The 57,671-nt window shown below is 44.1% G+C and carries 33 protein-coding genes, 1 tRNA gene and 1 pseudogene (2 of these 35 running past the window's edge); 18 read left to right on the forward strand and 17 right to left on the reverse strand.

The features are described from left to right. The 3 genes from DP923_RS06245 to DP923_RS06255 all read left to right on the forward strand — a co-directional run. On the forward strand, positions 1 to 118 hold the final stretch of the coding sequence (locus DP923_RS06245; protein ID WP_112305000.1) for a metallophosphoesterase family protein. It extends 659 nt beyond the left edge of the window; only the last 118 of its 777 coding nucleotides appear in the window; its start codon lies off the left edge, out of view; it ends in the stop codon at positions 116 to 118. 11 nt (positions 119 to 129) lie between these two features. After that, positions 130 to 1,191 carry an ACR3 family arsenite efflux transporter gene (gene arsB, locus DP923_RS06250; RefSeq protein ID WP_112305001.1) on the forward strand — a complete coding sequence of 354 codons (1,062 nt, stop codon included), beginning with the start codon at positions 130 to 132 and terminating at the stop codon, positions 1,189 to 1,191. A 596-nt stretch (positions 1,192 to 1,787) separates the two neighbouring features. After that, positions 1,788 to 2,915: an alkaline phosphatase D family protein gene (locus tag DP923_RS06255; RefSeq protein WP_112305002.1), complete on the forward strand. Its 1,128-nt coding sequence runs from the start codon at positions 1,788 to 1,790 to the stop codon at positions 2,913 to 2,915. A gap of 96 nt (positions 2,916 to 3,011) precedes the next feature. Here the strand turns inward: DP923_RS06255 and DP923_RS06260 are convergent, their stop codons facing one another. Continuing rightward, positions 3,012 to 3,770: a trimeric intracellular cation channel family protein gene (locus tag DP923_RS06260; RefSeq protein ID WP_207801946.1), complete on the reverse strand. Its 759-nt coding sequence runs from the start codon at positions 3,768 to 3,770 to the stop codon at positions 3,012 to 3,014. A gap of 33 nt (positions 3,771 to 3,803) precedes the next feature. Continuing rightward, positions 3,804 to 4,304 carry a DUF421 domain-containing protein gene (locus DP923_RS06265; RefSeq protein ID WP_112305004.1) on the reverse strand — a complete coding sequence of 167 codons (501 nt, stop codon included), beginning with the start codon at positions 4,302 to 4,304 and terminating at the stop codon, positions 3,804 to 3,806. 628 nt (positions 4,305 to 4,932) lie between these two features. On the opposite strand from DP923_RS06265, the gene DP923_RS06270 reads away from it, so the two are divergent. From DP923_RS06270 to DP923_RS06285, 4 genes are all read left to right on the forward strand, one after another. Beyond that, positions 4,933 to 12,777: a T9SS type A sorting domain-containing protein gene (locus tag DP923_RS06270; protein WP_112305005.1), complete on the forward strand. Its 7,845-nt coding sequence runs from the start codon at positions 4,933 to 4,935 to the stop codon at positions 12,775 to 12,777. A gap of 389 nt (positions 12,778 to 13,166) precedes the next feature. Beyond that, a complete protein-coding gene (locus DP923_RS06275) occupies positions 13,167 to 13,964 on the forward strand; it encodes a helix-turn-helix domain-containing protein (RefSeq protein ID WP_112305006.1) in 798 nt (265 codons plus the stop codon). Positions 13,965 to 14,024: 60 nt separating this feature from the next. Beyond that, positions 14,025 to 15,344, forward strand: a complete 1,320-nt coding sequence (locus DP923_RS06280; RefSeq protein ID WP_125047658.1) for a serine hydrolase domain-containing protein — start codon at positions 14,025 to 14,027, stop codon at positions 15,342 to 15,344. A 180-nt stretch (positions 15,345 to 15,524) separates the two neighbouring features. Beyond that, a complete protein-coding gene (locus tag DP923_RS06285; protein WP_112305008.1) occupies positions 15,525 to 16,103 on the forward strand; it encodes a hypothetical protein in 579 nt (192 codons plus the stop codon). Positions 16,104 to 16,573: 470 nt separating this feature from the next. Here the strand turns inward: DP923_RS06285 and DP923_RS06290 are convergent, their stop codons facing one another. From DP923_RS06290 to DP923_RS06315, 6 genes and pseudogenes are all read right to left on the reverse strand, one after another. Continuing rightward, entirely contained in the window at positions 16,574 to 17,932 is a 1,359-nt protein-coding gene (locus tag DP923_RS06290; protein WP_112305009.1) for a M24 family metallopeptidase, read from the reverse strand. An 826-nt stretch (positions 17,933 to 18,758) separates the two neighbouring features. Beyond that, entirely contained in the window at positions 18,759 to 20,222 is a 1,464-nt protein-coding gene (locus DP923_RS06295) for a T9SS type A sorting domain-containing protein (RefSeq protein WP_112305010.1), read from the reverse strand. 30 nt (positions 20,223 to 20,252) lie between these two features. Then, a complete protein-coding gene (locus DP923_RS06300) occupies positions 20,253 to 21,746 on the reverse strand; it encodes a tail fiber domain-containing protein (protein ID WP_112305011.1) in 1,494 nt (497 codons plus the stop codon). Positions 21,747 to 22,313: 567 nt separating this feature from the next. Beyond that, a pseudogene (locus DP923_RS16785) lies at positions 22,314 to 22,676 on the reverse strand (site-specific integrase); the annotation flags it as partial. Between the two features lie 24 nt (positions 22,677 to 22,700). Next, the gene (locus DP923_RS06310) at positions 22,701 to 23,537 is read right to left on the reverse strand and encodes a site-specific integrase (protein ID WP_207801948.1); all 837 of its coding nucleotides are present in this window, start codon (positions 23,535 to 23,537) and stop codon (positions 22,701 to 22,703) included. Positions 23,538 to 23,789: 252 nt separating this feature from the next. After that, positions 23,790 to 23,861 (reverse strand) — tRNA-Glu (locus tag DP923_RS06315). A gap of 452 nt (positions 23,862 to 24,313) precedes the next feature. Here DP923_RS06315 and glgP point away from each other — a divergent pair. From glgP to DP923_RS06330, 3 genes are all read left to right on the forward strand, one after another. Next, positions 24,314 to 25,966: an alpha-glucan family phosphorylase gene (glgP, locus tag DP923_RS06320; RefSeq protein ID WP_112305013.1), complete on the forward strand. Its 1,653-nt coding sequence runs from the start codon at positions 24,314 to 24,316 to the stop codon at positions 25,964 to 25,966. Between the two features lie 378 nt (positions 25,967 to 26,344). Continuing rightward, a complete protein-coding gene (locus DP923_RS06325) occupies positions 26,345 to 27,412 on the forward strand; it encodes a fatty acid desaturase family protein (RefSeq protein ID WP_112305014.1) in 1,068 nt (355 codons plus the stop codon). A 169-nt stretch (positions 27,413 to 27,581) separates the two neighbouring features. Beyond that, positions 27,582 to 29,141 (forward strand): M20/M25/M40 family metallo-hydrolase, encoded by a 1,560-nt coding sequence (locus tag DP923_RS06330; RefSeq protein WP_112305015.1) that lies wholly within the window; start codon positions 27,582 to 27,584, stop codon positions 29,139 to 29,141. A gap of 331 nt (positions 29,142 to 29,472) precedes the next feature. Here DP923_RS06330 and DP923_RS06335 read toward each other — a convergent pair whose 3' ends face one another. The 5 genes from DP923_RS06335 to DP923_RS06355 all read right to left on the reverse strand — a co-directional run bounded on the left by DP923_RS06335 (position 29,473) and on the right by DP923_RS06355 (position 36,464). Next, positions 29,473 to 30,009, reverse strand: a complete 537-nt coding sequence (locus DP923_RS06335) for a DUF421 domain-containing protein (protein WP_112305016.1) — start codon at positions 30,007 to 30,009, stop codon at positions 29,473 to 29,475. Positions 30,010 to 30,288: 279 nt separating this feature from the next. Then, entirely contained in the window at positions 30,289 to 33,468 is a 3,180-nt protein-coding gene (locus DP923_RS06340; RefSeq protein ID WP_112305017.1) for an efflux RND transporter permease subunit, read from the reverse strand. Positions 33,469 to 33,499: 31 nt separating this feature from the next. After that, the gene (locus DP923_RS06345; protein ID WP_112305018.1) at positions 33,500 to 34,555 is read right to left on the reverse strand and encodes an efflux RND transporter periplasmic adaptor subunit; all 1,056 of its coding nucleotides are present in this window, start codon (positions 34,553 to 34,555) and stop codon (positions 33,500 to 33,502) included. Positions 34,556 to 34,575: 20 nt separating this feature from the next. Continuing rightward, a complete protein-coding gene (locus DP923_RS06350) occupies positions 34,576 to 35,934 on the reverse strand; it encodes a TolC family protein (RefSeq protein WP_239020952.1) in 1,359 nt (452 codons plus the stop codon). A gap of 68 nt (positions 35,935 to 36,002) precedes the next feature. After that, positions 36,003 to 36,464, reverse strand: a complete 462-nt coding sequence (locus DP923_RS06355) for a GbsR/MarR family transcriptional regulator (RefSeq protein WP_112305019.1) — start codon at positions 36,462 to 36,464, stop codon at positions 36,003 to 36,005. A 129-nt stretch (positions 36,465 to 36,593) separates the two neighbouring features. On the opposite strand from DP923_RS06355, the gene DP923_RS06360 reads away from it, so the two are divergent. Then, positions 36,594 to 36,809 (forward strand): hypothetical protein, encoded by a 216-nt coding sequence (locus DP923_RS06360; protein WP_112305020.1) that lies wholly within the window; start codon positions 36,594 to 36,596, stop codon positions 36,807 to 36,809. A gap of 15 nt (positions 36,810 to 36,824) precedes the next feature. On the opposite strand, the gene DP923_RS06365 is transcribed toward DP923_RS06360, so the two are convergent. Next, on the reverse strand, positions 36,825 to 37,709 hold the full coding sequence (locus DP923_RS06365; RefSeq protein ID WP_239020953.1) for an alpha/beta hydrolase: 885 nt from the start codon (positions 37,707 to 37,709) through the stop codon (positions 36,825 to 36,827). A gap of 79 nt (positions 37,710 to 37,788) precedes the next feature. Then, a complete protein-coding gene (locus tag DP923_RS06370; protein ID WP_112305021.1) occupies positions 37,789 to 38,670 on the reverse strand; it encodes a hypothetical protein in 882 nt (293 codons plus the stop codon). A gap of 266 nt (positions 38,671 to 38,936) precedes the next feature. On the opposite strand from DP923_RS06370, the gene DP923_RS06375 reads away from it, so the two are divergent. From DP923_RS06375 to DP923_RS06395, 5 genes are all read left to right on the forward strand, one after another. Further along, entirely contained in the window at positions 38,937 to 40,589 is a 1,653-nt protein-coding gene (locus DP923_RS06375; RefSeq protein ID WP_112305022.1) for a peptide MFS transporter, read from the forward strand. A gap of 136 nt (positions 40,590 to 40,725) precedes the next feature. Next, on the forward strand, positions 40,726 to 41,058 hold the full coding sequence (locus tag DP923_RS06380; protein ID WP_112305023.1) for a DUF6122 family protein: 333 nt from the start codon (positions 40,726 to 40,728) through the stop codon (positions 41,056 to 41,058). A gap of 71 nt (positions 41,059 to 41,129) precedes the next feature. Then, positions 41,130 to 42,272 carry a hypothetical protein gene (locus DP923_RS06385; RefSeq protein WP_239020954.1) on the forward strand — a complete coding sequence of 381 codons (1,143 nt, stop codon included), beginning with the start codon at positions 41,130 to 41,132 and terminating at the stop codon, positions 42,270 to 42,272. Between the two features lie 60 nt (positions 42,273 to 42,332). Then, positions 42,333 to 43,532 (forward strand): anhydro-N-acetylmuramic acid kinase, encoded by a 1,200-nt coding sequence (locus DP923_RS06390; protein WP_112305024.1) that lies wholly within the window; start codon positions 42,333 to 42,335, stop codon positions 43,530 to 43,532. Between the two features lie 369 nt (positions 43,533 to 43,901). Beyond that, positions 43,902 to 46,919: a glycoside hydrolase family 3 N-terminal domain-containing protein gene (locus DP923_RS06395; protein ID WP_317047271.1), complete on the forward strand. Its 3,018-nt coding sequence runs from the start codon at positions 43,902 to 43,904 to the stop codon at positions 46,917 to 46,919. 270 nt (positions 46,920 to 47,189) lie between these two features. Here the strand turns inward: DP923_RS06395 and DP923_RS06400 are convergent, their stop codons facing one another. Beyond that, positions 47,190 to 47,852, reverse strand: coding sequence for a hypothetical protein (locus tag DP923_RS06400; protein ID WP_112305025.1), 663 nt, complete (start codon positions 47,850 to 47,852; stop codon positions 47,190 to 47,192). A 235-nt stretch (positions 47,853 to 48,087) separates the two neighbouring features. Then, a complete protein-coding gene (locus DP923_RS06405; RefSeq protein WP_112305597.1) occupies positions 48,088 to 49,368 on the reverse strand; it encodes a sugar MFS transporter in 1,281 nt (426 codons plus the stop codon). Positions 49,369 to 50,613: 1,245 nt separating this feature from the next. On the opposite strand from DP923_RS06405, the gene DP923_RS06410 reads away from it, so the two are divergent. Both DP923_RS06410 and DP923_RS06415 read left to right on the forward strand, forming a co-directional pair. Next, a complete protein-coding gene (locus DP923_RS06410; RefSeq protein WP_165838155.1) occupies positions 50,614 to 53,517 on the forward strand; it encodes an Ig-like domain-containing protein in 2,904 nt (967 codons plus the stop codon). 675 nt (positions 53,518 to 54,192) lie between these two features. Beyond that, positions 54,193 to 57,671, forward strand: partial view of a lectin-like domain-containing protein gene (locus DP923_RS06415; RefSeq protein ID WP_262510387.1) — the beginning only. It continues 4,195 nt past the right edge of the window; the window shows 3,479 of its 7,674 coding nt (coding positions 1–3,479); its start codon is at positions 54,193 to 54,195; the stop codon falls past the right edge of the window.

The following is a 57,671-nucleotide window of genomic DNA, read 5'->3' on the forward strand; positions in this document are numbered from 1 at the left end:
ACACAGTGTGCAGGTCGAGTTTATCCGGTTTGCTTATGATTACGAGAAAGCCGCCCGCGCCATTGAAGAAAGTATATTACCCGATGCGTATGCCCAAAACCTGCGCCAGGGCTGCTAACCAGAACCACTATGTCTGTTACCAATTGTACCCCGGCACACGCGCGTAAAAAACTGCGCTTCTTCGACCGTTACCTTACCCTCTGGATTTTCCTGGCGATGTTTCTGGGTGTGGGTATCGGCTACTTCCTACCAGAGTCTTCCGGTTTTATCAACTCTTTTTCCAACGGTACAACTAATGTGCCGCTTGCCCTTGGGCTTATTCTGATGATGTATCCGCCGCTGGCCAAAGTGCGCTACGAGAAATTAGGGGAGGTGTTTAAAAATGTAAAGATTCTAAGCATCTCACTGTTGCTGAACTGGGTGGTTGGTCCGCTGCTGATGTTCTTCCTGGCAATCGTCTTTTTCCAGGGCCAGCCTGAGTACATGGCAGGGCTTATTTTGATCGGTATTGCCCGTTGCATTGCCATGGTAATGGTCTGGAACGAACTGGCAGAAGGCAACCGCGAATATGCAGCAGGCCTGGTGGCGCTAAACAGCATTTTCCAGATCTTCTTTTACAGTTTATATGCATACCTGTTCATCTCCGTTTTGCCGCCATACCTTGGAATAAAGAGCGCTGAGATTAACATAACCATCGGGCAGATTGCAGAAAGCGTGCTGATTTACCTGGGTATTCCCTTTCTGGCTGGCTTGGTGAGCCGTTATACTTTGATCCGCTGGAAAGGGCCGGAATGGTTTAATAATACCTACATTCCTTTTATTTCGCCTATTACGCTTATCGCCTTGCTGTTTACCATTGTGCTGATGTTCAGTCTGAAAGGGGAGTTGATTGTGCAGCTTCCGTTTGATGTGCTGAAGATAGCCGTTCCGTTGGTTTTATACTTTGTGATCATGTTTTTTATCAGCTTTCTCATCGGCAAAAAGCTGGGCGCAGATTACACAAAAAATACAGCTATAGCGTTTACTGCCACAGGCAACAATTTTGAGTTAGCAATAGCCGTTGCGATTGGCGTATTCGGTATTAACTCCGGCCAGGCATTTGCCGGCGTGGTTGGCCCGCTGGTTGAAGTTCCCGCCCTGATTCTGCTCGTTAACGCCGCTTTCTGGTTTAAGCGGAAGTGGTATAGCTGAGTTGCTGTCTAAAGTATAAATTGGCGTAAAAGCTGAAAAATATCGCTGGTGAAATACCAACAATTGTGGAATAATAACCAAGTATAATGGTTGGGTAAAACAACGGCTGTAGTATAAATTCATCCAGAGTGCAGCCACAGGATCTGATGTGTTGAGAAGCATAAGCGCTCAATTAAACACCGTAATGTATAAAACCAGAACTTCAATTTGTTTACATTGAACAGAGTAAGTGAATACCTGTCAATGTTTTATAAAGTATAAAACAGAAGAGGCAAACCCAATCAGGTTTGCCTCTTCTGTTTCTCCGAGGGTATAAAAAACTATTTCAGGAAATAAACCCTGAACGTGGTGCCGCTGCTTTCCTCGCTTTCGACCTCAATGCTGCGTAGGGTCTTTTCCGAAAAATTAACCTGTATACCGGCCTCAATAGTAGTTTCTATTTGTGTTCCAGCCAGGGTTATACTTTTATGGAGGTCCAGTTCTACTTCGTTTACTACATTGCCCAGGTTTAGTTAGCAGCTGGGTGGCCGTTTGAAGGAAGAATACACACCGGAAGTGTTTTTTAACAGGACGTAAATAAACCTGTAGCTGAAAGTATGGCTGAACGCAAATCAGTACAGTTTAATAGAAGGGAGTTTTCATACTTTTTAAGCAACACCGGCAAAGCTTTACGTATGCCTGTTTTTGGTTATACTTTTTTATACTTTATGTTTGTTCGTATACTGGGTTTGGCCCTTCTTTTTTGCTGCTTGGCTTGTTTTAAAACTTTAGCCCAAGCTGAGCATGTAACTACCACACGCATTGCCTTTGGCTCCTGTAATGACCAACGTAAGGCCCAGCCGCTCTGGCAGGAGATCATAAAAACAGACCCGGCGCTATGGGTATGGCTTGGCGATAATATTTATGCGGATACCGACAGCATGCCCCTGATGCAGCAATATTACAACTTGCAGTTACAGCACTCCGGTTACAAAAAACTGTTGCAAACTTGCCCGGTTACAGGTATCTGGAGCGACCACGATTATGCTGGCGATAATGCCGATAAGTTGTTCCGGAAAAAGCAGCAAAGCCAGCAACTGTTCCTGGATTTTATGGGCACCGGTAAAAATGAAGCTATCCGTAAGCAGGAAGGCATCTACAGAACATACACATTGGGCGAAGGCAACAAGAAAGTAAAACTTATTCTACTGGATGGCAACTACCACCGCGATCCGTTCCGGAAGCTGTTCCGTTTATATTTGCCCGATGAGAGCAGAGACATATTAGGGGAAGCACAATGGGCCTGGCTGGAGAAAGAGCTCAGCAACAGTGATGCCAGCGTGCACATCATTGCCTCCGGGCTGCAGGTGTTGCCGCACAGCATGGCGTACACAAACTGGTCAGCCTACCCGGCGGCACGCGCACGCCTGTTGCAACTCCTCGAGAAAACAAAGCCCAATATTCCGCTTATCATATCCGGAGACAGGCATGTAGGCGAACTATCGAAGTATGAATTGCAAGGGTATACCCAACCACTTTACGAGATTACATCCAGTGGCATGACGCATTTCCGGGAAGCCAAAAAAGGAGGGAACCGCTACAGGGTAGGAGAGCAGGTAGGCGCCCTGAACTTTGGCTTGCTTCAAATAAACTGGGGAAAGGATACAACCACTATCACGATGCAGGTAAGAGGAGAGAAGGGCAGCGTATACATTGCTAAGACAGTTGAGTATACGTTAAACTGAGTTACTTTTAACCGGGCAATCAGCAGGCGAATGATTTGTCTTACTATACTTTAGAACCTATACTTTTCAGACAAAGTATAGGTCCGTAAAGTATTATTACTTCTTTGCCTTGGGTTTTTTATTTGTAGGTGTGGGGAGGTTCCAGCGAAAGCGCAGAGCAAGAATCCGGAGGGAGAAACAAACAATTAAGGCTATGATTGCTACCCAGTCGCTTGAAATCCACTTCTGGTTATGCCCGAGCACTACAATGGCGGCACCTGCAAGGGCAGCCGAAGCGTAGATCTCTTTTTCCAGAATTACCGGTACGCGTGTAAGTAACACATCCCGGATTACACCGCCGCCTACGGCCGTTGTGATTCCCAGAAGTAGTGCTACTTCGCCGTTATGCCCAAACGATAAAGCTTTTTGTGCGCCCGTTACGGCAAACAATGCCAGGCCTACAGAGTCAAAGAACAGCACAGGTCTGTTAAGCTGCTGCACCACAGGATAAAAGCCAACGGTTAAAGCAGTTGCGATAACAGAAACAACCAGGTACTGCCAGTTAGTTAAGCCGGCCGGTGGAATAGCACCAATACAGAGATCCCGGATAATACCGCCACCGCAGGCTACTGTAAAGGCAATAGCGCAGATACCGAACAGGTCAAGGTTACGTTTTCTGGCAGCAGTTGCCCCGCTTATGGCAAAAGCAAAAGTGCCTGCCAGATCAAGTAAATAATACAAAGAATGTAATTCGTCCATCCGGATGAGCAGAAACTTATTTAAAAGAGGCTCAAAGGTAATACGCGAGCTGGCAATAAGTAAATTATTCTTTCGTGCCTCAGGTGCAGTATAGTAGCATAATACTTGCGTTGGCATTTACAACTTGCTACCGATAAAATAGAAAGTAGCTTAGTCTTCGTTTTTTGTTCTGATAAAGCTGATGTGTCCGTCGGCTTCGACATGAGCAGACCTAACAAACGTTACATCTTCTATACCTTCTCTGCGCAGGTGTTCCATTAGTTCAGCTTTAGTTAGAAACTCGCGTCGCATGTTCCGGTGCAGTAATTTACCATTTTTAACAACAAGCAACGGCGGATAAGATACCAGCTTCTCCACAAACCTGAACCTGTAGCTCAGGAAGTTTATGCTATAGTTCAGCGTCATGAGGGTTAAAATAACTATGAAGCCTTCAGTAATTGATTTATATTCTCCAAGCGAGTGCGTGGTAGCCTCTGCAATTAACACTACAAACAGCAGATCCATAGTGGCCAGCTCTCCTCCAGTCCGGCGCGGCACAATCCGGAGCAAAAATAAAATCCCGACATACATGATGGTTGCCCTCATTACCAGTTCCAAAACCGCTGTCTCCATTCGGAAAAGATCAGCTAGCCCATGCAGAAGTATCGCCATATATCTTATAAGTATAGAATGTACAGAATAATATCAGAGCAACTATGTACCCGGCACCCTGGTAATAAGTTTCGATAGGAGGTTAACCGGAAAGGGGAGGGTGAAGCTGATAAAGTATAAATCAGTTTTTGAGTGTAAAGCAATGTTGAGGCAATAGCTAAAGTTTATTTTTACTTTAAGAGAGACTTTTTTGCTATTAATTTTGGCCTGATGCTTTCATTTAAATAAAGTAAAAGTAGCCGTAATACCCTACCTGAAAGTAGGTAGCTACTGAATCTTAATTAACGTTTGAACATTGAATTTATAAAACTTTTTTAATATCGGATGAAATGAAGAACAAGGCTAAATAATATAATAAATTAAATAATATTTTTAAACATATAGTTTGCGTTATTTTAATTAATATAAGTTTATTATTGTATTTATTAAGTATATGATGATTTTGTATACGTTTAAACTGTTTATTTTTAAGAACTTACATCATTATGGTATGCTAGCATAACATTTGGAAGTGAACTATTTTAAATCTAAATTTGTGTGAAATGAAATCGCCAAATTGGTATTAAAAGAGGTTTACTGTTTTTAGTATACTGGTGAATTTATAGTAGAAAATTTTTAGCCAGTATATATGAGTAAATTGTTACGCACGATTTTAGCTTTTAGCATTGCTTACTTTAGCTTTCAGTTAACAGCTTTGGCGCAGATCTGCGCATCTCCGGGCAAGGAAGGACCTGCAACTTCCAATGCGACCATGTTAAATACTTATTATGCTGGTTCCGGCGCTGTGTCGGTGGGTGCTACCAGCATCTCGCTGGTGCAGTCACCTTCTGCGGGAAGTACGGTGCCCATCGGTATCGGAGATCTGGTGCTGATTATTCAGATGCAGGGGGCTGATATTAATACTTCTAATAACACAAGCTATGGAGCCGGTACTACCTCTGCTAACGGTAACCTTGATAATGCTGCTTTTACGGCAGGGCAATACGAATATGCCATTGCTGCCAGCAATGTGCCGGTAACAGGAGGTACCTTGGCCCTCACAGGAGGTACGATCAACAGTTATGCAAATGCAAATTTTGGTACTACCGGCCAACGGAGATTTCAGGTAGTCCGAATACCTCAGTATGCTTCCCTAACTTTAAGTGCTTCTGTTATTGCCCTCGACTGGAACGGGGCAACCGGTGGCATTGTAGCCCTGGATGTGGCGGGACGCTTAAACTTTAATGGTTTTACCATAAATGCCACAGGTGCCGGTTTTCGCGGGGGAGCAGGCCGTACGTTAACCGGTACTACTGCCACCGGATATGCTTACACTGATTTTAGAACCCCGTCTACGATCGCCATAAATGCACAAAAAGGAGAAGGAACCGCCGGTACGCCAACATTTGTGTTTAACGGTACTGCATCAATAAATACTGGAGTAGAAGGATACCTGGCCGGTAGCTCTGGACGTGGCGCTCCCGGAAATGCCGGTGGTGGTGGTACGGATGGAAGGCCTTCCGCAAATGACCAGAACTCTGGCGGTGGCGGTGGCGCTAACGGTGGAGCGGGCGGTACCGGAGGTAATGCCTGGGAGAGCAGCTATGCAGTAGGAGGTAGAGGAGGTGCAGTTTTTGGTAAGGTTTCAACAGGCCGGCTTATTTTAGGTGGCGGTGGCGGTGCGGGCACTACAAACAATGGATCTGGTACACCAGCCAACGGTTTGGCCAGTAGTGGTGCGGCCGGTGGTGGTATTGTAATGGTGCGAACCGGTACAATAACCGGAACCGGAAGTATTTTAGCAAACGGCGATAACGCTAATACAACAGTGACAAATGATGGTAGTGGGGGGGGTGGCGCTGGCGGTAGTATATTGGTTACCGTTAAAAGCGGCGATCTTTCTACGATTACGTTAAACGCACGCGGCGGAAATGGGGGATCAAATACAGGAGGCGGAACACCTCACGGCCCAGGCGGTGGCGGCGGTGGTGGCGTTATCTACGCAAATGCAGCTACTGGTGCCAGAAACGTTTCTGCCGGAGTAAATGGTACAACTTCCACTGGCGCTTTTGGTGCTGTTGCTGGTACAACAGGTATTGTTAATATTACGGTAAGCCCGGCTATTGCAAACAGTGCTTCGGGTGCTGACTGCTTACCCCTTATAAATGTTATTAAAAAAGCAGCCTCGCCACTGGCATACAGGTTAGCCGGAGGCACAACAGCCACATATACGATCGAAGCTACAAATACCGGCGGAGCTGCCATGGGGATGCGTATCGGAGATAAATTGCCGACAGGGTTTGCCTTTAAATCAACGATTTCTATTGGTGCCGAAGGGCCAGTTTCAGCCTATTATGATAATGGCGGGAATATTACAGCCAGTAATACCCGCGTTACAGTTCTAAACCCGACCACGCTGGCTCCTGCAGCCGGGACTACCACACCAGAATGGGGCACTTTTTATATACCTTCAGGGGTCACGGTAAGAATTACGTTTGAGGTGGATATTGCTGCCGGAGTTGCAACAAATACTATTCAGAATAATACAGCCTATGCTTATTATCTGGATCCTACGCGTATTTCTGCTACTCGCCTGATAACAATGGATACGCAGTATGCTCCTTCGAATTATACCTACGAATCAGGAGCAGCAGCTACCACAGATGTAGCAGGCTCGAACTATAACGGAGCTACCGGGACAACGGATGATGTAACTATAAAGCTGCCTGTGGATGTTGGCATTACAAATACCGTAGCAGCCGGTCCTTATTTTGCCGGTAAGCCTGTTACATACACCATTATTGCCAGGAATAATTCTTCAGATCCGGCTACAGGTGTAACTATAACTGACCTGCTCCCTGCCGGTTTAATATTTAACAGTGCTTCTGCCACAACCGGTACTTATACTTCCGGAAGTGGTATTTGGAATATAGGTACTATTCCAGCAAATTCTTCGGTTACTTTAACCTTAACGGCAACTCCGACTGCAGCGGGTAGCATTACAACAACGGCGACAAAATCTGCCCAGACAGAACCGGATGAAGTAACTACTAATAATACGGCTTCCAATACCATAACAGTGGCAGCAGCGGCAGATATTGCTGTAACAAATACAGTTGTGGCAGGGCCTTACTATAATGGGGTTAACACAGCCTTTACGGTTACAGCCAGAAATAATGGAGCAAACAATGCCACTGGTCTGACTATTAAAGATTTGCTTCCTGCTGGTTTACAGTTCGTGAGTGCAACACCAAGTGTTGGTACTTTTAACAGTACTACCGGTATCTGGACGATCGGTAACTTAGCCAACAGTTTATCAGCTACGCTTAACCTGGTTGTTAAACCGATCACAACGGGTATACTACAAACTATAGCTTCCGTAGAACAGGTAAATGAGTTTGATAATAACAGTGCTAATAATACAGCTACCCAAAGTATAACAGTTAATGCGGCAGCAGAATTAGAAATAACAAATAAATTAGTTGCAGGAGGGCAGTTCCGGGGGCAGGAAACGACCTATGAAGTAATCGTGAAAAATAATGGCCCGGACAATGCGACCGGAGTTATAGTTACTGATAAACTTCCTGCTGATTTAACTTTTATAGCAGCAACTGCGCCTGCCGGCACTACCTATGACAGTGCAACAGGGGTATGGACAATCGGGAACCTGGCTAATGGAGCTTCTACCAAACTTACTTTAGTAGCCCGACCTGTTACTACCAATGCTCATACTACAACGGCAAGTATAACCAGCTCAGGGCAATATGATCCTGTTAGTGCAAATAATACCGCTTCAAATACGATATACCCAAGCCCTAGCGCAGATATACAGGTTACCAATTCGATAGCAGCGGGGCCGCATTATAACGGCGTAAATACGACCTTAACTATTCAGGCTAAAAATAATGGCCCGAGTAACGCAACCGGGCTTTCGCTTAATGGACAATTGCCTGCAGGCTTTACTTATGTAAGCCATACGTTAAGTACAGGCGTTATGTCCGCTGACGGCACCTGGACAATTGGTAACCTGGCAGCGAACGCAACAGCCACTGTTACGATTGTTGTGAAACCAAATACAACAGGCAGCATCTCCATGACTGCGTCGAAAGCTACTTTAAATGAGAATGACCCGAATCTCACCAACGACCAGGCTACAGTTATGATAAATGCTTTACCTGCAGCAGATATAGCGGTAACCAATACCATTTCTGCCGGCCCTTATCAGGTTAACAGTGATGTAACTTATACTGTAACAGCCTTTAATAGAGGCCCTAATGCAGCCACAGGTGTGGTAATAACAGATAAACTGCCTGCTGGGCTTACTTTTAAAAGTGCCTCCCCAACTTCCGGGACTTATAACAACTTAACCGGAGAATGGACTATTGGTGACTTAGCGGTGGGAGCCAGTTCTACTCTAACGTTGGTGGCAACTCCAATCACTACGAATACATTAACAACCAGAGCTTACGTTTCTGCAGCAGGCGTTCATGATGCGATTGTAAGTAATAACTCAGCTTCTAACTCTATTAAACCAGGTGCGCAGCCTGTAGCCGATATCAATATCTTGAACACAGCCGCCGCAGGTCCTTATTATAATAAAGTACAGACTACATTTACGGTAACAGCTGAGAACATTGGCCCTGATGCAGCCTCGGACGTAGTAGTAAGCTATACATTGCCAGCAGGCCTTACGCTTGTAAATGCAGTACCAGAAGTTGGTAGTTACGCAGACGGTAGCTGGAATATTGGTAGCATTGCTGCCGGCACAACCACAACCCTGACACTTGTAGTAGAGCCCACTGTTATCGGAAACCTGACCACTACTGCTACTAAAACGGGCCAGTCGGTTAATGAAATTGATAATGTGCCTGCTAATGATAAGGACTCAGAGACAATAACAGTTCTTGAAAACGCAGATGTGCAAGTAAAGCTGCAGGTTACGCAGGGGCCACATTATGTTGGTGATTATCCGGTTTTCAAAGCAATTGTAACAAACAACGGCCCGAATACAGCTAATAACTTAGTTATATTCGATGGCAGACCGGGTGCTTTTGACATTTCAACTTTGATTGTTTCGCCTTCATCAGGCACTTATGACCGTTTATCGGGTAACTGGACTATTCCGTCCCTTGCATCGGGTGCAAGTGCTGAGATAACACTTACAGGTAAGTTGATCCGTTCCGGCGCGATTACGTTGAGTGTCAGCAAAACTTCTCAGACCGAACATGATGCGGTTGGTGGTAATAATGCTGAATTTGCAACCATTATTGTAAGTCCGTCTGCTGACATGTCTGTCACAAATGTAGCTTCTAAAAAGACAGTGCTGAATGGTGAAGAGTTTACGTTTACAGTTACAGCGGCCAATGCAGGGCCGAGCCCTGAAACCGGAGTTCAGATAACTGACTTACTTCCTGCTAATGTTACTTTAGTTAAAGCTGTAGCATCCGGTGGTTCGTACAATGCTGCAACCGGTATTTGGTCTATCGATAACATTGGCGTAAATGGTTCTGAGACGCTTGTCCTGACGGTAAAGCCTACCCAAACAGGTACTATTACGTCAACGGCCAGTAAAACAGCTGCGAATGAGTACGATAAGAACAGCTCAAATAATAGTGCAACAGAAACAGTAACCGTAACAGCCAGTGCTGATGTGGCCGCTACTTTCAGTGTATCTGAAGGGCCTTACTACCGAGGTGTGACAGAAATTACATTTACGGGCACAGTTAAAAATAATGGCCCCAATGCCGCTACGAATGTTGTATACTTTGATAACAGAGCAAGTGATGGTACACGGAATTTTGATATCGAAAATGTTGTAACCAGCCATGGTACTTATGACTCAAATACAGGCTATTGGACTATAGGAACAATTCCGGTAGGCACAATAGCTACCATAACCATCAAGGCGACGCCGCTTACAGCTGGTAATATTCCGATTGCCGTATCAAAAACCAGTCAGGGAGAAATAGATCCTGTTACTGCAAACAATACTGCGTCGGTTTTTGTGAACGTTGAAAAAGCAGCAGATATAGCACTAAGCAGCACACAGGCTGCAGCGCCATACTTTATTAATCAGCAGACGACTTATACGGTTACTGCTACAAATAATGGAATCGACGATGCAACTTCGGTAGCTGTTACACATCAGCTGCCAACAGGACTGAAACTAATCAGTGCAACTCCTGCAACGGGCACGTATGATGCAGCTTCGGGGATCTGGACAATAGGTAACCTGGCGAAAGCATCATCTACTACTATCACTTTTGTCATAAACCCAATAGCCACCGGTACACAGGTTGCATCTGCTACCAAGTCATCTGCCATGGAATTTGATGAAAGATCAGACAACAATACAGTGAATACAACCTTTGTTGTTTCTGTAGATCAGAAAGCAGTTTATGAGGTAGCGCCAGCCCGGAATATTGACACTTATGTAAATGGCCAAAGCCTGGCTACTGTAACAGATGCTGATGGTGTCATTACATCGGCTATTCTTAGTACCGGCGTATTGCCTGCAGGTGTTGCCTTAATCGGGGTAACCGGGCAGTTAACAGTCACTAACAGAAACCTGCTGGTGCCGGGCACTTATCCGTTAAGCATCACAACAACAGATGCGAAAGGTGGAAAATCAACCAACAACATCGAGCTTATAATAAATAATGATACGGAAGCTTATTATACTATTGCGCCAGCCTTAAACTTTTATGATTACCTAAACATGAAAGTAATGGCTACTGCAACAGATGCCGGCGGAGCTATCACGAGTGCTACCCTAATAAGCGGTACCTTACCCGGTGGTACACAACTGAATGCTGATGGTTCGATTGTGGTAACTGATCGCTTATTGATCAGGCCTGGAGAGTATCCTGTAAGTATAAGAACAGTAGATGCCAATGGTGGTATAAGCGAGCAGTCTATCACGCTGCTTATAACACAAGACCGTGATGGGGATGGCGTTCCAGATTTTGAAGACATAGACAACAATAACGACGGAATACCTGATTATATCTCGCAGCGGGGCGTTAATCCATTTGAGTTATCCAATGGCACATATAAATACATCGATCCAGCTTTTGTGCATCCTTATTATGGTACATTCAAAGACACGAACAAAGATGGTATAAACGACTGGTTTGATTTGGACCTGGATGGCATCATTAATAGCCTTGATTCTGATATGGATGGTGACGGCATAGCCAACACCATCGAAGCTAACAATGGTTTAGTACCAGAACACTTTAACCTTAATACCAGCAAAATGCTAGGTACTGTTGGTACGAATGGGATGCCTAATTTTGCCGAAACAGCTGCTAATAGCGGGCAAAGTATTTTCCAGATGAATGATAATGACGGCGATGGACATCCGGATTTCATTGACTTAGATTCTGACAATGATGGTATTACCGATAACATCGAAGCACAAACAACGGAAGGTTATAGCGCACCATCCGGCTTAGATGTTAACAGAGATGGAATGGATGACCGTTACGATGGCCAGTTAAGTGGAACTCCGATCATACCGATCAATACTGACGCGCTTTATGAAATAAGCGATCTGATTCCTGACTATCTGGATCTCGATTCTGATAATGATAAAGTAGGCGATTATTACGAAGCATTTATGCCAAATACCAATGGCAGTACTTTAGATGATCTATTAGCGAGAGCATCTGCCTTTGAAACTAGGGCAGGGAAGCCTAACAAGTACTCGAATGCAGATGTTAATGGCTATAAAGATGCAGATGGTACTCCGGATTGGCTCGAGATAGGAATTAATCAGTTGCGTCCGAATTTCTTGAATGCTACTACAGGTTACTTCTATGATACTGATAGGGATGGCGTAGTGGACCTGTTTGATACAGATAACTTTGGTACGGTACTAAATCCTGCACTGAAAGACGGCGTCGCTAATTTCCGTACAAGAGAGATGATCACACCACTGCCAGTTGAACTGATTCGATTTACAGCGGTAGCACAACAGGATAATGTTGTTTTGAACTGGTCTACTGCCAGTGAGGTAAACAATGCTTATTTCATATTGGAGCGTAGCCAGGATGGTATCAACTTTACCAAACTAGGTCAGGTGGCTGGAGCCGGGAACAGTAACAAACTGCAAAACTATACTTTCCTGGATCAGCAGCCTTTACCAGGTACTTCCTATTACCGGCTTAAGCAAGTAGATACAAATGCGACATTTAAATACAGCAAACTTGTATCTGTTACCAGAAATAATGAAGTACAGTTGGTGCAGTTTTATCCGAATCCGGCAGTAGCTAATGTAGCTGCCAGCTTTACAGCACATGAAGATGAAAAGGCCATGGTGCTGGTACAAGACATGAAGGGCAGAACAGTAAAATCTGTTCATGTAAACATCCTGAAAGGTGTGAATAAGATTGACATTAATCTAACAGATATGGCTTCCGGGGTATATATTATCAGCATTAAAAGTGCTAAAATGGAGATAACCCATAAAATTGTAAAAACGACTTTATAAGAGCCAGTAATATTATTAAGGCCTGTTCATACTTCGCTTTTTGCTAGCGAAAGGTGAACAGGCTTTTTTTTATAGCTTTAACGGAAATGAGAATTAATTACAGACAGGTGTTATCCCCAAGCCAGTAAATGCCTAAGACTTAGAATTTATCTTATGAAACATTACAGGCCTGTTTGAATAATTAATGTTTTTAGATTATTGAAAGGGACATTATTTTCGAAAGTAGATTTATGAATGTTATCTATAAAAACCTGGCTGCTCTTTAGCTGGTAATCTTGCGTTAGGTAAGTAGCATTTAAGAGCGCTATTCGGTTTCAAAACCAGCTATTGCCAACAAATCAGAATAAGTATAGGGCTTCTCTAAAAATTTCTTTGTAATTTTTAGAGGAATGATCATAGAAACCAGGCATCCGGAAAAATCTCTCCAGTCAGTATTAAAAGAATACTACTTCATCCATATCCAAAGTAACAGTGTTATAAAGCACATACCCATCATCGACGATTGTTGTTATGATTTTGTGTTCTTTAAAGAGATGGATGGTAGCTTTTCTTACAGTAGCAAGAACGATTTCATTCCGTTAAGCAATAAGGTGTTTACTATTCATAACTTAAAACCACCATATAAAATTACAATCCAGCATACGCTTACTTTTATTGCCATTAAAGTACAACCCTGGGCTAATGCTTATTTTTTCTCTGCCGTAAAAGCCAGTGGCGTAGTGGATCTGGTAAATTATGATGCAAGTTTACTGGATCTCCATGATAAGTTATTTAACGAACAACCTCTGGCTAACCGGTATTCAACTGTTGATCAGTATATGAAGAATAAATGTATCAGCCTGACGCCTTCGATGGAAGTAGTAAAAGCTGTCTGTATGCATATTTATGATCAACAGGGGATTCTTACGGTAAGCGATTTAAGTACTGTTTTTAATAAATCCAGGCAATACCTGAATAAGGTTTTTAAAAAAGAGGTAATGTACAGCCTGAAAAAATTTATCATTACCGTACGGATTCTGGCTCTGGTAAAATATAAGATGAAAAATGCCAGCATATCCCTCACGCAGCTAAGCTATACTTACGGATATTTTGATCAGTCACACTTCATTCGTGATTTTAAAAAAGTTTGTGGGGTAACACCACGGCATTTTTTCAATAATGTACCTGAGTTTATGCTTCGCCATTAAAGAGGTTTCCATTTTTACAATTCGTAATGTATAACTTGTTTTTCCTTTGTGAAAAAAAAGATGAAGTACATTTTAATTTTATGCATTGCATTCACTTTCGTGAGATGTAGTCCGCGCATTCACTCAGCCGCGCCACAGGCAGGCGCAGCAAAAGATACACTGCTTCCCTTAAGCAATACATACCTATCCAAGCTTACTGCACTAGGTAAATTCAACGGTGTAGTTCTACTGGAAAAGGATGGTAAACTCATCCTGAGAAAAGCTTATAATATAAGCTCAGATACCTCCTCGACCCTTTTTGTAACTGAAAAAAGTCAGTTTGATTTACGATCAGTTGCCAAGCTGTTTGCAAAAGTAAGCCTGGTAAAACTAGAAAATGAAGGCAAGCTGAAAAGAACGGACTTACTGGAAAAATATATCCCGGGTTTTCCTGATGGCGATAAAATAACTATCCAGCATCTTCTGGATAATCGTTCCGGTTTGCCCAGAGAATTACGCGAAAGCATAAAGCATCCCATAGCGCTTACTGCTGATGAGGTGGTTGGCCTGTCTGCCAAAGAGACTTTAGAGTTTTTTCCCGGTACCAAAGAGCAGTACTCCAATGTTGGTTATCAACTGTTATATTATATCATTGGTCAGCTGCATGGCAGTTCTTTCTCAGGCTTTCTTGAAGATGTCTTTTTCAGGCCTTTGGGTATGCAAGATTCAGGAGATAATTTTGATGAAGATTTAGGCCAATTGACAGATTATGCTTACGGACATTTTCTGGATGACGACAACAACCTTGTTTGTGTATGTTCTTTCCCAAAGGATGATATGAAGATGGGAAATTTACATTCTACTGCAGATGATCTGGAGCTCTTCTTAAAACAATTAAACCAGCAGGATTATAAGGCAATAACCCTTAATGGAAGCATTTCTCATGCAGGAGGAACACGCGGTAAACGGGCATATATAGAGCGAAATTTCGAAGACAATTATACCATAGTCTTTCTTACAAATTATGATGCTATTCCTTTTGAAAAGCTGGTAAGTGATTTACAAAGTATGATGAAAGGGGATACAGTGCAAATGCCGGAAGCCATCCATCGGAAATCAGTTTACGTTTCGCCATCTATCCTCAAGAAATACGAAGGGACTTACGATCTTACAAATGCGGGTCACTTAACACTGACAATTAAGCTGGAGAACGATAGCCTGTATGTCTATCAAAAGGGTGACAATAACGGCGTATTATATCCTGAAAATGAAAGTACTTTTTTTACAGATAATACCTCTGAAGAGTCTGTCATATTTGTGGAAAGCAAACCAGGAGAGTATAGTATATTAATGGATTTTCAGGGCGTACAATGGAAAGGAATAAAAGTTGATAAAAGGTAATGCTTGCCTAAAATCTGATGAAAGTATAAACCGCATAATTAAATCAGATTTGGGGGGACGTAAAAATTTTATTAACTATAGTTCAGCAGCATAGCTTCTTGGGGCAAGGTCTTTAAGCTACATAACTGTTACGTTCATTCGCTTCTAAAACAGGCCGTTAGCACTTATTTGTAATAAAGAATGAAACGATTAACTAAGTTAATTGAACAGAACATATCAGGCAAAAAGGTTTTAGGCCTTTTTGTGCTGACCAACATAATTTACGTTTTCATGCTGGCCTATACAATTCCAGCCACTATGCGGTACTCATATGGTATGAAGTTGTTAGATATGATGCCAGCCGGGTACGACTTCAATTATGTAAATGCGTTGTTCGGCTCACTCGGAAAGGAAGGGCGTGAAACTTATTTAACCACTCAATTACCTGTGGATATGTTATATCCCTTTCTTTTCGGGCTTTCGTATTGTTTGGTGATGGGTTATTTTCTCAGCAAGTTCGGCAAGCTGAATGGATCTTTTGTGTATTTATGTATACTACCAATCATAAGCGGCATCGCAGATTATCTTGAAAATTTGGGGATAATTTTAATGCTATATCTATATCCACACTTGGACAAAGTATATGTAACTATTACAAGTGGATTTTCAATCATAAAAAGTAGCTCAACAACTATATTTTTCATTGCCTTGCTAATTGTGCTCCTATTTGGCGTATTAACAAAAATGAAAAAAAAGAAAATACATACAACCATCATATAAGCTTAGTACTGAACAAATAGCCATGGGATTGGCCCGATACCCACACAACATTTATACTTGACCGTTAGCATAGACTTACCTGTTTGAATTTATAAGATGAAGAAAGGCTTCATACTTCTAGTCAGTTCTAACAGTAAAGGCACTACCAGAAATACAGCCTCTTTTATTAGCGCAAGAACTGATTTTCCAATCCTTGATCTTAATAGTATAGTAATCAAGTACGGTGATGCAAAAAGAAAATTCAGCAATTAAGTTTTAGGAAACAGCAGAATGCCTGATAACCTGGACGATGTAATACTGCAACTGAAAATAACAAAACCGAAAGGGCAAAAAGGAGAAAAGAGTACAAGTGCAGTTTTCTTCACTTTGCATTTAGTTACTACAATCGTTTTAATGCAGAAGGTTATTGCATTTAGGCGGTAACCTTCTGCATTAAATATAGTCTTCTCTGATAACTACGACTGGTAAAGCTATTGCTTCAGGTAAGTTGTTTTACGCGGAATAAGCAGTAGCTCTTTCTGACGGCCGTCTATGTAGCGAACCCCGTTTGGCGTAAGAACTGCTTGCTCTTCCAGCATCACCCTTATTTCTTTGTTGTTCCACTCGGGCAGGTTTACTTTAGCGTTGAGCTCGATGGCGTAAGCCGTATTATGGCGCAACGGATAATCGCCTGTGCCGGGAACGCCCTGCGGCATGTCCCACATACCGATGGCAGGGCCGGCGCCGTGGCCGTGGTAACCAATGGGGTGCGAGTAAATACTGGCTACTATCTTTTCTTTCTTGGCCTGTGCCAGCGCCTCTTTCAGTACCTGGTTTCCGGTTTTTCCTTCTTTAAATTTTGAGGTCAGGATGTCTTGCAGGCGGTTGCCGGTGGCTAAAGCTTTTCTGAGGTATTCGGGAGCTTCTGCCTCGCCGGGCTTCAGTACATAGGCTAGTTGCTGTACATCGGTGTTCAGGCCGAGGTAAGTAATGCCCAGGTCTACGTGTAGCAGGTCGCCAGGCAGAATCACTTCCATGCCGGGGCGCTGTGAGAAAGAACGCTGCGAATCGCCTGCACCCGGGTTGGCGCGCTGTACATCTACGGTCGGGTGGAACCAGGCTTCCAGCTTCAGGGAGGCAATGCGCTCCCGGTACCACCACATCACGTCTTCGGTAGTTGTAACACCCGGCTGAATCACACCCTCGGAAAAGCCTTCTGCAATAATACTATGCCCCAGGCGGCTGATTTGTTCATATACTTCCAACTCCCGCTCAGTTCTTGTCTGCAGCCAATCCACTGCCAGGCGCTCGGCCGATACCACCGCTTTTTTCTGGGTTTCAGGCAGGTAGTGCATCAGGGAATCATATTCGGCTTTGGTGAGGCCATCAGCGTGGGCGTAGGTAGAGGAGAAGTTCAGTCCAATCTTCTTTGGATTTCTTTCCTGAATTAACTGCACTAACCTTTTCCACTGGTTAGGTTCCTGCTCCGGTGCCCAGGCCCCTTTCATCAGATTGCCGATATCGTAGCGGGCTACGGCCAGTTTTTCCACGCCTTTGCCCTGTCCCTGGTCGTGGAAAAGTATGATAGTGCGCCGACGAGCAGCCAGCCACGTAGCAGGCAACATGGTCTTAGCTACCGGGTCTTCGTTATACTCTCGGGCCACAATCACCCACATATCCATGCCTTCCCGGCGCATCAGGTCTGGAAGCAGTTTTTCCAGGCGCTCTTGCAGCAGGGCATCTTCAACGGCAGCTCTTTCACGCAGGGGCAGGATGTTAGGTAATTGTTGTGCAGTGGTAAGTTCTGTGTTGAGTAACAGCAGAAACAGAAGTGATAAAAATATCTTCATACAAGGTCTGTGAGAGTGGATGTTGTGTATCTAACAAAGATAGCAATCTATGGCACTTTTGCCAGCGGAAATGCAGCGTTGCAACCCGAAGCAAACCTGTTTGCCATTAAGCCAGCTTCTATAGATTGACTGGATGTACTACGAGTGCCAGATTTATATAAATCGGGCAGTGGCCTGGCCAAAAATTAGGGTGCGAGAGCAGTCTAAGATGCAGCCTTTATTTGGCCGGACTTATAGCAGATGAGTAGTACAGTATAAAGCGTAAGCATGCAATGCCTTAGCCCTGGAGTTAAGAGCTGAATCTCCGGTTTGGCACAGAAACTACAAAAGAAAGTCAGTATACAGTAGTCCTTCAATTGTTTTGCAACATACTTGATTATGACCAGCTTATAAGATTAGAAATAATTGAAGGGATTAAACCTGAAGTATGAAGTATACGCTTACTTTATAAGAGTTAGCGATAAATACCTTACACATTTTAGTGAAGATTATAGTGGGGCTTGCTTCATCCGCTTATTTTGAATGCAAGATAGAAGAGAAGTTGTTTTTAATGGAAAGTACAGAGTATCAGAAGGATTGTTTTCTGTTACTCTGGAAATAAAAAAACCGCTCTGTTAACTAACGGAGCGGGTTTATAAGCTTTACTGTGTAGTCCGTAGGGGAATCTTAACTCCCAGTGAACACGGCTTATTATCAATACTTTAGATAGCGCTCTTTCTTTGGCTCCCATTAGGCACCCGCGATCAGGAAAACGTCAGGAAGTTTTCCATTAGAAAAAGTAAACGAAAAAAGCCCAGTACCTCCGCAGGCACCGGGCTTCGCCACTTTACTCCTTTAGGACCTTGAATACCTTCGTAGTCCCTTCGGCAGTAATCTCCAGCAGGTAGAGGCCTACTGCCAGGTCGGACAGTCCGTCCAGGACCACATTGCCATCTCTCACCTCCAACTGTTTATGGTAGAGATCCTTGCCCTGAAGGTTGTACAGGCGGAACCGAGCTGTTTCCATAGGCTTGTTTACGCTTACCGTTAGCTTCTTGGAGAAGGGGTTAGGGAAGAATGAAATTTTCAGCCCGTCTGTTTTGTCCTCCCTGTTGACCGCAATCACCTTACTGTATGCAAATTTTTCGTCCAGGTCTACCTGCCTCAGCCGGTAGTATAGCGTATGGCCCTGCACCGGCAGGGCACTGTCCGTGTACCTATAGTGTAATTGGATGCTGCTGTTGCCGGCAGCGGCCACCTCTGCTACGCTTTGGAAGTCACGGCCATTGACGGCACGCTCCACAAAGAAAGATTCAGTGTCTTTCTCAGAAGCGGTAGACCAGCTTAGCTCATTGCCCTTATCGGTAGCCTTGCCGTTAAAGTGCAGCCAAGTTACCGGCAAAGGCGAGGACGCATCACTGACGGTCCACATGGCGGAACTCCGGGTCTGCACAGTGACGCTCTGCAAGTTGCCATCCTGAGACAAGTTAATCGGTGCCAGGCTACCTACTGCTAGCCAGGTAGCGCCCTTGTCTTCACTTTTCCATACTTGCGCCATATTTCCGGGAAAGGTCAGGCCGTTATTCTCACTGGTGAGCCAGCTTAAGGTCAGGTCAATATTTTTGCCTGTGGGCGTAAACTCCGATGCTATATCCCAGTGCCGTTCAATGCCTTGAATAGTGGGGTTATTGGGGTTGGCTATTGTGCCAAGCGCCCCGGTTCTCCGAGAGATGGTTACCTCACCCCAATCACCGCCATTCGGGTTCTGTAATATCACGCCTATGTTGCCAAAGTGCTGGCTGGTAATTGCAGGGCTTATGGGCATGACCTTGGTTAGTTCACCTTTATAGAGGCGGTCTATGTTTTCCGTGATACTGCCCTCCAGGGTCAAGGTTTTGCCAGCTACGGCCATTAAACTCCCATTGGTAAAGGTTAAATTGCCGGTAACAGTAAGGTTATCAAAATGCGTAGCACCGGCACTATTGTTTACTTGCAGGTTATGTACCGCTGTACCGGAAATTTGCTGAACGCTGGTGCCGTTTAGCTCTAAGGTGCCGGAACCGGTATATAAAGCCGGGCTGTTAAACTGCCAATTTTCTGATACCTGAATGGTCCCGTTGTTCTCTACGGAAGGCACGGCGGCCCCGCTGACGCTGTTCACGAAACTGCCTTTCACGGTAAGCACCGCCCCGCCGGATACAAAGATGGAGGCACCGTTATTCGTGATGCCTTGCGCCTGCCCCTCAGAGGCAAGCCAACCCAGGCAAACAGCAAAAAGCAATGCTGCTTTCATTTCTCTTAAAAATCTCATAAGCTGGTTGCCTGTTAAATATGGCTGCGACTATTTCTTTGCTTGAACACCTGCCGGTAGTTTACCTGAAAGCCTGGTCAGCTGATCCTGCAGGTGTTGCAAATCGGCATCAGTTTTCTCGGCTTTGGCTTGCAGCGCGGCATTCTGAAGAAGTAGCAGCTCTATCTGCTTTTGCTGTTCCGTTGTTCTTTTCTCCAGTGCCTGGATGGCTACCATATTCACTCCATCAATGTCGACGGTGTTAATGGTGGTGTTGCGGCCGATGCCGTCAAGACGGAAGGCGGCGTAAAAATCCTGAGCCATGGGGCCTATGTGACGTTCATTTGCGGTCTGAGACTTGTAGTTCCACTCGGTGATGGGCAGGGCTGCCACTTTAAGCAGCACCTGCTCAGCGTCTATGGGGCGGAAGTTCTCTTTGCGGGTGCTGTCTGAAACAGAGCTCCAGGAACCGCCCCCCGCAGATACTTCTACGCCAGATGTAGCATTTGCATTGGTGTATAGCTTATAACCACCAGTAAAGCGCATTATCATCTGATTATTGGCAGTTGCTTTAGTAACAATTTCAGTATAATTATGGTCGCCGATGACTACTGAGCCTTGCCTATTGTCTGTAGATACCCATGAACCAATGGTAGTGCTAAAATGCCCGGATGCTTCTGTCCGAGTACCTAATGCAAACGAATGATTACCTGTAGCTCTGGTTCCGTAACCCAAAGCAATGGCATGAATGCCCGAAGCTTCTGTATCAAAGCCCGATGCAAATGAATTATCACCGGAAGCTCTTGTTCCTTGACCCAAAGCAATGGCATAGCTACCCGAAGCCAGGACGTTTAAACCCATGCCTACCGAATGAGGGCCCACTTTCGCGCCATCCCACTGGTCACTGTATACCTGGCCGACTCTGAAAGCAGCTCTTTCCGGCGACCAGAGCAACCTGGCGCCAGGACCTGCTATAGTATTGAAATTACCATCATACTTGAATGTTCCGGTAGAAAGGATACCGGCGCCAGTATGTTCTTCCAACCCCGCATAAACGGCGGCATCCCGTTTGGCGCCTATGTTCACCTTGCCGTCAGAATCTACCCGTAAGCCGGTGGTACTTACAGCGGCGGCAGAGGTTGTTTGCCCCACCAGCACTTTATCGGATAGGTTGAAGTTTTGAGTGGCCGTATGGTTGCCTAAATTATCGCCGCCGGGGCTCAGAGACGTCCAGCCGCCGGGGCTCACGTAGTACCAGAACCCCACGGAGGAACCGTCGGTCTGGAAAACCATCAGGCCGGTGGCGGGGCTGGCAATGGCCTGGCGCTGCACCTCAGTAAGGCGCGGAATGAGCAAACCTTTATCGGTAGCAGAAATGTCCAGCATGGCGCTGGGGTCCGGCGAAGCGGCAGGACTGGTTCCAATGCGTACCCCGGTAGATTGACCTAAGGTTGCGGGTCCATGCCCCAGAGCAAAAGTTACCAGTAGCATACTAAACAGTGCTCTGATTTTACTTGTGTTGATGGATGTCAGGTGTCTGATCATATATTCTTAAACTTATAAGAAACTATTATAAAATTGTTTTCTATAATGTAGCCAAAGATAGTGTTTAAACAATATAATGAAAGCTAAACAAGTTTAATTTGAAATTTTTAAATAGCTTTTAAAAAATGATGCCTGAGATTATTGCCAGCACTGAGAAAAGAAAGCGGGTTGTGGTTTAAAAGTAAGAGGGTTGGCAATCTGCTTATTTTGGTAATTGAACATTAGGTTTAAGGCTGTCACTTATGAAAATGAGAATGGTAAAAGAAAGCCTAAAATATTTACCGACTTCCATTCTGGCTGTCTCGGGTTTATGCTGTTTCCACTAACACTTTTACTAAATATAGCCCTAAAATTTGGTGTAGCAGGAAAGAAGAAAGCTTTCGTTATAGATAGCAAACCTGTCCTCCCAGCTGTAAGGATGTTGCTGCACCAAAAGTATGTGGCACCTCCTTCTATGAATCTGAAAGTGGACTGGTAGGAGAGAAGTAGAAGTTTTCTATTCTCTGGCACCTTTTATACTCGCATTCCCTTTCCACTGTATTCCCAGCCAGCGCTGCTGCCTTCTTTTTACCTGGGCTCCGGCTGGTACTTGCCCTTGAGCAGCAGCATGTCCTGGCTGATTTTTACATCCAAAACCTTGGCATAGTGCTGGGTGGTCTTGATAGAGGTGTGACCCAGCATCTTGGAGACGCTCTCCATGGGCACCCCGTTGAGCAGGGTGACAGTGGTGGCAGAGGTATGGCGGGCGGTGTGGAAGGTGACTTGCTTTTGGATGCCGCACACGTCCCTGATCTCTTTCAGGTAAGCGTTCATCTTCTGGTTGCTCAGCACGGGCAGCAGCCTGTTTTTGTAGAGGTACTGGGCATGTTCCTGGTAGCTGGCAAGGATGGCTTTGGCGGCAGGCAAAAGGGGCAGGCGGGTAGGGGTGCCGGTTTTTTGCCTGTGAACAGAGAGCTAGGCTTCCCCGTCAATGCCCCTGATGATATTTTCCTTTGTGAGCTGCTGCACGTCGGTGCAGGCAAGGCCTGTGAGGCAGCAGAAAAGGAAAATATCCCGTACCTGGCTTAATCGTTCGGTAACCATTTCTTTGGTAGCGATCTTTTCCAGTTCTTCTTCCGATAAAAATACCCGTTCCAGCTGCTTCACTTTGCCTATGTAGTACAGGAAGGGATCTTTCTCGAGCAAGCCCTGGTGCAAACATTCCCTGGTCACTTTCTTGAGCAGCTTGATGTACTTGAGGGTGGAATTGTTGGAGCAGCCACAGGTGCTTCTTAAATAAAAGTCATAGTCACAGACAAAGCCGTAGTCTATTTGATTTAAGTCTAGGTCCTTTAGCCCGTACTTAGACTGCAGGAAGCCCTGTATGTGCACCGAGCAGGTATGGTAGCCTTTGAGCGTGGCAGGGGCATATTCTATTCCCAGCAAAGCCTGCACCCGTTGGTAAAGCGCCTGCAGTACTTCCACCAGTGTTATTGTTTTTTCCTGTTTGCCCAGATAAGCAGCTTTTACCTTTTCAGCTGTGGCTTCTTTCCCATGCTCGAGCAGGTGACGGTGTGCTTCGTAGACCTTTTGCTGGAGCGTGTCCAGGTAGGCGTTCAGTGCAAGCACCGCTTCCTTGTTTCCTGATGCCCTTCCGGCCGAGGAGATCCAGCGGCGGGGCTCGCATTCCCTGGCAGTGGAAATCTCGGCTCTCCTTCCGGCTACGGTCACACGCAGGTAAATGGGCACAGGGCCTGAGGCATAATTTCTTGGTTTCTTGAGGTAAAAGATGATACTAATGCACTTGCTCATGGCTCTGTGGCTTTAAGTGTGAAATAAAGTTAGCCTTGCAGCCAGCCAGATTCAAGATGTACAAGACCTGTACATGCTGAATTTCAAGTAGATATGCCGGATTCGGTGAGTCAGTAAACTGCTTTAAAATGACGCACCGAATCGCACTCCTTTTCCTGGAGAAAAGCCGAAAGATCCGGTAGGGCACAAAATGCAAAAAGCCTGCAAATATTTAATTTGCAGGCTTTTTGCTGATTTTGGTATTGTAAGAAGTAGTCCGTAGGGGAATCGAACCCCTGTTGCCAGAATGAAAATCTGAAGTCCTAACCCCTAGACGAACGGACCGTGCTACTGTTTTGATGCTGCAAATATACAGCCTCTTCTTTGTTTTGCAAATACTAAATCGCTGTTTAATAGGTAAGGTTCGTAAGTGTTTGAGGAGCAGTTAATTTATTTCAAATATTTTTATAATATTCTTAAGCGAAAGGCAGTATAGCTATTGGTTATGCATTAAATCTATAATACTTCGATTACAAAAAACCAAAGAAAATGAAGGCCTATACCTGAAGATGGTGGATTAAATTAACTATAACACGGTTATGATGGCTTTTATACTCTGCTGAAGCAAGTGATATGCAAGTAAAGTAAGAGCAAAAATTCTTACTGGCTTTAAAATTGCATACCTCGTCATAGATTTGTGTTTTCTGATCATTCAATCGGAAGATAAATAGAACATTTATCATTTTGAAACCTATTGTGATGACATAGGAGTTAAGAGAATAGTAAAAATTACAGTTATGGTAGAAAACAACAGGTGGCCGCATGCGCATAGCATCGATGAAAAGTATGGCAAAAGAATAGCATATTTTAGTATGGAGTTTGCTGTTCATCAGGCACTTAAGACTTATTCAGGCGGGTTGGGGTTTTTAGCGGGCTCGCATATGCGAAGTGCTTATGACCTGCATCAGAACATGATCGGTATCGGCATCCTATGGAAATTTGGTTATTACAACCAGGGGCTGAATAACGATCAGACGATGCGTGTCGAGTTTCAGAAGAAATTTTATACTTACCTCGAAGATTGTGGCATAACCGTTACTGTACATGTAAATAAGCACCCGGTGCATGTAAAAGCTATGTTGCTGAGGCCTGATGTGTTTGGCACGGTTCCGATGTATTTCCTCACTACCGATCTTCCTGAAAACGACCACCTGGCCCGTACTATCACGCACATGCTCTATGATAAAGAGGCATCTACCAGAATTGCACAAAGTATAGTTTTAGGAATTGGTGGTGCTAAAGTAGTGGATGCTTTAGGTGGCGCAGACATTTATCATCTGAACGAAGGCCACGGTTTGCCAGTTGCTTTTCATTTGTATGATAAATTCAGGGATGTGAACGAGGTGCGTAAGCATATGGCTTTCACAACGCATACCCCGGAAAAAGCCGGTAACGAAGAGCATGAAATTCATTTTCTGGATAGGATGGGCTTTTTTAACGATGTACCGCTTGAGGAAACCCGCAACATAACTGGTATGAACGGCCACATGTTTGATCATACGTTGGCTGCGTTGCGTTTATCAAAAGTATCCAATGGTGTATCGCAATTACATGGTGAAGTTGCCAGGCAAATGTGGTATGGCAACGAAGGCGTTTGCGAGATAAAAGCGATTACGAATGCCCAAAATGTACCATATTGGCGTGATAAGGCCCTTTATCATGCCTTAGAAACAGACGATAATGCAGCACTGGCACAGCGAAAGCGCGAAATGAAGCATCCGTTGTTTGAAACCGTTGCTGACCAGACCGGTAAATTATTTAATCCGGATGTGCTTACAATCGTTTGGGCAAGGCGGTTCGCTGCTTACAAAAGAGCTGATCTGCTGTTACGTGATATAGAACAGTTCTTTGAACTCATCAACAGAAAAGAGCAACCCATCCAAGTGATCTGGGCAGGTAAGCCTTATCCGTTTGATGCCGGTGCAGTTCATATATTCAATTCGTTACTGAAGCTTTCGTACAGGCAAAAGAATTTTGCAGTATTAACTGGTTATGAGCTCGACCTTTCCAGAAAGTTAAAGCAGGGAGCTGATATATGGTTAAATACACCGAGAAGGCCTCGCGAGGCTTCCGGTACAAGTGGCATGACAGCCGCCATGAACGGTGCTATTAACTTTTCGGTGCAGGATGGCTGGATTCCGGAGTTTGCGCGCCACGGCGAAAACAGTTTTATACTTCCGGTTGTAGATACGATGCTGCCTTCTGAAGTGCAGGATGAACAGGATTACCACAACATGATGCGTATACTTGAAAATGAGATCATTCCGGCTTACTACCTGGACAGGGAAAAATGGCTCCGTATTACCAAGCAAAGTATGCGCGATGTAGTACCGCATTTTAGCTCTGACAGGATGGCCCATGAATATTACGAGCAAATCTACAATTACTAAGTAGTAACCTATTAAAAGCAGGAGGAACTGATTCTGTTAAAGAGCGGCTTCTCCTGCTTTTATACTTTTAAGCCCTGCTACCTTTTTATACTTTAAATCCGGAATGGTTTAAGATGCTTTCAGGATAAAAAGAGAAAAAACAGGGAAAGTAATACATATTTCTGAAGCCAAATTTTTCTCTAGTCGTAAAACTTAAGGCTTATAAGCCGGTTGCTGCTATACCTTATTAGCATATTAAAAAACACAGTTAATTGGCTACAGGCGCTTACAATATTTTTTTGCACTAAGAGTTAATTCTTTATTCTGCTATATTTGTAGGCTTTATAATAATTTAAAAGCAGAAACAGCTCACAAACTATCATTACGTTAAATTCATTTATGGCGACACCCAAATTTCAGGCTCAAAAAAGCTCTTTCCACGCCGAACTTAAGAAACGCATCAACACGTATTTTCAGGAAACAGGTATTTCTACCACTGGTAATTACAAATTATACCTTAAAGCCAGCATACTGGCGCTCAGTCTGATCGCTATTTATATTCACCTGGTTTTTTTTACACCAATTACCATTATTGCCATTTTAGAATGTATTGTGCTGGGCGGCTTAACGGCGGGTATGGGCTTTAATGTGATGCATGATGGGTCGCATGGCAGTTTCAGTAAGATCAAAAAACTAAACGATATTGCGGGGCTATCACTTAATGTGCTGGGTGCCAATGTATTTATGTGGAATACAAAACACAATGTTATTCACCATGCTTATACCAATATTGATGGCATAGACGATGATTTGGATGCCGGTCCGTTTCTGCGTTTATGCGAAAGCCAGAAGCGATTAAAAATTCACCGCTTTCAGCATTTATACTTTTGGGCAGCTTATTCGATGCTGTTTTTTTACTGGGTGTTTTTCTCGGATTATCAGAAGTATTTCACGCAAAAGGTGGGCGACTTCCCTTTAAAGAAGATGAAAACGGCAGACCATATTTCGTTCTGGGCGTTTAAAGCTATACATGCAGCTTTCTTCGTAGTAGTTCCGATCTTAACGGTTGGTTTCCTGCCTTGGCTTATCGGTTTCCTGATTTATGGGGTGTTCACCGGATTTGTAATGAGTATCGTGTTCCAGTTAGCGCATACAGTAGAAGAAGCGCACTTCCCGGTTGTAAGTCAGCCGGATAACCGCATCGAAGACGAGTGGGCAATCCATCAGCTTAAAACAACGGCTAACTTCGCTACCAACAACAAGGTGATAACCTGGTTGGTAGGTGGCCTGAATTTCCAGATCGAGCACCACTTATTTCCGAGGATTTCCCATATCCATTACCCGGCCATCAGCAAGATCATCAAGCAGGCTTGCGCCGAATATGGTGTGATGTACCACGAGTTTCCGAAGATGCGGATGGCAGTGGCCTCGCACGTATCTCACCTGAGACAATTATCAAGAGCATAAAAAAACCAAGTTTATACTTTAAAAAGCAGTGCTGGCAAATCCGGTACTGCTTTTTTTATGCGCTTGTGTTCTGAAGTAAAGTATAAATTAGAGTTAAATTCCTAAATTGGTTGTTTCAACTCGGATCCTTCATTCCCGGGTACTGTACACCTTATTCAAACATTTAACTATGTACAAAAAACACACCCTCCGGACGTTATTCGTCCTCATGATTTCAGCGAGTGTCAGTTACGCTCAACCCTCCAAACCTGTCGTGGACAACATCATTAAAGAAGCCACAGAAAACTCTCAACTGGAGCAACTGGGCTACGAACTGATGGATGTAATTGGCCCGCGCCTGGTAGGTACGCCACAAATGGAGAAGGCGCATAACTGGGCTGTTGGCAAGTATAAAAACTGGGGCATAGAGGCCCGCAACGAGAAATGGGGCGAGTGGCGTGGATGGGAGCGTGGCGTAACGCATGTGGATATGGTACACCCGAGAGTACAATCTCTGGAGGCCACGCAACTGGCCTGGAGCCCTGCTACCAAAGGCAATGGCGTTACAGCTGAGCTTGTCATTGTACCGGATCTGCAGGATTCTGTTGCGTTTAAGAAGTGGCTGCCAAGTGTGAAGGGAAAGCTGGTAATGATCTCGATGATGCAGCCAACCGGCCGCCCGGATTATAACTGGCAGGAGTTTGCGCTGAAAGAATCCATGGAAAAAATGAAAGCGTCCAGAACGCAGATGACAGAAGCCTGGAGCAAAAGAATCAGCAAAACCGGCCATACAGCCCGTACTTTACCACAAGCCTTAGAGAAAGCCGGCGCAGCCGGTATTGTAATGTCTAATTGGTCTGGCGGCTTTGGTGTAAACAAAATATTTGGTGCCAATACTACTAAAATTCCAACCATTGATGTGGCGCTGGAAGATTACGGTATGCTGTTCAGGATGGTAGAAAATGGTGCGAAACCAAAGATCAAGATCCAGGCATCCTCTAAAAATCTGGGCAAAATGCCAGCCTTCAACACCATCGCTGAGATAAAAGGAAGCGAGAAACCAAATGAATATGTGATTCTGTCTGCGCACTTCGACTCTTGGGATGGCGGCACGGGCGCAACAGATAATGGTACCGGTACGATCATGATGATGGAAGTAATGCGCGTACTGAAGAAGATGTACCCTAACCCGAAGCGTACGATTTTAGTTGGGCACTGGGGTAGCGAGGAGCAGGGCCTGAACGGTTCATCTGCTTTTGTGGAAGATCATCCGGAAATCGTAAAAAATATACAGGCAGTATTTAACCAGGATAATGGTACTGGCCGTGTGGCTAACATTTCAGGGCAGGGCTTCCTGAATGCATATGATTATTTAGGCCGTTGGATGGCTCCGGTACCGCAAGCGATCACAAGCGAGATCAAGACTACATTCCCTGGTTTCCCGGGTGGCGGTGGCTCAGACCATGCTTCGTTTGTAGCAGCGGGTGCGCCGGCCTTCATGCTGGGTTCTTTAAGCTGGTCGTATGGCAATTATACCTGGCACACCAACCGCGATACGTATGATAAGATTGTTTTTGATGATGTGCGCAGCAACGTAATTCTGGCAGCTATACTTACTTACATGGCCAGCGAAGATCCGGAAACGGCATCGCGCGACAGAATCGTAATGCCAATCAACCCAAGAACAGGCGAGCAAACTACCTGGCCGACCCTTAGAAAGCCAACACGTGTAGGTGGCGAAATAAAATAATTTATAGCATCAGGTTTAGCTTGTGCTATAAATTAAAAGTGCCCCGGTTTTATACTTCGAAGTATAAAACCGGGGCACTTTTGTTATTGGGTTAATGCCAGAACATTAAATCTGGCTGTTATTCTTTTTCTTTTCCTGCTTTTCTGCCTTCTTCTCTTTAGTTGTTTTAGCAGGCTTCTTTTTAACTTCTTTCTTCGAATCTTGTGATTTTGCCATAACGGTGCGGTTTATATTTTAGGAAAGCTACTTATATTTTTCAATACTACGCAATCTTCTACGAAAGCAATAGCAGGATGGGTTATCCAGAGGATAGGAGGGTGTGTAGATTAATTTACCTGCTTTGCTGCTCCGGGTAATGTTTTACGTGCTGCATCGTTTCTGCCGGCTCCCGGCTAAATTCCTTCACAACAGTTATATCGCCTGTCGTTTCCAGCACAATAGCTTCAACCTGTTGTAAATCCGAGATACCCTTTTTCCTGACAGCAACATTAATTTCTTCAAGCGTGATGCGTTCTTTTTTTAGAACATCCTTCAGAAGTTTTCCTTTGTAAAGCAGTAAAACAGGCCGGCTTGTTACGATGTCTTTTATAAAATCCACCCGTACAGAGAGCCAGGTTATACCATACTGTAAAAATATCAACAGAAAGAAAGCCAACACACCATCTGCTAGTGTTACAGTTTTGGATAACGCAACAGTCGCTAAAGAAGAGCCTAAAGCAACAGTAACAATAAAGTCGAAGGCATTCATTTTGGAAAGCGTTCTCTTTCCTGAACTCCGTAAAAGTATAACCATAGCCACATAAGCAAGTATGGTTATAAAAAATGTACGGGCTATACTTTCCCAGCTATCAAAAAACAGTTTATCCATTTGGTGTTGAGGTCTTGTAAGTAGAGTTAAGAACAGGCCGTAGTTCGATTTTTAACGGTCTTGATTTAGCTGGTAAAAACAAATATAAATGACTACCTGCAGCATTGGCCAGCATAAGCTCATGTATACGTTAGGTACGTGGGCAGCTTAAAGCTGTTCGGTTTTCAGATCAAAAGACTGTTTAGTAATCTTATACTTGAGATTTAGTGCATATAAAAAAAGCGAGTGCCGCAACGGTTAAGTTGCGGCACTCGCTTCTTATAAAACAGGAATTTATACTTAGTGCGCGAACTCGTGCGACATCTTTTTATCTTCCAGCATCTTGGTTTCGTGTTCCAGTTCTTCGAGTGTTTTATCTTCCAACTCGATCACAGTTTTCTTATCCATACCAAACTTGGCAAGTATACGGTCGAAGCCGTAGTAGATAATCGGAACCACGATCAGGGTAAGGAACATCGAAGAGCTCAGACCACCGATCAGTGCCCAGGCCAGACCGTTTTTGGTAGCTGCTACCGAACCACCTGCCAATGCAATCGGTAACATACCAATCACCATCGCCAGTGTCGTCATCAGAATCGGACGGAAACGGATACGAACAGCTTCTATCAGGGCTTCTTTTACTTCCACGCCTTCGTCTTTCAGCTTGTTTGTAAAGTCAACCACCATAATCGCATTCTTCGCTACCAGACCAATCATCATGATGATACCCAGGATAGAGAAGATACTCAGAGATTGGGAAGCTAATGCCAGGGCAAGCAAGGCACCAATAATCGCCAACGGAATAGAGAACAATACTACCAGCGGATATACGTATGAGTCGTACAGGGCCACCATGATCAGGTATACAAAGATGATGGAAGCAAGCAAGGCAACACCCAGCGTACCAAAACCTTCGCTCTGGTTTTTCAGGTCACCACCAAACTCTACACTCACACCTTTCGGTATCTCGATCTCAGCAAGTTTTGCCTGGATATCGGCACCAACCGAACCAGACGGACGGCCAATTACCTGTGAGTTCACGTTAACCGAAGTAATACGATTGTAACGCTCCAGCTGCGATGGGCCAGTAGACTGACGGATATCTGCAAACTGCGCCAGGCGTACGATCTGCCCCATGTTGTTTACAAAAGACAGGTTTCCGATATCATTCACGCTACGACGGTCGAACTCATCCAAACGGATGTTGATGTCATAATCTTCCGTACCGGAACGGAACGTAACATCCGAGTTACCACTGAAGGCAAGCTGCATACTGGCACCTACACTTTCCAGCGACAGGCCTACGTTTGCCATCTTATCACGATCCACTACCACTTCAATTTCCGGGTTACCGCCTTCCACCGAAGTTTCAACGTCTGCGGTACCTTGTACGCCTTCAGCAATCTGCATAACCTGCTGCGAGAAAGCCATCACACTATCCAGGCTGGAGCCTGAAATAATGATCTGAATCGGAGCCTGCGAGTTACCAACCAAACCAACCGGGATCGGCGTTACTTCCACATCCGGAATTCTGCTTTCGATATCGGCTTTTGCCTGGCGGCTAAACTGGTTTGTACTGAACGTACGCTCTTTTACATCAACTAAGGTTACCGAAACATCGGCTTTGTAAGCGGTGTTCTGGCCGGCCTGCGCCGAAGAAGTGGTACCAACAGTGGTAAAGACCTTCGCTACTTCAGGTATAGTCTTCAGGTATTCTTCTACCTGGCGGGTTGCAAAGTTTGTTTGTTCTACGGTTGCATTCTTAGGCAACTCCAGTTGTAAACTCACTTCACCACGGTCGCCGGCAGGTATAAATTCTGAACCGATAAAGCCAAAGGGCACCAGCGCAAACGAAGCAACCAGCATTAATATAGTTACCGCCAGCGTTATAAACTTATGGTTAAAGGCCCACTTCAGCGCAGCTGTAAACCCATCAATTATTCTATCCAGGAAACGCTCGAACGAAAGTATAAATCTTCCGAAGATGTTCTTATCAGAGATGTGCTCTAAGCGCGAGAAACGGCTGGCAAGCAACGGAATCAGGGTAAAGGCAACAAACAGGGAGATCATGGTTGCTACGGCTACCACAACTGCAAACTGACGCAGGATATCGGACACCAGACCTGACGATAAAGCGATCGGAATAAATACAACCACAATTACCAACGTGATCGAAGTTACAGTGGCCATAATTTCACGGATACCATCGTACGCAGCCTGTGCAGGTTTTTTACCCATCTCCATGTGGCGGTGAATGTTTTCAATTACCACAATGGCATCATCTACCAGAATACCAACTACTAACGAAAGCGCCAGTAACGACATCAGGTTAAGAGAATAGCCAAGCAGGTACATGGCGATAAATGTTGCCACCAACGAGGCCGGAATCGAGATCATTACAATAACCGCGTTTCGGAACGAGTGGAGGAACAATAACATTACGATCGCCACAAGTATAACCGCAATAACCAAGTCGTGTATTACCGAGTCAGCAGCTTCCAGTGTAAAGTCAGAAGAGTCGCTGGCCAGGTTAAAGGTTAAGCCTTCGGCAGCATAGGTTGTTTCTAATCTGGCAAGTGCTTCTTTCGTTAAACGGCTTACTTCTACTGCGTTGGCATCAGACTGTTTCTGAATGGTAATACCCACAGAAGCTTTGCCATTGATGCGGTTCAGTACTTCGATGTCTTTCTGCGTATCCTGTACTTCGGCCACATCAGAAAGGCGCACAACACCATTCATGTCTTCGCGCACGATCAGGTTGCGCAGTTGGTCCAGAGACGCATACTTACCCGCTAAACGGATCTGCGTCTGGCCACTTTCCTGCTTTATTTTACCAGTCGGGAAATCGAGGTTAGAGTTACGGATCTTCTGCTGTACCTGCAGTATAGATAAATTGTAAGCTTCCAGTTTGTTGGCATCGATGTTTACTTTGATCTCTCGTTCCTGGCCACCCAGAATTTTAATGGCAGCCATACCTTGTATGCGCGACAGTTCCGGTTTGATCTTTTTATCGATCAGGTCATAGAACTCAGTCGGGGACATGTTGGCAGTAGCACCCATCTTGATGATAGGTAAATCGTCGAGGTCAAATTTGTTCAGGGTAGGAGCATCTGCATCTTCAGGCAGGTTAGCCAGCACGACGTTGATCTTACGCTGGGCATCCTGCAGGGCAAGGTCTACATCGGTACCCTGGTTCAGGTTGATCACGATCATCGAGAAACTTTCAAGGGATGTACTTTTCATCTCTTTCACGTTCTCAAGCGAAGCCAGGGCTTCTTCTATTTCCTTGGTTACAGAGTTTTCAACTTCGTTTGGCGAAGCGCCCGGGTAGATCGTACTGATAGTTAATACCGGAGGGTTAAACTTCGGTAAGAGCTCGTAGTTCAGCGATTGGTAGCTGACAATCCCAAGCAGTGTGAGGACGGTAAAAACCACCACCACCAGGGACGAGCGCTGTATAGATAATTTGGTTATGTTCATTTCTTAGCTTCTGTTTAAAGAACTATTTAAGTTATTTCAGCACCGATACTTTGATGCCTTCACGCAGGTTGATCTGTCCGCTGCGTACGATCTGGTCGCCTGCCTTCACACCATCCAGTATCTCTACCTGGTCTTGTGTAACCACACCAACTTTCACTTTACGCGTTACGGCTTTGCCATCCTGCACTACAAATACACTTGGGTTCTGGATACTTCCGACAATTGCTTCGCGTGGTAATAAAAGGGCATCGCGCTGCTCTTCAGCTTCGAAAGAAGCCGTGCCATACATACCAGCTCTCAGGTTATTGTCGGCTGCGTTTTTCACTTCAATCTCCACATCAAACTTCAGGGTTGGGTCGGCCTGCGCTGCAATGGCTGTAACCGTACCTTCATACTCCTGGCCATTGCCGGCATCTGCCTTCACTTTTACTTTATCACCTTTACTGATCAGCAATACTTCGCTTTCAGATGCTTTTACTTTTAACTTCAGTTTATCCACGTTCACGATATCATACAGTTTAGTTGCCATACCTAAGTATGAACCCACTTCCACGTAGATCTCGTTTATTTCACCGCTGATAGGGGCTGTGATGCGGGTCTTGGTTACGCGCTGGCGAGCAGCAACTAATTGTGCCTGTGTAGATTTTGCGGCTAAGCGCGCATCTTCCAGTTGGCGTTGTGTAATGGCATCGCCGGCAGCCAGGTTCTCGAAACGCTGCAGGTCACGCTTTGCTTTCTCAGCGTTAGTCTGCGCGGTAGCAAGGTCAGCGGCCATGGTGTTGCTTTCAACTTGTAATAACAGTTCGCCCGCTTTTACTCTGTCGCCTTTGCGCTTTAATACACGCTGTACCTGGCCGGTCGTTTCCGACATTAACGTTAAGCTCTGGATAGGAGCGAAGTTACCCTGCGCCGTGAAAGACTTATCCAGTTTGGCAGTTTTTACTTCTGTAACAGCTACCGGAATAGCATCACTTTTAATTTCAGCAACTGCTGCATTTGCGGCCATATCCTCTTTGTTGCTCATCAGCTTAAAGCCTATGGCAACTAAAACAACGACAACAAGTACGATATAAATCAGCTTTTTCATTTTATGTGTTTTGTGTTTTTTTATTTGGTAAGTGTAGTTAATTCGCCGGAAGCCTTCAGGAAGTTTAATTGAGCTATCTGATACTTCAGTCTTTCATTATTAAGGTTGGTTTGTGCTTCGCGCAGTGCAGTTTCTGCCGTAAGCAGATCCGTTAGCGGAGATAAACCTTCTTTATACAAGCTGTTGGTTGTATCATATACTTCCTGGGCCAGCTTCACATTTTCTTCCTGTGCCTGAATAGAACTCTGGCTGTTGCCTAACTGGCTAATGGCGTTGTTGAGTTCTACTTTGGTGTTTCTATTAAACTGCTGAATATCCACATCAAGCTTTCTAAGGTCTATCTGGCGCTGCTGTACCAGTGATTTTTTGCGCAAACCATCAAAAACAGGAATGTTAAGCTGCAAGCCTACCTGAGAGTTTGGAAACCACATTGCATCCGGGTTAAATAACTTCTGGTCGTATTGAGATTGGTAATTGTAATTACCAAAAGCAGAAAGCGAAGGATAATATCCTGATTTAACATTGTCCATTTCATAAGATTTCAACTCTTTTTGTTTGTTGAGAATCTTAAACTGAGCACGTTTTGCAGCTGCTTCTTCTGCAGTAACCAACACAGGCTGAGCAGTCAGTAAGTTATCTTCGGCAGTGCCAACAAGTGTTAATGGTTGCTCTAGCGGCATGCCCATAAAGAACTTCAGAATGTTCTGTTGCTGCTCATAAGCAGTTTGCAGGCTCTTCTTTTGATTCTCCAGGTTAATGCGGTTTACCTTAATGCGGTTTACATCTACTTTCTTAGCTAGGTCGTTTTCGTACTGCAGTGTCAGAATTTTCTCTAACTGAACAAGCCTTCTCAGGTTAGCATCAATGCTGTTAAACTGCTCGTTTGTTTGTAAAACCTGGTAATAAGCGCTCCCTACATTATAAACCACATCTTCTATGGTCATTTCTGTGCGGATGCGGTAAAAATCTGCTGCGCTTTTGGCTGCTTTTAAACCTACAAAGTATGACTGGCTGAATAATAATTGCGATACAGATAAACCAGCCTGCATGTTGTAATCCGTACCCACCGGCCTGATCAGAGGTTTACCATTTTGCTCCGGGTTAAAATCAGCTGGCAAGGCAATCATGGTTTTTTCAATAGCTTTAACCGCAGTACCTTTAATATCAATCTGAGGTAAGCCGGCAGCTCGCGCCTCGTTTATCTGATACTTTGAATTAAGCTCGTCTAACGATGCCTTTTGCATTTGCTCATTATGCTCAAGTGCATAAGTAACAGCTTCTTTTAGGCTGAGTTCTTTCTTCTGAAGCTGATCTTGCGCCAGCACAGGTTCAAAAAGAAATAAGGAAGCAAGCCCTGCTAAAAAATATTTAATTTTCACTGTTATAGTTTTTATAGTTTATACTTAAGTGGTTAGTTCTGAAATAAATGAACTAATTAGTTAAAAAATTATGCTTTTCTATTATCCCATTCTTCTAATATGAAGGGTAATTTTTTGTGTAAAAAATCTAGAAAACCGATACAATCTTTAAGATCCTCGTTACTGGATGAGTTTTCTCTTTTTCTTATTTCGCTCACCTGTCTCAGAAGCACAGCAAAACCTGTAAGGTCATCTATCTTGCGGGTAAAGCCTTCGCGCCAGCTGGATATTTTAAGCTTAAAATAGCGTTTCCGGTCGCCTGAAAAGGTTGTATACTCGATTAAGTTAGTTTGCAGCAACAGGTTAATAGCATTGCTGGTAGCACTTTTACTTATATTTAAAGCCTCCGTAATTTCATCGAAGGTCAGTTCAGCGCTATCAGCTACCATCAGCAAACCCATGATGCGGGCCGGGGCCGGCTGCATGCCATTACTTTCGTGATAGATGCCGATCTGCTCTATCAGGCTTAATTGTTTTTCGCTTAGTAGCATGGTTTTTTGCTTATACATATCTGATCAACACTGCAAAGCTACGGGTTTGTTCCGTTAGTTCATAATTTACAGAACCAAAATTATGATATTTTTTTAATATTTCTTTTCTATACAAATAAGAGTCAGATTGTGAGAGGTTTAGGAAAGTCAGAAAGTTTGGAAGTTAAAAAGTTAGAAAGTTTTTTGATTTATACTTTAGTTTTTGAACCGTTGCTGATTCTCCCTGACCAAACCTGCCGTTGTTGTTTTCACCGACAGTTATACTTTAGCCTGCTTGCTCTTGCTGGTGAAAACACGCAGCAAGGGCAAATTTTTTTTGAAAAGCCGGACGAAAGCAAAGTATAAATTTCTAAAAACCTGCTAGTTCAAAAGCTTATCAAGTGCCTTTTTAATTTTAGGCCAACCTTCGGATTGCGGTGCGACCAGCTCGAAGTGGCCGGCCTGGTCCAGAAGTATAACTTCTGCACTGTTTCCGGCTTTGGTAGCAAAGGATTCTGCCTGACTGACAGGTACGATTGGGTCTTTGGCGCCCTGCACCAGCCGTACAGGTGTTTGAAGCGGTAGCAGCTCGATAGGGGATGCTTCGGCGTACCGCTCCGGGAACTGGGTGGCGCTACCGCCTATCAGTTTTTCTACGGCGGAATTGCAGCTTCCTTCGGCTTCGCTGTAGGTTTTAAGATCGGTGATGCCAGCCAGGGTTACCACGCCATTAATAGGCAACGGATCAGCACTATACAAAGGAGAGCTTTGTTTGAGGTTGGTTCGGGCTGCCAGCCAAAGCGCCAGATGGCCGCCGGCAGAATGGCCGATCACAGCAACACGATCTAAATCCAGGGGATATTTTTTAGCCAGTTCGCGCAAATAATCCGTACCTGCGGCTACGTCCTGAAACGTGCCCGGCCAGCCGCCGCCTGTTTCGCCAACACGCCTGAACTCGATGTTCCAGGTGGCATATCCGGCTTTGCGCAGCGCCTCGCTTACATGCGACATGTATTGTAGATTATACGCCGAAAGCCAGCAACCACCGTGCACCACCACAACCACCGGAAACTTACCTTTACCAGCTGGTAAGCGCAACTCCCCAAACTGCGAAGCCTCCGTTCCATACTTGATCTGTGCATCGTAAGCCGGCGTAGGCATGGCTGCAATATCCTGCCAGGTGATGAGGGCAGGTGGTGCAGTTTGCTTTGCAGGTGCGCAGGAAGTAATGAGAAGTATAAGTAAGAAGTATATTTTGCGGAGCATATTGGATGGAGGGGTAGTATGAAAGTAGTTGTTATTGTCTCTTATATGGTACGTTTATGCACTATAGGGCTTGTTATACTTATTTATTTTCTGTCTTTTCTAAGATTTGCTTAAGTGCTGGTTCTATCGCCAATGCATGTCCGTGGCCAAACGTTACCATCACCCGGTCATAGCGATCAAAAGCTTTATCAATCTTTTCCAGGAGCGCTATATCTCTAACCTTTTTAGATGTTCGCCCAATAGCACAGAATTTGCAATCTCCGCCGTTTATGTAATCGAACTTCTCAAAATTATCTTCATTAACTTCCAGCACAAAGGGACGGCCTATTTTCTTTTGATACAGCTGTTTGAAATAAGTAATTCTCTTCTCATCCTCACTCAACGGAAAGCCAGGCTTAATAAACCAGGCTTCCATCACTTGGCTATACAGTTCCTCGAAAGGTTTATTACCATAGGCATTATTCAGGTAGGGTACTACAAACCTTTCCATCATATAGTAGAGAAAAAGGTCGTCTCTGGGATGTTCTTTAAGCGTAAGGGCAAACTCAAGGCTATCTGAAATGTCTCCATTCAGCATCTGAATACTGGCCTTATCAGATAAATATTTGAGTAGTCCGGTTTCACCTTTCCTGGTAATCGCATCATTTCTGGATTGAAAACTTATTGCTGCAGGTATTTGTCCTCCTTCATTGAAGGTAACCTGAGGTTGAAGGTCATTAAAATACTTTTCAATTATGGTGAATTCGCTAGAAGTTGTATCACGGGTATGACTACACCCGATAAACACCAATCTTTTATTTCCCTTCTTTAAGTCGATTACATACGGAGTCTCCATACTTGAAAATTGCTGGCTGATTGCAACATAATCATTCATCTGGTACTCCTTACCCTCTGTTATTTTTACAGATTTGCACCCCAGCATAAGGGCAGTACATACTATTATTAATTGTATATGCTTCATTGCTAAATAAGAGTATTTACTGTTTTTACGTACACATAGGCTTATCCGCATTTTGTAGGAAGATCATCTTAGTAAATTAATGAAGTATAGGCAGTCATAAAGTTACAAGTTAATACTACAATTAATATATGCAATCATACTTTGACGTGGTTTAATAATGTAAAGGCTATAGCTAACTTCCATCAATCCAGCGAGCTATAAATCTCTCTTTTGTGGTCTGCTAAAAACTGCCTACTTTGAGGGTTTAAACTACGCTGGTTACCTTTATGGCAGACACTACTACCAAACATCCGAAAGGATTGTATTACCTCTTTTTTTCAGAAATGTGGGAGCGGTTCGGCTTCTACCTAATGCTGGCCATCTTTTTCCTGTACATGATCGATGCCCAGAATGGCGGGCTAGGCGTATCGAAAGAAGAAGCCTCTGATATTTTCGGAACATTTATCGCGCTGGTATACTTAACCCCGTTTGTAGGCGGTCTCCTTGCCGATCGTGTACTGGGCTACCGCCTGTCTATCTCATTAGGAGGCATTCTGATGGCCGTTGGTTACATCGGCCTGGCCATTCCCGGAGAAACAATCATGATTGCCTCGCTGGGTTTGATCATTATTGGCAACGGCTTTTTCAAGCCAAACATTTCTACGCTGTTAGGTAATTTATATTCTAAACCTGAATTCGAGGCACAGAAAGATACCGGTTATAATATCTTTTATATGGGCATTAACGTGGGTGCTTTCATTGCCCCGTTTATAGCCTCGTACCTGCGAAACAACTATGGCTGGGGCTTCGCATTTGCAGCTGCCGGTGTTGGTATGTTACTGGGTGTGATCATCTTCTGGATGGGTAATAAGCACTACAAAGATGCTGATGTGCGCAAGGCTGTAGCAGCGAACGATATGCCGTTGAGCCGTATTTTCAGTATTGTTATACTTCCGGCTGCAATTGCCGGCGTACTAGGCTGGGTACTTATTCCGGGCAATATCTTTGGGTCCGATTCTACGGATGCCTTTATTATTGGCGCTGTTCCGATCATCATTTTCTATGTTTCGTTGTGGGTAAAAGCTTCTGCTGAAGATAAAAGACCTATTGCTGCGTTACTTTCCATTTTTGCGGTAGTGGTTGTTTTCTGGGCAATCTTCAAGCAGAACGGAACAGCACTTACAACCTGGGCCGAGTATTATACCGACCGCGAAATGGCGGCTCCGCTGGCTGGTCCGGCTGGTGCCATTGGCATGGTGCAGAATCTGGATCTTTCTGAAAGCACTGTTCCGGCTTACGATAATATGTTCCGGGCGCAAACAGATGCCGCAGGTAAAGTGATCACCAAAGAAGGCATCGCACCTTACTACAACAACTTACCTGAGTCGGAATGGCCTCAAGAAGGCAGTTCGCTTTCACTTATCTCAACCGAGCTTTTCCAGTCCATCAACCCGTTCTTCGTTATACTTTTAACACCGTTGGTCGTATGGTTTTTTACGTTTCTGAGGAGGCGCGGAAAAGAGCCGTCTACACCAGCTAAAATTATGTGGGGCCTTGTAATCACGGCTATGTCTACGCTGGTAATGGTGGGCGCTGTGTTTGCGGGCATGAACGGAGCCGAGAAAAGTTCTGCGATGTGGCTGGTAGGTTCTTACGCTGTTATTACGATAGGGGAGCTGTTCCTGAGCCCGATGGGCCTTTCGCTGGTTTCCAAATTAAGTCCGCCGCGCCTGACCGCCCTGATGATGGGTGGCTGGTTCCTGGCTACTTCCATCGGTAACAAACTATCGGGTGTGCTGGCTGGGATGTGGGACCAATACGATCATAAAGCCTGGTTCTTCGTGGTAAACTGTATAGGCTCATTGCTGGCTGCGCTGGTTATACTTTCGATGCTGAAATGGCTGCGCCAGATCGTGCTGGAACATACCGGAAAGAGTTAAACCAAAGTATAAATTTAATTTAAAAGCCGCCTGCAACGCATTTTTTGCAGGCGGCTTTTCTGTTTTGTTTATACTTCTTCCAACCTACACCAGCTTTTTGAAGTACAGTTTATTCTGGCTATACTTTAAAACCTGCATGATAACCCCCGCCTTTGCGTTCCATATGTTTTTGCACGTGGCAGTGCCCGTGTTGGTGGCAGCCATCTTCTACCGGAAACATTTCAGTAGTTCGGCTTTAAACATGCTGGGCGGCATTGTGATTGATATAGACCATTTATTTGCAACTCCTATACTTGACCCGGGCAGGTGCAGCGTCGGTTTCCATTTGCTGCACAGTTACTGGCTGATTCCGGTTTACGTGGCGCTGGCCATATATCCGCGCAGCCGTTTAGCCGGATTAGGTTTGGTTATTCATATTATACTGGATGCCTCGGCTTGCAACTGGCAGGCACTTTCTGCGAACTGGTAAGAACCTAAATTTTAACTAGGATGTTTGTAGTGCAGGCCAGTCAAAATGATCAGGCTTTGCAATTCCATCCCATGAATCCAGATAAGTTTAGCAATACATTAACCTATAATAAAGTGTGGCGCTTTGTTCTGAAAAGCAAGTTTATACTTTTGATCCCACTGTTTATACTTTCCGCGGCTATGCTGAAGCCTGTTCCCGAAGCAATTACCCTAAAAGCGGAGCCATTTCCATTTAAACCCACTGAGTTTTATGTGGCAACCGTTACAGACGAGCGAACCGATAAAAAAGCTGTCGCGTATTTGCTGGATGCAACCAGTGGGAAACCAAAACCAGTTGATCTGAAAGGTGGCGGATTAGTTGCTATGAAAGCCCATCTGCAGCAAAACTTGCAGCGCAATGCAAAATTGCGACCGGTTTCGCTCCGCATTAAAGAGTATAAAATAACAGAAAAACCAACGCAAACCGGACGCATTGAAGGGAAGCTGGCTGTTAAAATAGCCTTTGACCTGCAACGTGAGGACGAAACGCTACAACTGGTAGAATACACAAGCGGCGCAACCTACGACCGGCCCATTTCAGATTTTGGAGTTGTGGAGCCTGTGCTTCGAAAAAGCCTGGAGAATGGGTTGGTCTATTTTAATGCCTGGATAAACCGCGAAGCCAATAAAAACGAATTGCTGGCAAAAGGGCTCAAAATCAGGTTTAAAGATTATAATGCGGCAGAAGAAGATACCGTTTTTTATACTTCAGAAAAACTGTTAACCTGGCAGGATTTCCTAGGTGCGCCTTCCAAACCGAGCAACTATGGCGCCGCTGTTTTCACGAGTTTTGCTTACGAGGGAAATACAAACGTGAAAAACGCAATGGTGGAAATTGACCTGCTCCTGAAAGTATACGTGCTTCGCAGTTCGAGTTGGGTGCGCGAAACTTCCAGAGATGCTTACAGCCTGAACCACGAGCAACGCCACTTCGATATCACCAAACTAGTGACCGAACGCTTCAAACAAACGCTGCACCCCGATAGCCTCACCATAGCCGATTACAACAGCCAGATGCAGTATAAATTCCTGGAATCCTATAAAGAAATGAACCGCATGCAGGACCAGTACGACGCCGAAACCCGCAACGGCCTGGACCAGGCAGCGCAACACCGCTGGAACCAGAAACTGGATGAAGAACTGGCAAAGTTCGCGGTTAAAAAGAAGGTGCAGTAAAACACCGTGCAATCCATTCTTTAGGAATGCGTATACTTGCAGGGTAAATCACTCTGAAGTATGAATCGTAATTTTTCGCGCCTTTTTCAGGTCATCCGAAAAGAAACAAAGTATATCATCGGGCTGATGTCGGGCACGTCGCTGGATGGGCTGGATGTGGCTTTGTGCGCTTTTACAGGAAGTGGAACCAATACCAAAGTTGAGGTAAAACACTTTATAACCAAGCCGTATACGCCTGAGTTCAGGGCACAGGTGAAAGCCGTTTTTTCTAAAAAGCAGGTTGATCTGGAGCAGGTCTGTATCCTGAATGCGTTTATCGGGAACTACCACGCCGAACTGGTACTGGCGTGTTTGCAGGAGTGGGGAATGGAGCCGCAGGAAATAGATGCCATAGCCAGCCACGGCCAGACTATTTACCACGCACCGGCTTCGCAACACCAACTGCCAGGTATGCCCAACGCAACGCTGCAGATCGGAGACGGCGACCACCTGGCTGTAAATACCGGTATATTAACACTCAGCGATTTCCGGCAGAAACATGTAGCGGCTGGTGGTGAAGGTGCGCCGTTAGCTGGCTACGGCGATTTTATACTTTTCGCGGAGCAAGGCAAAGACCGGGTGTTGCTTAATATTGGGGGCATTTCCAACTTCACTTTTCTGCCTGGCAGCTTAGATGTGGCACGTATGTTTTCGACGGATATTGGCCCGGGCAATACCCTGATGGATGCGTATGTGCAGCAGCAGTTTCCGGGGAAGTTTTATGATGCCGATGCCCAGATTGCTTTATCAGGAAAGTATAACCAAGCCTTAGTGGAAGCACTGCTAAACCAAACTTTCTTTCAGCTTGATTTTCCGAAAACAACCGGTCCGGAGCTGTTTAATCTTGATTATCTGAAGTCTGCCTTGCAGCAATCCGCTCAGGAACAACTGGCTGCAGAAGATGTGTTGTCATCGCTTAACAGGTTTACTGCCATTAGTATAGCTAATGCTATTAAGCAAAGTATAGCCAACGGCAACGCTGAATTATTTATCAGTGGGGGCGGCATGCACAACCCCTTGTTACTTCAGAATTTAGAGGAGCTTCTACCGGGCGTACAAATCAGGACAACAGCTGAACTGGGCATTCTCCCAGACGCCAAAGAAGCTGTTTTATTTGCAACGCTAGCCAACGAAACCCTGGCAGGGGAGGCAGCTACTTTCGAAAACTCCAACAAGCAAATGCCTGCTGTACAAATGGGTAAGATCAGTTTTCCTTTTTGAGATTGTTTATATCAATTTCATGCAATACTGAAATCCAACCACCCCCGACCCCTCCTTTTCTAAGGCGGGGGTTTACCCCACCCCAGCCCTCCCCATTATCGAGGGCCCCTACCCCCAAAACAGGGGGGAGTTCTAATTTTACTCTTAATTAGAAGCGCGAATTAAAACTGAATAACTGTTACTATAAAACTTATACTTCACTAAGGCAACATCAGACTCCCCACCTTGGATAAGGAGGGGCTGGGGGTGGTTGGAACCGGCGTTACATCACTTAATCTATTATCCAATCTACTTAACTCAAAACAATAAATTTTGCCGTTTTTAACTTAAATTGCAGCAGATCATTACCCTTATCTATTCTCTGTGATTTTGAAAAAGTATTCCCCACTTTCTGTTTTTATACTTCTGATCTGTTTGCTGAGCTTCACGCAGGCGCATAGCCAAACCAAAAAAAGCAAGTATAAAAAGCCAATTGAAAAAGCTAAACCAGCTGCCTTTAATCCCTTGACCGATCCTGCCTATTTAGGATGTAATTCGAAGTGGGTGGATTCTGTTTTTAATTCGCTGACGCCGGACGAGCGGATCGCGCAACTGATCATGATTCCGGTATATTCTAACCGCGACCAGGCACATATCGATTCCATCAGCAGCCTGATCTCAAAGTATAAAGTTGGTGGGTTGATCTTTTTCCAAGGTGGGCCGGTGCGGCAGGCAAAAATGACGAACCGTTACCAGCAGGAAAGTAAAGTGCCGCTTATGGTTTCGATTGATGCGGAGTGGGGCTTGATCATGCGCCTTGATAGCACGGTGCGTTTCCCTTACCAGATGAGTTTGGGCGGAATTGAGAATGAACAGCTAATCTATGAAATGGGTGCCGAAATTGGTCGCCAGAGCCGCCGGTTGGGTATTCATGTAAATTTTGCACCTGCCGTCGATATCAACAACAATGCGAATAACCCGGTGATCGGTTTCCGCTCTTTCGGCGAAGACAAGTATAATGTTACACGCAAATCCATGGCTTACATGAAAGGCATGCAGGACCAGCGCGTACTGGCCAATGCCAAACACTTTCCGGGACACGGCGATACCAACGTAGATTCGCACTATGGCCTACCGCTCATAAATTTCTCGCGCATTCGCCTGGATTCGGTGGAGCTGTACCCGTTCCGGGAGCTGATGAAAAACGGGTTGGGAAGTATGATGGTGGCGCACATGAATATACCGGTTTTGGATACGACTGTGAACCTGGCTTCCACGCTATCCAAACCAATCGTAACCGATCTCCTGAAAAAAGAAATGGGTTTTAAAGGCCTGGTGTTTACGGATGCCCTGAACATGCAGGGCGTAGCGAAATTTTACCCGCCGGGCGTGGTAGATGTAAAAGCATTGCTGGCCGGAAACGACGTGCTCCTGAATACCATGGATGTCAAAAAAACTATCGAGGAAATCAAAAAAGCCATCCAAAACAAAGAAATTACCCAGGAAGAAATTGATGCGCGCTGCCGCAAATTACTAGCAGCCAAACAGTGGGTAGGCTTAGATAAAGTACAGCCCATCGAAACCAAGAACCTGATCAAAGACCTGAACAACCCCTACGCCCAGTACCTGAACCAGCAACTGGTAGAGGCTTCGCTTACGCTGCTTCGGAACAAAAATAACATCCTGCCACTCCAGAACCTGGATACCTTAAGAGTAGCAGCACTGGCCATTGGCACTAATCAGAGAACAGATTTCCAGGAGGAGTTGGCACGCTATACCAATGTAGATACCTTCTTTTTAGCACCAAACAGTTCAATGCAGGAGTTGCTTGCCCTGAAAGAAAAACTGCAAAAGTATAACCTGGTAATTGCAGGCGTACACAAACTTAAACTGAGCGCCGGCTCCGGCAACTTTGGCATCACAGCCGAAATGAACCTGTTCCTGAAAGACCTGATCCAATCCAAACCAACTATTGTGAGCGTGTTCGGGAATGTGTACAGCCTGGCAAAAATCGAAACCCTTGAAAAAGCGGATGGGGTAGTGGCGGCTTATCAGGAAACACCTGTAACCCAGGATGTGGCAGCACAGCTTATTTTTGGTGGCGTTGCAGCGAAAGGGAAGTTGCCGGTAACGGTATCCAGCGCTTTTAAAGTAGAAGATGGCTTGAAAACCCAGAGCACTACGCGTTTTGCTTATACTTACCCGGAAGCGGTTGGCCTGAAGTCGGAAGATATGGCCGGAATTGATTCGTTGATAGCGCAGGCCATGCAGGAGCAAGCTACCCCGGGCGCACAGGTATTGATTGCGAAAGAGGGGAAAGTGATCTATAACAAATCGTTTGGTTATCATACCTATACAAAGGAGCAACCCGTAAAAAATACAGATGTGTACGACCTGGCTTCGCTAACCAAAGTAACTGCTACTATGGCTGCTTTTATGAAGTTAAACGGCGAAGGAAAATTTGATGTAAACAAAACACTGGGAACGTACCTGCCCACAATGGAAGGCAGCAACAAGGCCAACCTTACTTATAAAGATATTTTAACACACCAGGCGCAGTTGCAGGCCTGGATACCATTCTGGAAAGAAACAGTGCGTAAAAACGGAAGCTTTAAGTGGCGTACCTTCAAGGCTGATTCATCGCGACGTTTTCCTGTTAAAGTGGCTAATAATTTATACATGCACCGCAAGTATGCTGCTAAAATTTACGAACAGATAAAAGAATCGCCGCTAAACGAAAAGCCAGGTTATGTCTACAGCGACCTCTCGTTTATACTTGCGCCGCTGGTTGTAGAGAACATTACTGGCCAAAGTTTTGAAGCCTATTTACAGGAGAATTTTTACAAGCCGCTCGGTGCTGCCACCCTTACGTTTAACCCTTATAAAAAGTATAGCCTCAGCCAGATTGTGCCAACCGAACTTGATACAGCCTTCCGGAAGCAGTTATTACACGGCACTGTAAACGACGAAGGCGCGGCGATGCTGGGTGGTGTGAGTGGCCATGCCGGTTTGTTTGGCAATGCAAATGATGTAGCCAAACTGATGCAGGTATACTTGCAGGACGGCACTTACGGGAAACACCAGTTTATTAAATCCGGTACAGTGCCGGAGTTCAGTAGATGTCCGTTTTGTGAACAGGGAAACCACCGCGCCCTAGGCTTTGACAGAGCATCAAAACCCGGTACCGAAAAAGGGAATGCGGCTAAAAGTGCACCCATCGAAAGTTACGGCCACTCTGGTTTTACGGGCACTTATACCTGGGTTGATCCTGTAAACAAACTGGTGTATGTGTTCTTGTCTAACCGCGTGCATCCGTCCAGAGAAGTAAACAAACTGAGCCAACTGAACACCAGAACAAAAGTGCTGCAGGTAGTGTACGATGCGATCGAGAAAAGTAAAGCCAACTAATAAAAGTATAAACTCAGCTTGCTGACCTACTTCTAAAGTATAAATCAGTTTAAAAAGAAATAGCCACTGTCCGAATTAACAAGGGCAGTGGCTATTTTTACTATGAAGCTTTTTAAAGTTTTCAATTATAGCGCCTAAACCCGCCGTTGTTGGTGTTTTCACCAACAACTATGCATTCATGAACAGGTACTTGCTGGTGAAAACACTCAGTAAGGGCGGCGGATTTTGATATGCTAAAAAACGCTGAACAGCTTCAAAGTATAAACGATGTTATTTTGAGCGGGAAGTAAGTTGCTGGTTTAGTTCGCTTACTTTGTTCATCTCCGTTTGTAAGTCGCGTTTCAGTTTCAGTTCTTTTTCGCGGGCAAGCTTTTTGTGTTCGGCCAGTTCCTGATCTACTTCTTCGAATGCACGTTGCTTTTCTACGGCAATGCGTTTGTTGCTTTTGTAAAGCGATAAGATAACGCCCATCGCGATCAGCAATCCTAAAATAATAACCGAAGTCAGAATCACATAAAGCTGTTTCGGCATATCCATTCCGAACACCGAAATGCTGGCGATGGCTTTATCGCTCTCGTCGATGGAAGCCTGTTTCTGCTGGTTTTCAAGTTTTAAGTCTTGCAGTTGTTTTTCCTGATCTGCGATGCGCTGCCGGGCTTCCACCAATTGCTTATCAGTTCCTTTGCGGGCATCAGCCAGTTGCTTTTCCGTTACCAGCATGGTTTTCTTTACATTATCCCAAAAGGCATCCAGCATCTTCTGATTGACAACCTTGAACGTCTGGCCTTTTTCCTGGTACGAATTAGATTTGCTTTTCAGGTTGCTGAACTGGCTTTCCAGGTTCTGGGAGCCTGTTGGTTGGGAAGCAGTATTCTGGGCCCTGGCAGCAGGCAAACTCAGCGCAAAAATCAGGAGTAACAAAAGATGTTTCATAGTGGCTATTAGAATTCAGATAATTTCTTAGTGAGCAGGTTATACTTTAAAAAAGGGTTAATGCATGTGCTACCCTGTAAGGTATATATCCCTAAGTTAACTGATTTAGATGGTTTTTATTGCAATCAGGTGTACAAATTGAGGCCTAGCACCACTATTTCATACTTTCCCTTCAGAAAATTAAGCTTTAAAACATATTGTTTGCTTATACTTTTCCTGATTTGAAGGTATGCATTCAGCTTTTGATTTTGTGGCCTTTTGCAGCATAAAACCAGATAAACAGGTAGCACGGTACCATGATCCAGTAGGCTTGCTGGGCGTTCCAGTTATCGGCAAGCAGGCCATAAAGCGGAGGAAGTAAGGCACCACCCGCAATACCCATAATCAGCAACGAAGATCCAATTTTGGTAAAGCGACCCAGCCCGGCAATCGCCATCGGGAAAATGGCAGGCCACATGATAGAGTTAGCCAATCCGAGCAACGCGATAAATAGCACCGATGTAAAGCCGCTGGTACTGATGGCCAGCACAGAGAAAATAACGCCTAAAATAGCCGAAACCTGCAGCGCTTTTTCCTGTGAGATATACTTTGGAATGGTAACAATACCGATCAGGTAACCAACAACCATCGAGGCCAGCATATAGGTGGTGAAGATCGTAGCTTTATCCAGGGCAAAACCTTGCGTGGCTCCGTAACTCACAATTGTGTCGCCGGACATCACCTCAACACCAACATATAAGAATAGCGTTAAGACGCCCAGCATCAAGTGTGGGAACTGCAGGATGCTGGTCTTCTTGGTATTGGCAACCGCTATCGTTTCGTCTTCCTGGTCGGTTTCAATTTCTGGTAAAGAGGACAGGTGAACGAGAAGGGCAAGTATAAGCAATACAGCGGCTACAAAAGTATAGGGCATGATCACGCGTTCGGCAAGGGCATTCAATTCAGCGGTTTTCTGTACCAGATCCATACTTCGAAGGCGATCTACGATCACATCAGAATTTAAAAGCAGGATCGTACCGAGTGTAAAAGAAGAAAGCGCACCACCAACTTTGTTACAGATACCCATAATACTGATGCGCTTGGCTGCACTTTCGCGTGGGCCAATAATGGTGATATAAGGGTTAGAAGCTGCCTGAAGTATGGTAAGGCCGGTGCCTTGTATAAAGAGCCCAAGCAGGAAAAGGCCATACGTGCGGGAGAGAGCCGCCGGAATAAAGAGCAACGCACCAACTGCCATAATAACCAGCCCCAGCGTCATTCCTTTTTTATATCCTGTAGCCTTTAGCACCCACGCCGAAGGTATACCCATCACGAAATAAGAGATAAAGAAAGCAAACGCAACGAGGTATGATTCAAAATTATTGAGTTCGCAGGCAATTTTCAGGTACGGAATCAGGATGGAGTTAACCCACGTAACCGACCCGAAAATAAAGAATAACGCGCCAATAATCAGGATAGAGCGGGTGGTGTCTGTTTTAGTAAGCATGGGCTTAATAGATGCAGTGCTGTTTGCCATAAAAGGATTTTTTCTCAAGGTAAACATTTGCCCTTTAAATCTAAACTATCCCCGGAAACAAAGCTGCCAGCTTGGGTTTTCGTTGTTTACCAGACCACTTTTATTAGGCCAGATCCATACTTTATTGCCTCAATTAAATTATGATAATATTTAGGGATTTATACTTTGTCTGTATAAAAACAAATAAAGAACTTGTTAAATTGTACTTTATATTTAAATGTATAGTATAATTTAGGTTTTTAAATAACAGTTGTGCTTGTTTTTTTTATAATAGTTAATTCGTTTTATACTTAAAAAGATACCTTGTAATGATATTTTAAGTGATTTTTAGATAGGAAATATGCAAGAGGTATCAATAAGTTATAAAACTGATAAATATCATTTTAATCTAAAATTTTAAATATAATTGGATTAAAAAATAAATTCAGAAACTTAATATTAACTACCTGCGTTCCGGCTTCGATTTAAATCGTTTAGATAATGTGTTGATAAATAAAGTCTTATTGTAAAATTTAGAAATTTTAAAAGCAATTTTAAAGATTAAATATATTATTTTATACTTTATTGAAATAGTTTAATTATATGATAAGTATAAATTTGGCTAATTAAAAGTATATAATAAAAATAATATTATAAATTAACTATCAGATTAAGCTTTTATTGCTAATTTAGCGCCATATCATTAGTATTATTTGAATAAACACGGAAAAACAATTTGGTAAAGTTTTATAATTATTAAAATTATTGGTTATGATGAGAGTAATGAAAATTTATATTGGCAATGTGCGGATTAAAAATTGTCTAAAAAGCCACCTTTGTTAATTCTGTAAGATCCTCCCTTTCAACTTAGCCAATATGAATTCAACTTTTACTGCCAATCATTCTTCTTACCACATTCAGTGCAGGTTATACTTTCTGCTACTTTTTATACTTCTGATGGCTTGTCTATTGCTGGCAGGGGGCATTATAGCACAGTTCTATAATGCAGAAGTATTGGAAACCAGTGTGAATAAAGTAGCCTGGTTCTGGATTTTCTTTACTTATTTATCCTCTTTCGATAAGTTAAGTTTAAGTATACTAGCGGCCTTTGTTTGCGCGGCTGTACACTGTCTTAATTTTTTCAGATCCAACCTTTATTCCTTGCAATACGAAGTTATAGCAGACAATTCGTCACAAAACAGCGTTTTTCGGGTTAAAAGGTACAAAACTGTTGTAGTAAGTTGTGTTGCTTTCTTTTTGTATCTGATGCCTCAATTTGTAGTGGGGCAAGCGCAGACTCCAGTAACCGTAAGTGTCTGTGAAGGAGAAACAGTTACTTTAGCGTTGCCGGAAAACGATGCGCAATTCATTCAATGGTGGTACCGTGATAGTCAAGATTATCCATTTGAAATAATTGCTGGTGCTACAGGCTATACCTATACATTTCAGGCTACTGCTGCAGACAATAACCGCATATATGAAGGGGATTATGAATCTAAAGTAACAGGTTGGGGCAGTAGTGCTTATCTTATAAAAGTGAACCCAGTACCTGTTACGCCAACTGCTGCAGGGGCGTCGCGCCAGGGAGCAGGCTCTGTAACGCTAACTGCTTCTGGTGCGCCGACAGGAGGGAGTTACCGGTGGTACACCGTTGCTACAAACGGAACTCAGATAAGTGGTGCGACAAGCGCCAGTTATACTACACCAAGTTTAACTGCAACTACTACTTATTATGTAGCTGCAGTTAATGCCACTGGGTGCGAAAGTGCCCGCAAAGCTGTAACCGCAACCATTATAAATACAGCGCCTTCTGTTCCGGTGGATGCAAATGCAGCCCTTAACACAGTAGCTGAAAAAGCTGCTACCGGAACTTTGGCTGGCATCACAGCTAAGTCTACTGACCCGGAAGGAACCCCCGTTTCTTTTGCGCTTACCGATAATGCAGGCGGACGTTTCGCTATTGACGCGCAAACAGGTGTAGTTACTGTTGCAAACGGAGCTTTGTTGCAATACACTACTGCTTCTGCTCATACCATAAAAGTACGGGCAACAGACGGTTCAATTTTTTCAGATGAGCAGGCTTTTACAATTTCGGTTACAAGAATAAATGCAGCACCGGTTGCTACATCAATTAATCACCCGGTAACCTTACTTAACACAGCCGCTGCTACATCACTCACAACCTTGGCTGCAACCGATGATGTGGCTGTTCATACTTTCCGGATCACGTCAGGCCCGGCCACAGGTATACTTTATGTAAACGGAACGCAAATTGAGCTAAATAAGGATTACCCGTGGGCGCAGGCAAATACGCTAACTTTTGATCCGGCAGAAAGCAATTACGATGATATCCAGCTAAGTTATACTGTAACTGACAACGAAGGAAAGATAAGCGGACAAGCCATTTTAACTATTCCGATCAACGGTGTGCCCTTAGCTATTAATACAGAAAACTTCAAAAAACTTTCTTCTTCAGCGCCCCGAACAGCGATCAGTCCTTTTAAAGGGAATGATGCGGATGGTACTATCTCTCATTTCCGCTTAATAACGCTTCCAACGGCAAGAAAGGGTATCTTATATATCAATGGTTTAAAGGCTGAGTTAAACGTGGATTATGAGTGGTCGCTTAGGAATATGTTATCTTTCGATCCGCATTATGGAAATGCTGAACATTCTGGCTTTTCTTTTACAGTAAAAGATTCGGAAGGTGCTTATGCGGCTACACCAGCTTCGTACAGGGTGCTTATTGTACTGGATTATGACCTGGATGGTATCACGGATGACCTGGACCTGGATGACGACAACGATGGGATTCCGGATACAATAGAAGGGGAGGGAGATAACGACAAAGACGGCATTAAAAACTCTTTCGACCTGGATGCGGATGGCGATGGGTTGACTGATGTGCAGGAATATTTACAGGATGCAGCCTTACTGGCAAATTATGATCGCTTTACCGGCAGGTTAACGGGTAAAGTAGGAACAAACGGTTTGCTAGATGCCTTGGAAACCAGTCCTGACAGCGGCAAACTGAAGGCAATTATTTCGTTTCCCGATACAGATGGCGATGGCCTGGCAAATTACCTGGACTATGATGCAGATAACGACGGCCTGGCTGATAACCTGGAAGCACAGCCAACCGGGAACAGGGTGGTGGCTTCTGGTATCGATTCTGATATGGACGGAATCGACGATGCCTATGACCTGACCTGCGGTTGTGCAGAAAACGGTGTGGCACTTACGCCTATTGATACAGATGAAGACGAACTGCCTGATTACCTTGACCTGGACAGCGATAACGACCTGATTTCAGATACAGAAGAAGCGTTCGATTTTAATGATAATGGTAATTCGCTCGATGATCTGCAAGAGTTGGTTGGTTTCTACCAGAGCCGGATGAGAACCACTTCTGAAACCAATACTTATAATCTGGTTGATTCCAATAATAACCAGATACCGGATATGTTTGAGGATGATAATGTAAACGGCAGGCAAAACTTCCTGGAGCCAGGCCATATCCACTATATTGATGCTGATTACAACGGCTTCGTAGATCTTGCGGATGAAAGTATGGCCGGCACCGAAACCATACCAAATTACTCTTTCAGAATACTGGATGCAAAAACACAACTTCCGGTTTATCTGGCTGGTTTGGCAGCAACTCCAAAGCTGAATGGCGTAAGTATAAACTGGCTTACAGCGATGGAAGTTGATAATGATTATTTTGAAGTGCAGCGGAGTGTGGATGGAAAGACCTTTACGAAAATTAAGCAGGTGAAAGGCGCAGGTTATAGCAGCCAGAAACTGGCGTATACTTTCCTGGATATGAATGCACCCGCCGGCGAGTTATACTACAGGTTAAAGCAGGTAGATTTTAATGGAAAGTATACCTATAGCCACATAGTTTCTGTTGAGATGAAATCCTTGGTAAGCAGCGCAAAGCTTTTTCCGAACCCTGCAACTGCATTTATAAAGCTAAGCTTAACCGAGTTGCCAACAGCCATATACCAGGTGCGTATGGTAAATATGGAAGGCAAGGTGCTGCAGACGATCGCCCTAAAAAATAGCCGGGAGCATGTATTCGATACGCAGCATTTACCGGTAGGCAAGTACCTGCTACAAGTGCAGAGCGAAGTAAAATCTTATACTTTGAGTTTTATTAAGCAGTAATAGATTTAGTTTCTAAACAAGAAAAGCCCCTGAAACCAGGGGCTTTTCTTGTTATGGTTCAGCGGTAAAATTCAGGCCCGCAATATTCCTGATTGTCTGTTATTGCTGTGCTTATTATAAGGCTGAGATCTTAAAGATGCAGCTTATTAATAAAGCTAGTTTAGCTTGGCTGCCTTGTTTATTGATAGTACCGGATTTTAGTTGATCTAGTAAGATTCAAGGTGTATTGCATTTTTAGAAGTATAACAGGTGGTAAACGTTTTTTCAGAATGCATCAAACTGTCTATTAAAACCTTTAGCCATATTTGTGCTACTTGATAAAAATTATTAGGTAATAATCTTGATTTTTTATATTGTACAAAACTGGTAATCAGCTTCATTTAATCAGTCTTTTTAAAGTTAGGTATGGTATATAAATACCTGATAAATAGTATAATATAAAATACTTGTTGTGTTATGTTAATGCATTAAGTATGATATAATCTATAATTATTTGAAGTATAGGTGCTATTTCTGTTTTTTTTTAAATACTATATAATCAAAATATAATATAGAAGTATAGTAATAATGAATCACGTTTGATTAATTTTGCATCGAAAACTTAACGTAGCCAACGTGAATTCAACTTTTACTGCCAACAACTCTGTTCCTGCAAAGGGGAGGAACGGAGCATTTATGCTTTTCTTTTTTTTATTCACCTGTTTGCTGTTACTATCTAAAGCTGCAGTAGCCCAGACAGATAAATTTGCCTGTCTAGGAGAATCTGTTACTCATACTTTTACTTATAATGGCACAGATCTTAGTTCCAGACAATGGCAATCTAGTGTTGACGGGACTACATATACAAATATTTCTGGTCAAACTGCAAGTACATACACTTTTATTGCGTCAGCGAGTGATAATGGAAAGCATTATCGAGTTAGATACGTAACAACAACTAATCCAAATACTTATCAATATTCCCAAGTATTAAAGTTAACTGTTTATAATATTCCCTCTACTCCAGTTGCTACTGGAGATTCCCGTTGTGGAAGCGGAAGAGTATACTTTAATATAAGTGGCTCTACCGGAAGATACAGATGGTACACAACTCAAACTAGTACACAATTTATTCTGGAAGGAAACGCTGGGGAATATTATGAAGACGCCACAACTACAATAGAGTATTGGGTAAGTGCTATTAATACTTCTACAGGGTGTGAGAGCGAAAGAGTTAAGGTAACAGGAGTAATAAATCCGATTCCAAATGCCCCAAGTGTTACAAATGGTTCACGCTGTGGATCTGGATCAGTAGCTCTTTCAGCTACACCTGCTGCAAATGCAAATATAACTAGGTGGTATACAGCAGCAAGTGGTGGTACTTTACTTGCTACAAATACTAATTATAATACTGGAACAATTACAACCACTACTACATATTACGTATCAAGTTACAATACTACTACAGGTTGCGAGAGTACAACTCGAACAGCAGTCACAGCAACTGTAAATTCAATACCAACTGCTCCAAGTGTAATAAGCAGATCCCGTTGCGGAAGTGGTCCAGTGATGCTATCTGCTGCGGGCGCAGCTACGGGGAATACTTATCGCTGGTATACCGTATCAACAGGCGGGACGCCCATTAGCGGAGCTACAGCTGCAAACTATACTACACCTACTTTAACAGCCACTACTACCTATTATGTTGCAACATATAACGGCACTTGTGATAGTGAAAGAATAGCAGTAACAGCTACAATTAACGCGCTTCCAACTGCCGTATATTCATCTAATAATGTTTATGCAAGACTCGCTCTTTCTAGTGGCAGGAGCGTAGCCAGGGTTACGAGCGGTTCCTTTACAGGTGCAGCAGTAACAGGTACTCCTCTTCCAGGTTTCTTAACTCTGAATACAAGCACAGGTGAGATAACAGTTAACTCAAATACAATTGTAAGTGGAAATTATGCGCACACCATAAAATTCTCAAATACAGCCGGGTGTACCATTGATGTTCCTGTTACAATTAATATAACCGATGACCAGTACCAGGCAAGTGGCAATGCTATTAAAACCGGTACAAATTGTTACCAGCTTACAACAGCTACGGGAAACCAGCAGGGTCAGGTATGGAGTGTAAGTACTATAAACTTAAATAAATCATTTGAGATAACATTCAATGCAAATTTCGGCACCAGTGATGCAGGTGCCGATGGAATTGCTTTTGGTTTTCAGCGTGTTGCATCAAATCCTGTATATGCGTCTGGTGCTATTGGTCTGGGTTTAGGTTTTCAGGGAATTACGCCATCATTTGGAGTTGAGTTTGATACATATCAAAACGGTAGCGAGCCAGCTTTCGATCATACGAATTTTTTCTGGAATGGGAGTGTAACAAATTCATCAGAAGCAACAACTACTTCTACTGCACCAGTGCAGATGAGTTCTACAAATGCAAATGTTGAAGATGGTGCCAATCATGCTGTAAAGATTGTTTGGAACCGCGAAACCAACACCATGTCGGTTTATTTTCAAAATGTTTTAAGAACTGAGTATACTGGAGATATTGTAACAAACATATTTAGTAACAATGCTAATGTTTATTTTGGATACACGGCTAGTACAGGCGGCTCTGTAAACCAGCATTCTGTTTGTGAAATTAAATTTAATGAAACTCCTATTATTACTTCAAATGGGGGAGGCAGCACTGCAAGTGTTTCAGTTCCGGAAAACTCAACTACTGTTACAACTGTAGCTTCTACAGATGCTGAGAATAATACCCGCACTTATAGTATAGTAGGCGGGGCAGATGCTACAAAATTTGCTATAAATGCAACAACTGGCGCTTTAACCTTTGTAAGTGCACCAAATTTTGAAGAACCGGCTTCATCGGCAGGAACAAACGCCTATCTCGTTACAGTACGCGTAACAGAAACAGGCTCCGCTACAAGTTTTGACGAGCAGGCCATAACAGTGAATGTCACGAATGTAAACGAAGCGCCTTCTCAACCTGCAGATATTAATACAGCAGCTAATACAGTTCAGGAGAATTCATCTACCGGAACACTTGTAGGTATTACTGCCAGGTCTACAGACCCGGATGCCGGAACGACGCTAACCTATAGCCTTACAGATAACGCTGGTGGCAGATTTGCCATTAATGCCACAACAGGCTTAGTAACTGTTGCAAATGGTGCTTTACTGGATTTTGAAACAGCTGCCTCGCATACTATAACTGTACGGGCGTCAGATGGTGCCCTTACTTCTAGTCAGACATTTACAATTGCAGTAACGAACGTAAACGAAGCACCGGTTGCAACAAACGTAGCACACACTACTCCGATCATCAATACGTCTGCTTTTGAAAATTTAAATGGCATTTTAACTGCCACTGATCCTGATGGAGAGCAACCGGTTACCTTTAGATTGTCTAACCTCCCTGTAACCACTATTGGCGTGTTAAGAGTTGACGGTACAGTTGCCAATACAACTACAGATTATGCTTGGGCCTTACGTGATAAGTTTTCTTTTGATCCGGTAAATACTGCCACTGCTGATGTAGTATTTAATTATACAGTTAAAGATGCGGGAGGTTTAACAAGTAACAGTGCTACGTATACTATTCCATTAAATGATTACCCAAGATCACTCAGCAGAACGAATGCTACTACTTTGTTGAACTCAGTGGGTATAACCGCTATAGATGCCTTAACAGCAACAGACAGTGATGGAACGATAAGCAGGTTTAGAATTTCGTTATTACCAACAGCTGCACAGGGTGTGCTTTATGTTAATGGATCAGTAGCAACTACTTCCCAATATTACGACTGGGCAACGTTAAGAGACAAGCTATCCTTTGATCCGGCTAGTCCGAATACAGCAGATGCTACATTTCGATTTACAGTAGTTGACAGTGAGAACGGTGAAACGCCTGATGTACATGCCGGTACTATTACCATTCCGATTAATGCTGCTCCAGTGGCTAAGAGCTTTACAACACAGAAAATTCTGAATACAGCAGGAGAGACAACGATCGTCATAACTGCTACCAATTACCCTACAGATGAAGATATAGCAACTGCAAGTATACTTTTTACGACTGTTCCAAATCCATCTACGCAGGGAACACTAAAAGTAGGGGGCGTATCGGTAGTGGCTAATACACCTTATCCTGCTACGAG

Origin of the sequence: Pontibacter arcticus, assembly GCF_003284895.1 — a bacterium.
GTDB classification, from domain to species: domain Bacteria; phylum Bacteroidota; class Bacteroidia; order Cytophagales; family Hymenobacteraceae; genus Pontibacter; species Pontibacter arcticus.

Bases quoted from the DNA above. Each gene is read 5' to 3' on its own strand.
- DP923_RS06255 (WP_112305002.1), top strand. From the start codon at position 1,788: ATGGCTGAACGCAAATCAGTACAGTTTAATAGAAGGGAGTTTTCATAC.
- DP923_RS06300 (WP_112305011.1), bottom strand. From the start codon at position 21,746: ATGATCAGACACCTGACATCCATCAACACAAGTAAAATCAGAGCACTG.
- DP923_RS06335 (WP_112305016.1), bottom strand. From the start codon at position 30,009: ATGGATAAACTGTTTTTTGATAGCTGGGAAAGTATAGCCCGTACATTT.
- DP923_RS06290 (WP_112305009.1), bottom strand. From the start codon at position 17,932: ATGAAGATATTTTTATCACTTCTGTTTCTGCTGTTACTCAACACAGAA.
- DP923_RS06330 (WP_112305015.1), top strand. From the start codon at position 27,582: ATGTACAAAAAACACACCCTCCGGACGTTATTCGTCCTCATGATTTCA.
- DP923_RS06400 (WP_112305025.1), bottom strand. From the start codon at position 47,852: ATGAAACATCTTTTGTTACTCCTGATTTTTGCGCTGAGTTTGCCTGCT.
- DP923_RS06310 (WP_207801948.1), bottom strand. From the start codon at position 23,537: ATGAGCAAGTGCATTAGTATCATCTTTTACCTCAAGAAACCAAGAAAT.
- DP923_RS06275 (WP_112305006.1), top strand. From the start codon at position 13,167: ATGATCATAGAAACCAGGCATCCGGAAAAATCTCTCCAGTCAGTATTA.
- DP923_RS06410 (WP_165838155.1), top strand. From the start codon at position 50,614: ATGCCTCAATTTGTAGTGGGGCAAGCGCAGACTCCAGTAACCGTAAGT.
- DP923_RS06325 (WP_112305014.1), top strand. From the start codon at position 26,345: ATGGCGACACCCAAATTTCAGGCTCAAAAAAGCTCTTTCCACGCCGAA.
- DP923_RS06385 (WP_239020954.1), top strand. From the start codon at position 41,130: ATGAATCCAGATAAGTTTAGCAATACATTAACCTATAATAAAGTGTGG.
- DP923_RS06295 (WP_112305010.1), bottom strand. From the start codon at position 20,222: ATGAGATTTTTAAGAGAAATGAAAGCAGCATTGCTTTTTGCTGTTTGC.
- DP923_RS06280 (WP_125047658.1), top strand. From the start codon at position 14,025: ATGAAGTACATTTTAATTTTATGCATTGCATTCACTTTCGTGAGATGT.
- DP923_RS06390 (WP_112305024.1), top strand. From the start codon at position 42,333: ATGAATCGTAATTTTTCGCGCCTTTTTCAGGTCATCCGAAAAGAAACA.
- DP923_RS06355 (WP_112305019.1), bottom strand. From the start codon at position 36,464: ATGCTACTAAGCGAAAAACAATTAAGCCTGATAGAGCAGATCGGCATC.
- DP923_RS06285 (WP_112305008.1), top strand. From the start codon at position 15,525: ATGAAACGATTAACTAAGTTAATTGAACAGAACATATCAGGCAAAAAG.
- DP923_RS06345 (WP_112305018.1), bottom strand. From the start codon at position 34,555: ATGAAAAAGCTGATTTATATCGTACTTGTTGTCGTTGTTTTAGTTGCC.
- DP923_RS06365 (WP_239020953.1), bottom strand. From the start codon at position 37,709: ATGCTCCGCAAAATATACTTCTTACTTATACTTCTCATTACTTCCTGC.
- DP923_RS06265 (WP_112305004.1), bottom strand. From the start codon at position 4,304: ATGGCGATACTTCTGCATGGGCTAGCTGATCTTTTCCGAATGGAGACA.
- DP923_RS06340 (WP_112305017.1), bottom strand. From the start codon at position 33,468: ATGAACATAACCAAATTATCTATACAGCGCTCGTCCCTGGTGGTGGTG.
- DP923_RS06405 (WP_112305597.1), bottom strand. From the start codon at position 49,368: ATGGCAAACAGCACTGCATCTATTAAGCCCATGCTTACTAAAACAGAC.
- DP923_RS06370 (WP_112305021.1), bottom strand. From the start codon at position 38,670: ATGAAGCATATACAATTAATAATAGTATGTACTGCCCTTATGCTGGGG.
- glgP (WP_112305013.1), top strand. From the start codon at position 24,314: ATGGTAGAAAACAACAGGTGGCCGCATGCGCATAGCATCGATGAAAAG.
- arsB (WP_112305001.1), top strand. From the start codon at position 130: ATGTCTGTTACCAATTGTACCCCGGCACACGCGCGTAAAAAACTGCGC.
- DP923_RS06380 (WP_112305023.1), top strand. From the start codon at position 40,726: ATGATAACCCCCGCCTTTGCGTTCCATATGTTTTTGCACGTGGCAGTG.
- DP923_RS06260 (WP_207801946.1), bottom strand. From the start codon at position 3,770: ATGCCAACGCAAGTATTATGCTACTATACTGCACCTGAGGCACGAAAG.
- DP923_RS06270 (WP_112305005.1), top strand. From the start codon at position 4,933: ATGAGTAAATTGTTACGCACGATTTTAGCTTTTAGCATTGCTTACTTT.
- DP923_RS06375 (WP_112305022.1), top strand. From the start codon at position 38,937: ATGGCAGACACTACTACCAAACATCCGAAAGGATTGTATTACCTCTTT.